Genomic DNA, 56,230 nt, shown 5'->3' with positions numbered 1-56,230 from the left:
GCCATGGTGCGCGACCTGTCCGAGCGGCGCTACGACCGCGACGGGATGGACATGGGCCTCCCCGCCGATCCGGGTGGCTACTCCGCCTGGCTGGAAGAGGGGGCGAAGGTGCTGTCCGAGGCGCTGCTGTCGCAGGATCCGCAGGCGCCGATGTGGTCGTGGGGCGCGGACAAGCAGGTGCGGTTCTGGTCGCGGCGCCAGCTTCACGAGACCGTGGTGCACCGGGTCGACGCCGAGCTCGCGCTGGGCGTTCCGGTCCTGATCGACGAGGACGTGGCGGCCGACGGGGTCGAGGAGTTTCTCGACGTCCTGCCGTACGTACGGTGGAATCCCGGGGTGGCCGAGCTCAGGGGGGCGGGCGAGACGATCTCCCTGCAGGCCGACACCGGCGCCGGCTGGGTGATCACCGTCGATCCCGATCGTTTTCACTACCGGAGATCCCTCCAGCCGGGAACGGTGACCGTCCGCACCGCCACCTCGGCCGACCTGATGCAGGTGGTGTGGGGGCGGCGCAGCGCCGACGACTACGCCGTCGAGGGGGACACCGGGCTGTTCGGCTGGTGGAGGGAACACAGCGGGATCTGACACTCCGGCCAGGGCCCGGATCGGACACCCGAGCAGGGCCCCGATGTCCAGCCGGGGCCCGGGCCGGATGTTCAGGTCGGGGCCCCGGCTCGGTACCCGGGGCGGGGCCCCGGTCCGGTGTTCGAGGGGCCCGGGGGATATTTCACGGCAGGTCCCGGCCCGATGTTCAAAACATGACAGGGCACGTCGGCGACTCCCCGACACGGCCGCCGCTCCGTGATGCGATGAACTCATGATCAAGATATCTCACGCGGTGGCCGTGACCTTGCTCGCCTCCATGGGGTCCCTGGGACTGTTCGGCGGGACCGCGTTCGCCGATCCCGAGACGACGAGGGCGGTCCCCGAAGAGCCGGCGTCCTGTTGTGCGAAGCCGCAGATCACGATCCGGGGAGAGGGAATTTTTGCCGCCACTCCCGATGTCATGCGGCTGAACGCCGGGGTTGAGGTTCGTCGTCCCACGGCGGGGGCGGCCTTCACCGAGGCCCGCAAGGTGGCCGCCACGCTGACCCAGGTGCTGATCGCGGCCGGGATCGCGGCCAAGGACCTGCGGACCAACCAGCTGTCCCTCGGCCCCGAGTACGAGACCTATCCCAAGGTCTCCGGTTACCGCGCGGCGCAGGGCGTCGAGGCCGTGGTGCGTGACATCGAGTCCGCGGACCGGGTGGTCGACGCGGTGGCCGCGGTGGGCGAGGACGTCCGGCTGAACGGCCTCTCCTTCGAGGTGTCCGACACCCGGGCGGCGCTCGAGGCGGCGCGCGACGCCGCCTTCAAGGACGCCAGGGCCCGAGCCAGGCAGTACGCCAAGCTGGCCGGCCGCGCGCTGGGCCGCGCCTTGACGATCAATGAGGAGAATGTCGTCCGGAACCCGCCGGCCATGGCCGGCGCCATGTTCGCGGAGAAGAGCTCGATCAGTCCCGGCCAGCAGAACATCTCGGTCGACGTGCTGGTGAGCTACGAGCTCAAGTAATCCTTGGCAGGGCCCGCCCCGCGTGCCTGCCGGTTCCGGGTATGTGGCCGGTCCCGCGACATGCGGCCCCGCACAGGTGACGGGCCTCCGCGTACGAGGTTCCGTGTACGTGACGGGCCCCGTGTACGAGGTTCCGTGTACGTGACGGGCCCCGTGTACGAGGTCCTGTGCATGTGACGGGCCCCGGCGGGGCACGGCCCGCCGGGGCCCGTCACGCGGTGCCGGAAACACCTGATATCCCGGTTGTCCCGGGTATCAGGGAAGGGCGAGCATCCGGTCCAGGGCGACCTTGGCCCAGTGGGTGGTGTCCTCGTCCACGGTGATCTGGTTGACGACCTGGCCGGCCGCGAGGGACTCCAGCGCCCACACCAGGTGCGGCAGGTCGATCCGGTTCATCGTCGAGCAGTAGCAGACGGTCCGGTCGAGGAACGTCACGTTCTTGTCGGGGAACATCGTTCCCAGCCGCTTGACCAGGTTCAGCTCGGTGCCCACCGCCCAGGAGGACCCGGCCGGAGCCTCTTCGAGCTTCTTGATGATGTATTCGGTCGAGCCGACGTAGTCGGCCTTGGTGACGACCTCGTGCGTGCACTCGGGGTGGACCAGCACGTTGACGCCGGGAATGCGCTCGCGGACGCCGTCCACGCACTCGGCGGTGAAGCGGCCGTGCACCGAGCAGTGCCCCTTCCAGAGGATCATCTTGGCGTTCTCGAGCTGCTCGGCGGTCAGCCCGCCGTTCGGCCGGTGCGGGTTGTAGACGACGCAGTCGTCCAGCGAGAGGCCCATCTCCAGCACCGCGGTGTTCCGGCCCAGGTGCTGGTCGGGCAGGAACAGCACCTTCTCCCCTCGGGAGAAGGCCCACTCCAGGGCGCGCCTGGCGTTGGAGGAGGTGCACACGGCGCCGCCGTTGCGCCCGCAGAACGCCTTGATGTCGGCGCTGGAGTTCATGTAGGTGACCGGAACCGTGATCTCGGCGATCCCCGCGTCCTCCAGCGCCTCCCAGCACTCCTCGACCTGGTTGAACGTGGCCATGTCGGCCATCGAACACCCGGCTGCGAGGTCGGGCAGGACGACCTTCTGGGAGTCGCCCGTGAGGATGTCGGCCGACTCGGCCATGAAGTGCACGCCGCAGAAGACGATGTACTCGGCGTCCGGCCGGGCCGCGGCCTCCCTGGCGAGTTTGAAGGAGTCGCCGGTCACGTCGGCGAACTGGATGACCTCGTCGCGCTGGTAGTGGTGCCCCAGCACGAAGACCCGCTCGCCCAGTGCTGCCTTGGCCCGCCGCGCGCGCTCCACGAGCGCCGGGTCGGAGGCGGACGGCAACTCGCCCGGGCAGTCGACACCGCGTTCGCTGTGCGGGTCGATCTCCCTGCCGAGGACGAAGAGCGGAAGTCCGGTATCGGTGGTCGTCACGACCACACCCCCTTATCGTCGAACTGACGACTAATGATGACACACGCCCCCGGGCGCTTTATTCCCGGGGGGAGCCTGGGGGGAAGGGTGTGAGAGAGGTCTCTGGAATGTGTAGCAGGCAGCCGGTGTTGGTAGCTTCTAAGTAGGACGTCATTAACAGACAACCGCTCCAGCCGGGCGGTTGACGCAGACGCGGGAGTCAACACATGTCGGTTGAGAGCAGCGAGACCAGCACCGAGACCGGCGCGGCGCAGGGTCTGATCCTTAGTTCCGCAGCCGCAGCCAAGGTCAAGAGCCTGCTGGAGCAGCAGGGCGAGGAAGGCCTTCAGCTGCGCGTGGCCGTGCAGCCCGGTGGCTGTTCCGGCCTGCGTTACCAGCTCTTCTTTGACGACCGTTCGATGGACGGCGACGTCGTCTCGGACTTCGGCGGCGTGAGCGTCGTCACCGACCGGATGAGCGCCCCGTACCTCGCGGGCGCCACGGTCGACTTCGTCGACACGATCGAGAAGCAGGGCTTCACCATTGACAACCCGAACGCCGGTGGTTCTTGCGCCTGCGGCGACTCGTTCAACTAGGCGACAACACGAAGGCCCCGCGGGGTGACATCAGTCACCTCGCGGGGCCTTCGTGTGCCTGTCCGGTCCCGTATTCTTGCGTGGTTTCACACCTACCGTTCCCTGAGATGCAGACAACGAGGAGAAGAACCCCGTGCGCATCGCCGTCACCGGCTCCATCGCGACCGATCATCTGATGACTTTTCCCGGGCGCTTCGGCGACCAGCTCATCGCCGAGCAGCTCGACCGGATATCCCTTTCTTTCCTTGTGGACGAACTGCAGATCCGCCGTGGCGGCTGCGCGGCCAACATCGCCTTCGGCATGGGCTGCCTGGGACTCACGCCCATCCTGATCGGAGCGGTCGGCACGGACTTCGCCGACTACCGGTCCTGGCTCGAACGACACGGTGTCGACTGCGACTCGGTATACGTCTCCGAGCTCCATCACACCGCTCGGTTCCTGTGCACCACCGACGAGGATCACAACCAGATCGCGTCGTTCTACACCGGTGCGATGGCCGAGGCCCGGCAGATCGAGCTCGGCCCGATCGCCCAGCGGCTCGGCGGTCTCGACCTGGTGCTCATCAGCCCCAACGACCCCGACGCGATGCTCCGGCACACCGAAGAGGCCCGCCAGCGCGGCATCCCCTTCGCCGCCGACCCCTCGCAGCAGCTCGCGCGGATGCCCGGAGAGCACATCCGCCTGCTGGTCGACGGTGCCGCCTACCTCTTCAGCAACGACTACGAAAAGGGTCTGATCGAGCAGAAGACCGGCTGGTCCGACGAGGAGATCCTCGACAGGGTCGGCGTCCGCGTCACCACGCTCGGTCCCAAGGGCGTCGTGATCGACCGCAAGGGCGAGCCGTCCCTGCACGTCCCCCCGGCCCCCGAGCTCGGCAAGGCCGACCCCACGGGCGTGGGCGACGCCTTCCGCGCCGGCTTCCTGGCGGCCCTGGGCTGGGGCCTGCCCCTGGAGCGCTGCGGCCAGGCCGGCAACCTCACGGCCACCCACGTGCTGGAGTGCGTCGGCGGCCAGGAGTACGAGCTCGGCCAGAAGGTCTTCCTGGACCGCTTCGCCGACGCCTACGGCGCCGCCGCCGCCGACGAGGTGGCCCAGTTCGTGAAGTGCCACCACGCCTGAGCCTTCTTCTCGGCACGTACGGCCAAGCCGGGTGGAGGCCCACCGCCGCCACCCGGCTCGCCGTACGACACGCTCCTCGCCCGGACCCGGCCGCTCGCCGCGACGCCGTACGCCGGAAGGATCAGTAGTTACGCCGCACGTGGATCGCCCAGCCGCGCTGGGGGAGCTCGTAGCTGCCCACGTGGTGGTGCGACTTCAACCGGCACCAGGCCGGGATGTCGCTGAAGGCGGCGGGGTCGTCGGCGAGGACCGCGACGATCCCGTTGCGCGGGACGTCGTTGATCTGCGCGGCGAGCATGATGATGGGGATCGGGCACTTCTTGCCCAGCGCGTCGATGGTCAGCGCCGGGGGCTGTGCGGATCCCTCCGGGGTGGCCTGGCCGGACGTCATGAAGTCTTCACTCCCCGAATATTGATCATTGTTTTACTCCCGCGTCCTCGCGAATCCTTCTCACCATCTCAGGCAGGACGGAGAGGAAGCGGTCGACATCCGTCGCGGAGGTGCCCCGGGGCAGCGACACCCGCACGTTCCCGTGCGTGAGCACGCCCATGGCCTCCAAAACATGTGACGGACGAAGCGTACTCGCCGTGCACGAACTGCCGGACGATACGGCGAATCCAGCTTTGTCGAGCTCGGTCAGCAACGCCTCGCCCTCTACGTAAAGACACGAAAAGGTGACGATATGTGGCGCGCGCGCGACGGGATCGCCGATGACCTCGACATCGGGGACCAGCCGGGGCACCTCGGTTCTGATCCGGTTCACGAGCGCCGAGAGCCTGGCCGACTCCGTGCCCGACTCGGCCACCGTGGCACGGAGCGCGGCGGCCGCCGCGACGATCGCCGGCACGTTCTCGAAACCGGGTACGCGGCGGTGTTCGCGGTCGTCCTCGGGGAGCGGGGTGCGCCACCGGGTGCCCTTGCGGATCACCAGCACGCCGACCCCGGCCGGGCCGCCCCACTTGTGCGCGCTCGCGGTCAGCACCGACCAGCCGCCCGGCGACGGCATCCGGCCCGCGGTCTGCGCGGCGTCCACCAGCAGGGGCACCCCCGCCTCGGCGCACACCGCCGCGGCCTCGGCGATCGGCTGAACCGTCCCGACCTCGTGGTTGGCGCTCTGGAGGCAGGCCAGGGCCGTACCCTCCGCGAGGACCGCCTTCCGGAAGGCGGTCAGGTCCACCGCGCCGGTGAGGCCGACGCCGACCGTCTCGACCGAGCCGCCGTCGCGTTCGTGGATCCCGGCGGCGTGCAGCACGCTGGAGTGCTCCACCGCCGAGGTCACCAGGCGGCGGCCGGCCCTGCGCCGCCCGTGCAGGGTGCCGAGCACGCCGAGATGGATCGCCTGCGTGCCGGACGAGGTGAACGCGACCTCGTCGGGGCGGGCTCCGAGCGCTTCCGCGACCTCTGTCCTGGCCTGTTCGAGTAACATTCTTGCCCGGCGGGCGGGGCCGTACAGCCTTGCGGGGTCGGCCCAGCCGACGTCGAGCGCCGCGATCAGAGCCTCGCGCGCCTGAGGGTGCAGCGGCTCCGTGGAGGCCGCGTCGAAGTACGCCACCTCCCAATCGTCGCACCACGCGTGGTGCAAGCGGGGGCTGCGCGGGGGGGCGGGCCCAGTCCGCGCTAATGTGTCCCCCAGCGTAAAGCTGTGAACTACAAGCCGTGAATACGAATAAACGACCGCCCAGGAGTGACTCCTGGGCTTCCTCTGTGGGGTAGGCGATCCGTGAGTCCGACCCGCCGTTCTGCACGGCGTCCGTTGGCCCGCCGCCGGGTGCCACGCGCTGCCGCTCTGGCGCTGCTGATGGTGTCCGCGACGGCGTGCAGTGCCGATGAGTGGTCCCGTGGCGGTATGCCCGTCGGTATCACCAAGCAGGCTGAGACCGTCCAGAGTTTGTGGAACGGATCCTGGATCGCCGCTCTCGCCACCGGTGTGGTCGTGTGGGGCCTGATCCTCTGGTCCGTTGCCTTCCACCGCAAGAAGAAGCACTCGAAGGAGGAGTTGCCGCCTCAGGTGCGGTACAACCTGCCGATCGAGATTCTCTATACGGTGGTGCCGATCATCATGGTCGGTGTTTTCTTCTTCTTCACCGCGCGAGACCAGGACTACGTCAACGTGGTGTCCGGCACTCCCGACGTGAAGGTCAAGGTTGAGGGCTTCCAGTGGAGCTGGCGCTTCACGAGCGAGTACGCCGGTAAGACGGCCCAGGTCGTCGGCACGCCCGTCGCCGACTATCTCCAGGGGCCGCAGCTGGTGCTCCCGATGGGCAAGAAGGTCGAGTTCGACCTCAACTCGCCCGACGTCATCCACTCCTTCTGGGTGCCGGCCTTCCTCTTCAAGCGTGACGTGATCCCGGGCGTGACCAACAAGTTCGAGATCGAGACGCTGAACAAGCCCGGAGTCTTCGCCGGCCGCTGCGCCGAGCTCTGCGGTGTGGACCACAGCCGGATGCTCTTCTCGGTGAAGCTTGTCTCACCGGCCGAGTACGACCAGTACATCGCTAGCCAGGCGGGTGCCCAATGACCGCACTTAACGAACCTGTCGCCCTCGCGCCGGTGACGACCCGCAAGGGCTCCGTCATCGCGAAGTGGGCGTCGTCCACCGATCACAAGATCATCGGACATCTCTACCTGATCACCTCGTTCATCTTCTTCCTGATCGGCGGCGTCATGGCGCTGATCATGCGAGCGGAGCTGGCGCAGCCGGGCCTGCAGATCACGAGCAACGAGCAGTTCAACCAGCTGTTCACCATGCACGGCACGATCATGCTGCTCATGTTCGCGACGCCGCTGTTCGCGGGTTTCGCCAACGAGCTCATGCCGCTGCAGATCGGCGCGCCGGACGTGGCCTTCCCGCGTCTGAACATGGTCAGCTACTGGCTCTTCACCTTCGGCAGCCTCATCGCCCTGTCGGGTTTCCTTACCCCGGGCGGCGCGGCCAGCTTCGGCTGGACGGCGTACACCCCGCTGTCGAACGCGATCACCTCGCCCGGTATCGGCGGTGACCTGTGGTTCGTCGGCCTGACCATCAGCGGTCTGGGCACGATCCTCGGCGCGGTCAACTTCATCACCACGATCATCTGCATGCGCGCCCCCGGCATGACCATGTTCCGGCTGCCGCTCTTCACCTGGAACGTCCTGCTCACCGCGATCCTGGTGCTGATGGCCTTCCCGGTGCTGGCCGCCGCGCTGCTCGCGCTGGAGGCCGACCGCAAGCTCGGCACACACATATTCGACTCGAACACCGGCGGTGCGCTGCTCTGGCAGCACCTGTTCTGGTTCTTCGGTCATCCCGAGGTCTACATCATCGCGCTGCCGTTCTTCGGGATCATCACCGAGGTGCTGCCGGTCTTCAGCCGCAAGCCGCTGTTCGGTTACATCGGCCTGGTCGGCGCGACCATCACGATCGCGGGTCTGTCGATCACGGTGTGGGCGCACCACATGTTCGCCACCGGTCAGGTGCTGCTGCCGTTCTTCTCCTTCATGACGTTCCTGATCGCGGTTCCGACCGGCGTGAAGTTCTTCAACTGGGTCGGAACCATGTGGCGGGGACACCTGTCCTTCGAGACGCCGATGCTGTTCGCCATCGGATTCCTGATCACCTTCCTGTTCGGTGGTCTGACCGGCGTCATCCTGGCCTCGCCGCCGCTGGACTTCCAGGTGTCCGACTCCTACTTCGTGGTGGCGCACTTCCACTACGTGGTCTTCGGCACCGTGGTGTTCGCGATGTTCTCCGGCTTCTACTTCTGGTGGCCCAAGTTCACCGGCAAGATGCTGAACGACCGCCTGGGCAAGGTGCACTTCTGGACGCTGTTCGTCGGTTTCCACACCACCTTCCTGGTCCAGCACTGGCTGGGTGCGGAGGGCTTCCCGCGGCGGTACGCGAACTACAGCCCGCTCGACGGCTTCACCAACCTCAACATGATCTCCTCGGTCGGTGCGTTCCTGCTGGGCGCCTCCACGTTGCCGTTCCTGTACAACGTCTGGCACACCTACAAGAACGCTCCGAAGGTCACCGTGGACGACCCGTGGGGCTTCGGCAACTCGCTGGAGTGGGCGACCTCCTGCCCGCCGCCGAGGCACAACTTCACCTCGCTTCCGCAGATCCGGTCCGAGCGCCCGGCGTTCGACCTCAAGTACCCCCACGTTTCGGCCAAACGTGAGCTGGAGGAGACCCGATGAAGGTCCAGGGCTGGTTGTTCATCCTCTGCGGGGTCTTCTTCGCCGCCGTGGACGTCGTCTACTGGTACTGGTCCAAGGAGCCGGTCGGCACGACGGCGATGGCCATCTCGGTGGGCTTCGCGTTCATGATCGGTTACTACCTGATGTACACCGCTCGCCGCATCGGCGAGCAGCCGGAGGACAACAAGCAGGGCGAGATCAGCGACGGCGCGGGGGAGCTCGGCTTCTTCAGCCCGCACAGCTGGTGGCCGCTCTTCGTCTGCCTGGCTGTCGCGCTCAGCGCGGTCGGCATCGTCATCGGCTGGTGGATGTTCCTGATCGGCGTTTTCGCGATCATCATGAGCATGATCGGATTCGTCTTCGAGTACTACAGGGGTCACTTCTCGCACTGATCCCCACGAGCTTCACCGAAGAGCGGACCATGGAAAACTTCCATGGTCCGTTTTTTGGCGTTTATTAGCACCTCTGGTCGGATGTCTTATGTGGTCAATCGCTTACTCCGGGTAATAACAGGATGAGCAGATCAGTCCTGGACAGGGGAGTTCAAGTGGGGCACGCGATCCGTGGTTCGATCCAGGGGGCGGGATTGCTGGTCCTGGTGCTGGCGACCTCATGTTCGTCGACCACCGCCGTCAAGAACGACGACGCCGGGGGCGTTCCGCAACATGCCAACGCCGCCGTGGCCGTGACCCCCCTCGACAGGACGCGCGACGTGCCGACGGACACGACCATCATGGTCGCCGCGGACGGCGGGACCCTGAAAGAGGTCACCGTGAAGGCCGTCAAGGGCGCACAGGGCTCTCTGCAGGGCGTTCTGAGCGCTGACCACACCCAGTGGCGCAGCCGCGGCACAGCGGCACCAGGAGCCTCCTACGAGGTCACCGTGACGGCGTTGAACGCGGCGGGCGCGGTCACCCGGAAGACCAGCTCCTTCTCCACCGTGAAGGAAAAGGGGACCTTCGCCATCGAGAGCCTCATGCCGAGCAAGGACACGACCGGCCTGACCGTCGGTGTCGGCATGCCGGTGATGATCACCTTCGACAAGGACATCACCGATCGCGTCTCCGTCGAGCGGAATCTGTTCATCCACACGTCCAAGCCGGTCCTCGGGGCGTGGCACTGGTTCGACAACAAGACCGTGCACTTCCGCCCGAAGCACTTCTGGCCGGCCCGCACCAAGGTCCGGGTCGAGGCCCGTCTCGCGGGAGTGCGCGGCGGCGCGGGCCTGTACGGCAAGCGGAACCAGGAGATCGACTTCAAGGTCGGCCGCTCCCAGATCACCCGGGGCAGCACCAACTCCCACCAGCTCACCGTGAAGCGCGACGGCAAGACGGTCCGCCGGATGCCCATGAGCGCGGGCCAGGGCGGCGTCTGGAAGTACCACACGACCAGCGGCATACACCTGGCCATGTCCCGCGAGCCGGTCACCGTCATGACCTCCCCCGGCATCGGGCCCGGCTCGGCCGGCTACTACCAGATGACCGTCTACAACACCGTCCGCATCTCCAACAGCGGTGAGTACATCCACAGCGCCCCGTGGTCGGTCGGTTCCCAGGGCTACTCCAACGTGAGCCACGGCTGCGTCAACGTCAGCCCCGACAACGCCAAGTGGTTCATCGACAACACCCTGATCGGGGACCCGATCATCATCACCGGCTCGCCCCGCCCGCTGGAGCCCACGAACGGCTGGGGCCACTGGCAGGAGAACTGGAAAGAGTGGCTCAAGTGGAGCAGCGTCAAGCACTTCACCACCGAGGACGTCTGAGCGTCCAGGCGTGACCGTGGCGTTCCCCGAGCGGCCTGCCTGATCCGTGGCGCCCTGAGCGGCCTTCTGACCCCTGGCGTTCCTTGAGTGGTCTTTGCCCTGACCCCGTGAGCGCCCTGAGCGGCCCGGTCACGACCGTGGCCGCTCTCCGAGGCGTACAGACGTAACCGTGACCTCCCTGAGCGGGTCCGCCTGACCCGCGGTGCCCTGAGCGGCCCGGTTGCGTCCGTGGCGGCTCCCTGAAGCACGCTGACGTGACCACTGACGTCTGTTGAGGAAAGAAGCCCAGCCGCGGCCGTGGCGGCTCCCTGAAGCCCCCTGAAGCGCACAGAGATGACCGTGACGTCCTCGGGCGGCCGTGCAGCCGGACCCGTGCCGTCGGCCGATGGCCCGGCTGTGGGGCCGGTGATGATCGGTCAGCGGGCCGGAGAGGACGTGTCGTCCTCGCCCGGGCCGACGGCCGCGTGCTTCTCCTGGTCCTCGCCGTGGCCGTCGGTGAGGGCGATCTTCTCGCCGCCGTAGGCCCTGCTCATCTTGGCGCGGAGCCTGCCGAGCGGATGGCGCATCTTCTCGGAAGGGATGCCGTCACCGTCGGGGGTGTCGCCGTCGGCCCCGGCGATGATCGGGACCGGCTTCTTGTCCCGGACGCGGGCCTCGATGCCCGGATCCGGCGGGGCGTGCACCTCGATGTACTCGCCGTCGGGCAGGCGCTTGATCACGCCTGTCTCCACGCCGTGGTCGATGGTGGCCGCGTCGATGCGCTGCAGGCCCAGGCAGATCCGGTAGGTGATGACGTACGCCAGAATCGGGCCCACGATGATCAGGACGCGACCGACGTAGGTCGTCACGTTCAGCGAGACCTGGAAGAACGCGGCGATCTCGTCGTTGGCGCCCATCAGCCAGAGCAGGCCGTAGAAGGTGATCGCCGTCATGCCGATCGAGGTGCGGTGCGGGTTGTTGCGGGGACGGTCCACGACGTGGTGCTCGCGGTTGTCCCCGGTGACCCACCGCTCCACGAAGGGATACAGGGCCATGCCCGTCAGGATGATGCCCAGCGGGACCAGCGCCGGGATCAGCACGTTCAGCGGTAACGTGCCGCCCGCCGTCCCGAAGAGGTTGATCTCCCAGGCGGGCATCAGGCGGAGTGAGCCCTCAAGGAAGCCCATGTAGAAGTCGGGCTGGGAGCCCGCCGAGATGTCCGACGGCGTGTAGGGGCCGAACAGCCAGATCGGGTTGATCTGGGCGGCGGTGCCCAGCAGCGCGATCACGCCGAAGGTGAACATGAAGTAGGCGCCCGACTTGGCCATGAAGGACGGGTAGAACGGGCCTCCCACCACGTTCTCGTTCGTGCGGCCCTTGCCCGGCATCTGGGTGTGCTTCTGCACCCACATCAGGATCAGGTGAGCGGTGATGAGCGCCAGCAGGAGGCCGGGGATGAGCAGGATGTGGATCGAGTAGAACCGCGAGATCACGTCCGCACCGGGATACTCGCCGCCGAAGAGGAAGAAGGAGAGCCACGTGCCGACCACGGGCAGCGAGAGAATCACGCCCTGGGTGATCCGCAGGCCGGCGCCGGAGAGCAGGTCGTCGGGCAGGGAGTAGCCGGTCAACCCCTCGAACAGGGCCAGCGTGAACAGGACGACGCCGATCAGCCAGTTGAGCTCGCGCGGCTTGCGGTAGGCGCCGGTGAAGAACACCCGCAGGGCGTGCACCATCAGGCCGGCGATGAAGAGCAGGGCGGCCCAGTGGTGCATCTGCCGCATCAGCAGGCCGCCGCGGACGTCGAAGCTGATGTGCAGCGACGAGGCGTACGCCTCGGACATCGTGATGCCCTGTAGCGGCTGGTAGGAGCCGTTGTAGACGACGTCGCCCATGCTGGGCCTGAAGAAGAACGTCAGGAACGTGCCGGTCAGCAGCAGGATGACGAACGAGTAGAGCGCGACCTCCCCGAGCAGGAACGACCAGTGGTCGGGGAAGATCTTCCGCAGGTTGCGTTTGAGGAAGTTTCCCGCGCCGATGCGTTCGTCGATGAAATTGCTCACGCCCGCGATGGGCTTCGGGACAGGTCCGACGCTCATGCGTGGCCTCCGTTCTCACGGACCTCGGCCTCGGTGTCGCCACGATCCCAGCGGCTGGGACCAACTACGGCGGAGCCTGTCGCGGCGACGGGATATGTCTGTCGTGGCTACGCGGTATATCTCAATTATCCACAACGGTCTCTGACCTGGGTAAATGGGGTCCACCGGACGGGAGACGATCTCGGCGGCGCCGCGGTTCCGGAAAACGTCGAGGCCCGGACACCGTGTGGTGTCCGGGCCTCGGCTGTGGCGTCAGCGGTGATCGGTCAGTGGGTCAGGGAAGGCTTGTCGTCTTCGCCCGAGCCCACGGCCGCGTGCTCCTCGTGGCCGTGAGCGTGGCCGTCGGTGAGGGCGATCTTCTCGCCGCCGTAGGCCTTGCTCATCTTGGCGCGGAGCTTGCCGAGCGGGCTGCGCATCCCCTTCGAGGGGATGCCGTCGCCGTCGGGGTCGTCGCTGTCGGCCCCGGCGATGATCGGGACCGGCTTCTTGTCCCGCATGAGGGCCTCGATGGCCGGGTGCGGTGGGACGTGCACCTCGATGTACTCGCCACTGGGCAGGCGCTTGATCACGCCGGATTCCACGCCGTGGCCGATGATGTCCGCGTCCTTGCGCTGCAGGCCCAGGCAGGTCCGGTAGGTGATGACGTACGCCAGGAACGGGCCCACGAAGATCAGGACCCGGCCGACGTAGGTCGTCCAGTTCAGCGAGACCGAGAAGAACGCGGCGATCTCGTCGTTGGCACCCAGCAGCCAGAGCAGGCCGTAGAAGGTGATCGCGGACATGCCGATCGAGGTGCGGTGCGGGTTGTTGCGGGGACGGTCCACGACGTGGTGCTCGCGGCGGTCCCCGGTGACCCACTGTTCGAGGAACGGATACAGGGCCAGGCCCGTCATGATGATGCCCATCGGGACCAGCGCCGGTATCAGCACGTTCATCGGTAACGTGCCGCCCGACCCCCCGAAGAGGTTGATCTCCCAGGCGGGCATCAGGCGGAGCGCGCCCTCAAGGAAGCCCATGTAGAAGTCGGGCTGCGACCCGGCGGAGATGTTCGCCGGGTTGTAGGGGCCGAAGAGCCAGATCGGGTTGATCTGGGCGAAGGTGCCCAGCAGCGCGATCACGCCGAAGGTGAACATGAAGTAGGCGCCGGCCTTGGCCATGAAGGCCGGGTAGAACGGCGCGCCGACCACGTTCTCGTTCGTGCGGCCCTTGCCCGGCATCTGCGTGTGCTTCTGCACCCACATCAGGATCATGTGAGCGGTGATGAGCGCCAGCAGGATGCCCGGGATGAGCAGGATGTGCAGCGAGTAGAACCGCGAGATCACATCTTCGCCGGGATACTCCCCGCCGAAGAGGAAGAACGTGATCCACGTGCCGACCAGCGGCAAGGAGATCGCCACGCCCTCGGTGATCCTCAGACCGGCGCCGGAGAGCAGGTCGTCGGGCAGGGAGTAGCCGGTCAGACCTTCGAGCAGGGCCAGCGTGAGCAGCAGGACGCCGATCAGCCAGTTGAGCTCGCGCGGCTTGCGGTACGCACCGGTGAAGAACACTCGGAGCGCGTGCACCATCATGCCGGCGGTGAACAGCAGGGCCGCCCAGTGGTGCATCTGCCGCATCAGCAGGCCGCCACGGATGTCGAAGCTGATGTGCAGCGACGAGGCGTACGCCTCGGACATCGTGACGCCCTTGAGGGCGTCGTAGGAGCCCTCGTAGACGGTGTGACCCATGCTGGGCTTGAAGAAGAACGTCAGGAACGTACCGGTCAGCAGCAGGATGATGAACGAGTAGAGAGCGATCTCACCCAGCAGGAACGACCAGTGGTCGGGGAAGACCTTCCGCAGGTTGCGCTTGAGGAAGGTTCCCGCGCCGATGCGTTCGTCGATGAAGTTGCTCGGGCCCGCGATGGGCTTCGGGACGGGTCCGGTGCTCACGCGTGGCCTCCCTTTTCACGGACCTCGGCCTCGGCGTCGCCGCGCTCCCAGAAGCTGGGACCGACGGGGACGGCGAAGTCTGCCGTGGCGACGAGGTATCCCTCGCTGTCGACGGCGATGGGTAGCTGGGGCAGGGGCCGGGCCGCGGGTCCGAAGATGACCTTGGCGCCGTCGGCGGCGTCGAAGGTCGACTGGTGGCACGGGCACAGGATGTGGTGCGTGGTCTGCTCGTAGAGGGCCGCGGGGCAGCCGACGTGCGTGCAGATCTTCGAGTACGCGACGATCGAGTTGGGCGCCCAGTTCTTGTTCGTCCCCGACTTGATCTCTTCCGGACGGAACTTGATCAGGATCAGGGTGGCCTTGGCCAGGGCGTTCAGGTCGTGCTCGAAGCCCTCGGGCACCACCGACAGGATGCCGCCGGGGGAGTTGAAGTCCGCCGCGCGGATGGGCGCGCCGGTTCCCTCGACGACGAGCTTGCGGGGCTTGCCGTCCTTGGTCTTCTCTCCCCAGACGGTGTGCCGGAGCTTGCTGGGGAAGTTGGTGTGGGGCGGGCCGAGGTCCCGGAGAAGGACCAGCGGTGCCACGCCCAGCGGGGCGGCGGCGATCAGCAGCGTACGGCGGAGCAGCGGCCGCTTGGTGATGCCGCTCTCCTTGGCGCCCTGCAGGAAGGTCTCGCCGACGTACTCGCGGGCCTCGGGGTCGGAGACCATCGGGTGGCGCTCCTGGACCAGGCTGTACTTCGGCATGATCAGGCGCACCCAGACCACGATGCCCGCGGCCAGCGCCAGCAGCGTCAGGGTGAGCGTGCCGCCCAGGGCCAGGTTGGAGACCTGCGTCTTCTCGACGTCACCGACCTGGAACACCACGTAGGAGACGATGAAGCCGAGGCCCGACAGGAAGGCGATGACAAAGAGGAGGGCGGCGAACTTCTCGCCCTTCTTCGCCGTCCTCTCGTCCTGGAGGACCACGCCGGGAACGTCGACCTCCTCGGTCGCCGGCTCCTCGGCTCCGAGCAGGGAGTTGCCTGCGGCGGGGGAGGGGGTGCCGATCACGCGCCTTGGCACGCGCTCTTCGGGCTGCTCGATGTCGTGATTGTTGTCAGTCATTGGGCCTGTCGCTTCTTCGCGGTGATCCAGATGGCGGCCAGAATGAGCAGGCTGATGCCCACGATCCAGGCCACCAGACCCTCGGTGACCGGGCCGACGCGGCCGAGACCCGCACCGCCCGGATTGGGCTCGTCACGCACGCCCACGATGTAGGCGATCATGTCCCGCTTCTGCTGGGGGGTGATGATGCTGTCGTTGAACACCGGCATCGCCTGCGGGCCGGTGATCATGGCCTCGTAGATCTGCCTCTCGGTGGCCTCGTGCAGCGGCGGAGCGTGCTTGCCCTGAGTCAGGGCGCCGCCCGCGCCGACGAAGTTGTGGCACTGGATGCAGTTCGCACGGAACAGCTCCCCGCCCTTCGCCTTGTCGCCCAGGGCGGCGTCGACCTGCTCGTTCCCGGGGACGGCGGGGCCGCCGCCGAGGGACTGCACGTAGGCCGCGAGCTGCCTGATGGTCGTCTCGTTGACCCAGGGCGCCGGCTGCTTGCGAGGTGCCTGGGGGCCGGGGTTGGCCATGGGCATGCGGCCGCTGCTGACCTGGAAGTCCACGGCGGCCGCGCCGACGCCGACGAGGGTCGGGCCCTGCTTGGTGCCCTCGGCGTTGAGTCCGTGGCAGCTGGAGCAGCTCAGCTCGAAGAGCTTCTTTCCCTCGGCGACGTCGTCGGCCTTGCCGGAGGCGATGGCCGCATCGGCCCGCTCGTTCGATTTGGCGGTCACCAGGGTGTAGAACCCCCCGATCAGCACCAGGGCCAAGAGCAGGACGGCGTATCTCGCGAGGGGATGCCGCCGCCTAGCGGTGATCCTATTCACAGAGATCCCCGATTCCTTATTGAATGCCGTAGATGGTCACGAAAAGGCCGATCCAGACCACGTCGACGAAGTGCCAGTAGTAGGACACGACGATGGCGCTGGTCGCCTGCTCACGGGTAAAGCGCTTCGCGGCGTACGTGCGTCCCAGCATGAAGAGGAACGCGATCAGTCCACCGGTCACGTGGAGGCCGTGGAAGCCCGTGGCCAGATAGAACACCGAGTCGTACGCGGAGTGCGACAGGGTGTGCCCTTCATGGACCAGCTGGCTGTACTCGTACAGCTGGCCGCCGACGAACGTGGCCCCCATCAGGAAGCTGAGGATGTACCAGAAGCGCAGCTTGGCGACCTGGCCCTTCTCAGCCGCCCACACGCCCATCTGGCAGGTCACACTCGACAGGACCAGGATGATCGTGTTGACCAATGAGAACGGGACGTTCAGCTCGGCCTCCGGCCAGGGCAGACCCTGGCCGAGGCTCACTGACCGGATGGTGAAGTACATCGCGAACAGCGCCGCGAAGAACATGAGCTCGGAGGACAGCCAGACGATCGTCCCCACGCTGACCAGATCGGGTCTGCGGGACGAATGTGCTGCCGTCGTCGTTGAAATTGCGGATGCTGTCGCCACGGGCAGCATTATTGCGGTTCCCCTGCTCGGGTCGCCGCACGACCCCCCGATAGGGGGGGCAAACGTAACCCCAATGCGGACGTATGGGGCAATTCGCTCACCGATGACTCCGGCCTGGGTCTCCAGGCGAGCTGACCGGTAGCATCCCAGGTGACCATACATCGACGAGGGATATCGACGAGGGATAGTGAGTGCGACCGTGAGCACCGACGACAAGATGAGGGTCCTCGTCTACAGCGACGACGCGAGCACCCGCGAGAAGGTGCGGCAGGCGATCGGCCGTCGCCCCGCCGCAGACGTGCCTCTTGTGGAGATCGTGGAGTGCGCCACCCATGCCAAGGTCATCCAGCACTTCGACTCGGGTGAGATCGACGTCGCCGTGCTCGACGCCGAGGCCCAGCCGGCCGGTGGCATGGGCGTGGCCCGTCAGGCCAAGGACGAGGTTCACGACTGCCCGCCGATCTGCCTGCTGATCGCCCGCCGTGACGACCGATGGCTGGCCGAGTGGTCGCGCGCCGAGGCCGTCGTGCCGCAGCCGATCGACCCCGTGGCCCTTGCCGAAGCCGTCGCCGACCTGATGCGCCACCGCCTCTCCACTCATCTGACCGCCCGGTAGAACCCCCTGGAGACACCCCATGGACGCGCGCACCACCTGGCCCGCGCTGTTGTCGGCCCTGCTCGCCGGTGAGAACCTGACGGCCGACGAAGCCGCCTGGGCGATGAACGAGATCATGTCCGGCTCCGCCACGTCCGCGCAGATCGCGGGCTTCGCGGTGGCGCTGCGCGCGAAGGGGGAGACGGTCGCGGAGGTGACGGGTCTGGCGCGCACGATGCTGGAGCGGGCCACCCCGCTGACGGTGGAGGGACCCATCGTCGACGTCGTCGGCACCGGCGGCGACCGGGCCCACACCGTCAACGTCTCGACCATGGCGGCGATCGTGGCCGCCGCCGCGGGCGCCCGGGTGGTCAAGCACGGCAACCGCGCCGCGTCGTCCTCCTGCGGCGCGGCCGACGTGCTGGAGCACCTGGGGATCATGCTCGACCTGTCCCCGGCCGACACCGCGAAGGTCGCCGTCGAGGTGGGGATCGCCTTCTGCTTCGCGCCGGTCTACCACCCGGCGCTGCGCTTCGCGGGGCCGCCGCGCAAGGAGCTCGGCATCCCGACGGTCTTCAACTTCCTGGGCCCGCTGACCAACCCGGCCAGGCCCACCGCCCAGGCGATCGGCATCTTCGACCCGGGCATGCTTCCCGTGGTCGCGGGCGTCTTCGCCGAGCGGGGGGTGTCCGCCCTGGTGTTCCGGGGCGACGACGGGCTGGACGAGCTCACCACCGCGACGACCTCCACGGTCTGGGTGGTGCGCGAGGGGACCGCCACGCGGACGGTCTTCGACCCGGCCGCGCTGGACATTCCCCGGTCGGCGGCGGACGCGTTGCGAGGCGGGGACGTGGTGTTCAACGCGCGGGCCGTGCACGACCTGCTCGACGGCAAGACCGGCGCGGTCCGTGACGCGGTGCTGCTCAACGCGGCGGCCGCGCTGGTCGCCCTGGACGGCGCGGGCGACGACCTCGACGCCGCGATGGCCGCCGGATACGCACGCGCCGCGCAGGCCGTCGACTCCGGCGCCGCCGCGGCCATCCTCGAACGCTGGATCTCGTTCAGCCGGTCGCTGAAGCCGTCCTGATCCACTGTCCCGCTCGCGCGAAAAGCCGTCCCGGCCCGGGATTCCGGGTCCGGGACGGTCGCCTGCGAACGTCAGTCGGACTCGCCGAGACCGATCGAGAAGGCGGCGTCCAGGTCGTGCCTGGAGTAGGTGCGGAAGGCGATGTGGGTCTCGGTGTGCAGCACCCCGGCGACCTTGTTCAGGCGCCCGGGGATGACCTCGGCGATCTCCTCGTAGGCGGAGACGCGGACCATGGCCATCAGGTCGTACTCCCCGGTGATGGAGTAGACCTCGCTCACCCCGTCGATCTCGGCGATCGTCTGGGCGACCTCGGGGATCCGGTCCACCTCGGCGTTGATGTGAACGATCGCGGTGACCACGAGTTTCCTCCTCGTTGAGTGCGGGGGCTTGCCACCTTCGAAGTTATCAGCGCAGCGGACGGCCCTCGCGCGGCCGCCGGGGCTCGACGGCCTGGTAGGCGCGGTCGATGCGGGCCTGGAGCCGGCCCGCGCCGAGGGTGGGCAGGCTCCAGGTGCCCTCGACCTGCACCAATCGCACACCCGGGGTCTCCAGCCAGCGCAGGACGCACTCGGTCTCCTCCATGCTGGCCGCGGGGACGGGCCCCGGCCCCGGCACGACGGTCTCGGCGGTGGCCACCAGGGCGTCCACGAACAGGGTGGGATGGGCGCCCTTCGGCATCACCCCGGCCGAGGCCAGCCGGCCGTACCGGATGACGTGGATGTCCCAGCCGCCGCCCCCCGCCGGGCTGGCCGCGACCATCTGGGGGATCACGGTCAGCGCCCGCAGTCTCTGCATGCGCGCCGAGGCGCGGATGTAGGAGGCGAGCCGGTCGCGGTCGGCGGCGGCCTCCTCGTAGCGCTGGTCGAGGGCGAGACGGTCCATCCGGGCCTCGATCGCGGAGAAGACCGCGGAGGCGTCCAGCTCCATCGCCTGGCGGGCGCTCGCGACGTGCAGGCCGTACTCCTCGGGGCTCTGGCGGCCCTCGCACGGCGCCCCGCACCTGCCGAGCTCGGCGAGGGCGCAGGCGGAGTGCCTGGTCCGCAGGGTCATCTTCTCGGTGCACTGCCGCAGGGGAACCGTCTCGTACAGCGCGGTGCGGGCGTCCTCGGCGGCACGGGTGCTGGTGAACGGGCCCAGATAGCCGGCCTTGTCGTCTTTGATCTCGCGGACGATCGACAGGCGGGGAAACGGCTCGTCGGTGAGTTTGAGCCAGAACATCTTCTCCGGAAAGCGCGACCTGCGGTTGTATCGCGGCTTGGCCGAGCCGATCAGCCTGAGCTCCCTGACCTCGGCCTCCAGCGGGGTCGCGCAGACGATGGTCCGGATCCGCTCGGCGATGCCGATCATCTCCCGGACGCGGGGCCGCGTCTCGCCGGCGGTGAAATAGCTGCGGACCCGGTTGCGGAGGTTCGTGCTCTTGCCGACGTAGAGGAGGTCGCCGCCGGAGTCCTCGAACATGTAGACGCCGGGGCTGCTGGGCACGGCGTCGGCCAGGTGCCGCTTGCGGCGCTGCTCCGTGGTGGGCGCGCGGACGAAACCCTTCAGCTCCTCCAGGGTGTGCACCCCGAACGAGCCCGCCCGCTCCAGCAGGGCGTGGAGCACGTCCATGGTGGCGCGGGCGTCGGCGAGCGCGCGGTGGCAGGGCTCCGTCCTGCTGAAGATCTTGGCCAGCGTGGACAGCTTGCAGTTGGGAGCCTCGTCGCGGGTCAGCAGCCTGCGGGCCAGGAGGACGGTGTCGACCACCGGGTGGCGGGGCGGAGGGTAGCCGTGAGCGGCGCAGGCCGCCTTGACGAAGCCCAGATCGAATCCGGCGTTGTGCGCCACGAGGGTGGCGCCGCGGGCGAACTCCAGGAACGAGGGCAGCACCGACTCGATCCTCGGCGCCGCCACGACCATGCTGTCGGTGATGCCGGTCAGCACCGAGATGAACGGCGGGATCGGCGAGCCGGGGTCGACCAGGGTCGCGAACTCGCCGAGCACCTCACCGCCCCGGACCTTGACCGCCCCGATCTCCGTGATCGCGTGCTCGCCCGCCGAGACGCCGGTCGTCTCCAGGTCGAACACGACGAACGTGATCTGGCTGAGCGGCATGCCCAGCTCGTCCAGCGTTCCCTGTACGGAGTTCTTCACAGTTCATGACCTCCACGGTTCACGACCATAGAAGCCCCGACCGACATTTGCCGCTCCGGGGTCCCCATCGGGGTGCACCGGTTACGGCCGCCAGTAGCTCCCGTCCAGCATCCGCTCGAGGGCGGCCCGGTGCAGGACCAGGTCGTCGGGGTCCTCGGGCATGGGCTGCTCGCCGAAGTGGACCCGGCGCTGCCAGACGCGGGCCATGATGACGCCGTGCCTGAGCGCGGCGTACATCTCGTAGAACTCCATGTCGCGCGGCTCGTAGCCGGTGATCTCCCGGTACGTCCGGCAGACGTCCTCGCGCCGCATGAAGTCCGGCAGGCCGGGCAGCTCGAAGACCTCGGCGACCTCCTGGAAGAACTGGTGCAGGAAGATCATCCAGGCGAGGTCCAGCTCGCGGGGGGCGACGGTGGCCATCTCCCAGTCCAGCACCCCCACCGGCGTGAAGTCCCTGTAGATCACGTTTCCGATGCGCGCGTCCCCCCAGCTCAGCACGTCGGGCCCCAAGGCGGCCGGCCAGTGGTCCTCCAGCCAGTCGAACGCCCGTTCCAGCAGTGGGATCCGCATCGAGCCGTGCGCCCAGTCGTAGTAGGTCCGCTGGTTGTCGACGTGCCTGCGCAACGCGGATCCGCCGGGCCCGGCGATCTCCAGCGGCCTCAGTTCCTCGGCGGTGAAGACGGTGTCGTGCAGCCTGGCCAGGATCTCGACGCTTCGACGCTGCAGCCGTCCCCGGTTGGCGGGGGAGGCGTCCAGCAGCCAGCCCTGGAAGGTGTAGGGCGTCACGTCCGGCGGCACGTCGCCGAAGAGCCGCTCCATCACGAAGAACGGGGCGCCCATCGGCTCCGGGTCCGGTTCGAACCACAGGGGCCGCGGCGCGAGCACCCCCGCGCGCTCCCTGACCATCCGCATGACGTCGAACTGCCTGCCGAGGTCGTAGTCCGGGAAGACCGGCATCGCCTCGCTCGCCGGAGCCATCCGGGCGACGTACCGGAGCTCCTGCGCGTCCTCGGCGGTGCCCCGGAGGGCGTCGAAGATCAGCGTCTCGCTGGACAGGCCGTTGCCGTCGGGGTGGGAGAGCCGTGACACCGTGACGGGACAGCCCAGGCGGCCGGTCAGCCAGGACTCCAGCCGCTCGCGCAGCTCATCGAGGTCACGGGTGGAGGTGCGCATCTGTTCGGCCTGCGGGCGCTCTTCGGTCGCGTCTTCCATCGCGCTCTCCCCGGGTGGCGTGCGTCACAAGTCAGTGATCACAGTCGTATACCTGGTAGCAAGCGCTTGTCCATAAAGAATTCACCATCAAGACGGATCTTTCCGGACTTCCGGTCAGGTCGGGGTCAGGGTGCGGTAGCCGTACCCTTGACGAGAAGACCAATCCGAGTAGGGGCCGTGATGAGTTCAGCCGGAGAGGGCCTGTCTCGTCCGCTACCTGAGCAGGTTCGCTTACACGTCGTGGAGCTGGCATCCCAGATCCTCGGGTCGATGCCCGCTGCCACGATTCCCCTTCCTCTCAGGGGAATCGCCAAGTTCGACCCCAGAAAGCGGGCCAAGCTGGGCAGCGCGCCGATCGCCGCCCAGCTGGAGACAGACAAGAAGTTCCGCGAGCTGGTCGCCGAGACGCTGAGCGCGGGCTGGCCCGAGCTGATCACGAGCCTCGCCGAGGGCGTCGTACCCCCGGCGGCCGAGCCCGTCCTGGTCGCCGCCGCCGCGTATCTGACCCGGCCACCGGGCTGGGCGGAGATGGTGGAGGCCGCTCGCGCGGATCTGGAGCAGTCGGCGGCCGCGGCCGAGGGGTCGGCGCAGGAGCAGACGCTCCAGCGGCTGCGCGAGCAGCTCGCCGCTCAGAAGACCGCGACCAAGGAGGAGGCCGACCGGCTGCGCGAGCAGCTCAAGGTCGCCCGGTCGGAGATCTCCGACCTGCGCCGCAAGCTGCACGACGCCCGCGAGCGGGCGAAGACGGCCGAGAAGCGGGCCGCCGAGGTGCAGGAGACCGCCCAGGAGGCCATGGCCCTCGCGGTCTCGGCGGGAAGCGCGGGGGAGAGCGAGCTGCGACGCCTCCGCGAGCGCCTGGCCGATGCCGAGCGGCAGCTGGAGTCCACCCGCCGGGCGGCCCGCGAGGGCCGCAGCGTGGAGGACACCAAGGTCCGCATGCTGCTCGACGCGCTCCAGGACGCCGCGGCCGGGCTGCGCAGGGAGCTGGCCCTGCCCTCCAGCATCCACAGGCCCGCCGACTCGGTGGCCTCGGTCGCGCCCGGCAGGCAGGGGGTCCAGGGGGTGCCCGCGCGGGCGCTCGCCGACGACGACCCCGCCCTGCTCGACCAGCTGCTCGCGCTGCCGCAGATCCACCTGATCGTGGACGGCTACAACGTGACCAAGACCGGCTACGGCACGTTCACCCTCGCCGACCAGCGCAACCGCCTGCTCACCGGCCTCGGCGCGCTGTACGCGCAGACCCGCACCGAGCTGACCTGCGTCTTCGACGGCGCGGAGTTGAACGGCCCGGTTCCGATGTCGGCTCCCCGGGGCGTCCGGGTGCTGTTCAGCGCCCCCGGTCAGATCGCCGACGACCTGATCCGCCAGCTGGTCCGCGCCGAGCCCGCGGGACGCGCGGTCGCCGTCGTCTCCTCCGACCGTGAGGTGGCCGATTCGGTCCGCCGTATGGGGGCCCGGCCGGTGCCTTCCGTATTACTTTTACGTCGTCTCGGGCGGGCCTGAACTTTTTGACCTTATGGTGCATCGGATCACACCTGGAGGTTGATTCGATGAAGAAGATCATAGCGCTGGTCTGCGTCGCGCTCGTTGCCGGTACGGCCGCCGCCACGGCGCCCGCCATCCCCAAGGGCTTCCTGCTCTACGAGAAGGCCGCGGCCAAGAAGGACAACGACCCCGAGACCAACTGGAAGGTCGGCAACTCACCAAAAACCCGGCTGGCGATGAACCCGTGCGACAAGGCCGCCCTCGGCGGGACCGGCCGTGCGGCCGCGCGGACGGTGACGTTCACCGGCGTGCCGGACTTCATGAAGGTCGAGCAGGTGATCCTGTACGGCTCGCAGGCGGCAGCCAGGAAGGCCGTCACCCAGGTCCGCGCGGCCCTGGCGGCGTGCAGGTCCAGGACGGACTCGGGCGCCGGCTACCGCTACGCCTCCACGCCCGTGACCGGTCTCGGGGACGAGGCGCTGAAGGTCTCAGGGCAGGTCTACTACGGCGGGAAGGCCGGCGTCGGCGGTGACCGGAGCGTGTTGGTGAGGAAGGCCAACGCCGTGTTCGTCTACCTCTGGGCCGGGGAGTACTCCGCGCCGGCCAGGCGAGACTGGGCCGGCCAGCTGCGCGACGCCAGGACGATGACCGCGAAGATCTGTGGTGTCGCTACCTGTGAGTAGTGAACAAAACGGCTGAAAAGGTGAGTTGTACCTTACTTACTCTGTACTATTCCGACGCAGGGCTTTGCAGTCGGGAGGCGTCGTCGTGGCCGTGGCGGGTATGCCGGTTAGATTGATTCGGATGCCGTTGGCCGCGGGGCTTGCCCTCGCGCTGCTGACGTTGCCCATGGGCGGTGCGTCCGCCGAGCCAAAGCCGACGGTCGCCCAGGCCAAGGCGAAGCTGGAGAAACTCAACGACCAGGCTGACGCGGTCGTCGAGAAGTACAACCAGGCCGCTGAGAAGTGGAAGAAGGCCAAGAAGAAGTACGAGACGCTGAACGGCGAGCTCACCCGACAGGGTGAGAAGGTCGCCGGACTGCGCAAGGAGCTCGTCACGATGGCCGTCAGCACCTATCAGGTCGGCATGGTGAGCGGCTGGGAAGGCCTGGTCAACCAGGCCGACCCGGATGACCTGCTGAACGGCATGGCCGCCGTCGACCAGCTCTCGGCCTCTCGCGCCGAGTCCCTGAACGCCTTCGACGAGGCGACCAAGTCGCTGCGGGACAGTCGTGACGGCGCCAAGAAGGCATTGGCGGAGGCCGACGAGACGCGTGACGAGCTGTCGGGCGAGAAGGCCAAGGCCGACAAGATGGTCAAGGCCCAGACGAAGATCCTGCGTGAGCTCAACGCCTTCCAGGTGGGCAACCCCAACGGCTCCGGAGTCCAGTACACCGGCTCGGCCTCCGGCAACGCGCGAGCCGCCCTGGCCTTCGCCTTCGCCCAGATCGGCAAGCCGTACCGGTACGGAGGCACCGGCCCGAGCGGCTGGGACTGCTCCGGTCTCATCCAGGCCTCCTGGAACAGCGGCGGGGTCAACCTTCCCCGTACGACCTGGGAGCAGTGGAGCTGGGGCGCGAGCCGCAAGGTCTCCCTGAACGACCTCCAGCCCGGTGACCTCCTCTTCAGCGAGGGCCTCGGTCACGTCGGCATGTACGCGGGCAACGGCCAGATGGTCCACGCTCCCCAGACCGGAGACGTCGTCAAGGTCGTCCCCCTGTCCTCCTACGGCCGCAACTTCGTCGGAGCCGTCCGCCCCTGATACGTGCCCTTGCGGGTTCTCGATGAAATGTCCCCCTGGGCCTGCCCCGGGGGACATTTCTGTGAGAGCCGGACGTGGTGGCCTGCTCGCCTCTTAACGATTTTGAAGGCCGCGGTCGTCGGAGGAACCACGGCGATCGTGGCCGAAAGCCGAAGCCGGCCGGCGTGTGGGTCGTGCTCAGCGCAGGGTTCGGCCGAGGAAGCCGCGGATGTAGCCGGCGATGGTGTCCAGGTGGCTCTCCAGGGCGAAGTGGCCGGTGTCGAGGAGGTGGATCTCGGCGCGCGGCAGATCGCGCCGGAAGGCGCGGGCGCCGTCGGGTCCGAAGATCGCGTCGCCTGCTCCCCAGACGGCGAGCAGAGGGACCTGCCTGGTGCGGAAGTACTCCTGAAGGGCGGGGTAGAGGTCGACGTTGGTCGGATAGTCCCGGAAGAGCCGCAGTTGGATCTCGTCGTTGCCGGGCCGGTCCAGCAGCGACTGGTCGTGGGTCCAGGTGTCCGGGCTGACAAGGCCGGGATCGGGGACCCCGTTGAGGTACTGCCAGCGGGTGCTGTCCAGAGACAGCGCGCCGCGCACGGGGGGCTCGGTGTCCGGCCCCGGGGCGGCGGCATAGGCGAAGAGTCCCCTCCAGAAGGAGTCGACGAACCCGTCGGTGTAGGCGTTGCCGTTCTGGGTGATGATCGCGGTGATCTGCTCGGGATCGCGGGTCGCCAGGCGCCAGCCGATGGGCGCCCCGTAGTCCTGTACGTAGATCGCGAACTTCTCGACGCCCAGCTGCCCGAGGAGCCCGGCGGTGATGTCGGTGAGGGCGTCGAAGGTGTAGGGGAATTCCTCGACGGAGGGCATGGAGGACTGGCCGAAGCCGATGTGGTCGGGCGCGATCACGTGGTAGCGGTCCGCCAGGAGCGGGATCAGGTGACGGAACATGTGCGAGCTGGTCGGGAAGCCGTGCAGCAGCACGACAGTGGGGGCCTCGGCCGGGCCGGCCTCGCGGTAGAAGACCTGCCGGCCCGCGACGGTGGCGGTGAGGTGCCTGATCTCAACCATTTCTAACCTCTTTAGTCGTCTTGTGTGGTTAGGAAAAGTGAAGCATCCACCGATGTAACCTGTCAAACAGATCTATGTGGTTAGTCGAGCCCGGGCATCCGATGGGCCACGCACGGAGGCGATCGGCGTGGGCGTCGCACCGGCCCGTCGCCTGCGGACTCCGCGCAGAGTGATCGGGGGCCACGACGATGCACTAACCTGTCAGGGAGAGATTTCAGGTTAGATAGGAGGGGGTGCCGATGACCCCGGACGGCATCGTTCTCGCCCTGTTGAACAGCCGGCCCGTGATCGATGGGACCCCTCAGGACGCGCTCGCCGATGACGCCGAGGGACGGCGATGGCTGCGCACGCACGGCGGACGCGGATCGGAAGGCGAGCTGCGCTTCACGCGACGCGCCCGGGATCTCCTGGACCGCGTCGTGCGTGGCACCGCGCCGGCGCCCACCCTCGCCGAGGTGGTCGCCCGCGCGCACCAGGTGCCGCATCTCGACGTCGACGGGCTCCGATGGGAACTCGTCGTGGACGAGGACGAGCGCTTCGCGGTGGAGGTGATCCTCGCCTGGGACGAGTTGCGCCGCAGCGCCCCCGGACGCCTTCGTGCCTGCGCCAACCCCGAATGCGCGCTGTTCCTGCTGGACCGCAGCCACGCCAACCGGGCCAGATGGTGCTCGATGGCGATCTGCGGTAACCGTATGAAGGCGCGCCGCCATCACGAGCGGACGCGCACCGCGGGCGGGTAGACGGCGCTGGCCCGCTGGCCAGCTGGCCCGCTTCACCGCCAGACGAGGGCGAAGGGCCCGGATCGGCCGGGCACCGGATGGACCAGTGGGAAACGAAGGTGATCCGGCTACGTGGACCTGTCGTTCGCTGCCTGGCCGTTGTCGGAGGGTCCGGCCAAGGGCAGGCGGAGGATGAAGCGTCCGCCTCCGGAGGGGGAGGCTCCGGCCTCGACCGTCCCGTCGTGGGCCTGGGCGATGCCGCGGGCGATGGCCAGGCCGAGGCCCGTCCCTCCCTGGTCGCGGCTACGAGCCGCGTCCAGCCGGGTGAACCGCTCGAAGATCCGTTGCCGGTCGGCTTCGGCGACGCCCTCCCCGTCGTCGTCGACGATGAGTTCGGCGCTGTCGCCGTTCTGCCGCACCTCGATGACCACCGTGCGCCTGGCGTGCCGCTCGGCGTTGTCCAGCAGGTTGGTGATGGCGCGGCCGATCTGGCTGCGGATGGCGTGGACGGGCACGTCCGGAGTGAGCCTGAGCCGTACCCTGTCAGGATCGGCTCGCTGCGAGACCTCCGTCCCCACAATGGTCGCCAGATCGATCCTCTCCCGCAGCTCGGGTGCGCTGGACTCGAGCCGGGTCAGCAGAAGCAGGTCGGCGATGATCGTCTGCAGCCGATCGACGTCGTACAGCGAGTGCGCGAGCAGGTCGTTCAGGTCGGTCTCCTCGGGATGCAGCTGAGCCTCCTCCAACTGTGCGCGAAGGCCGGCGACGGGGGTGCGCAGCTCGTGGGAGGCGTCGGCGGCGAACTGCCGCTGCTGGATCAGCGCCCGATTCATCCGGTCCCTGGCGTTCTCCAGCCGTTCCAGAGTGCCGTTGACGGTCCGGGCCAGCCTGGCGATCTCGTCGTCACCCATCGGTTGCGGGACGCGGCTGCCCAGGTCGTCGCCGTTGATCGCGGCCAGTTCGGCGCGGATCGCCTCGACGGGCCGTAGCGTCCGGCCGGTGACCTTCCAGGTTGTCGAGGCGGCCAGGAGGACCAATATGGTGCCCTGGGCGGCGAAGAGGGAATCGATGACTCTCGTGGAGCTGTCCGCGGGAGCGGGCCGACCGGCGTAGACGACGGGCGAGTCCGGCGCCGAGGTGACCCGGAGCGCGGAGAGGTGGACGCACCCCAGTTGCCGTTGCGCGCAGGTCCCCACATCCTGCTCCGGGTCCTGCGGCGTCGGCCACGCCGTACTCAGGGGCGGCAGGCCCTGGGCGTCGGCCGAGGAGGCGACCACGCGGTGGTTGCTCGCCACGACCTGCACCAGGTCGATTCCCGGGACGCCGGACTTGATGGGATCGGTCAACCGCCCGAGATGGTCGGCGGCGGCGGCGGAGGTGGCCTCCTGCCGTGCTTGCAGCCACACGCTGTCATTGATCGCCCGATGTGCGACCAGGCCGGCCACCAACCCCGAAGGAACGAGGAGAAGCACCGCCAGGAGGCTGACGAGGACGGTGACCCGTCCGCGAATCGATCGCGGACGGAACAGGACACCCCGTGAAAGCGGAGGCGTGGTAGGCATAGGTTTCCCCCTCATGCCCGTCGACTACTCAATCGGTCGTCAACAAGGCGATCACGGCGGCCACACCTGGTGTTTTGATGTCGCTCATCCGATTAGGCCGAGATATCGCCTGCAACCGCGACGGCCGGACCGTGTTTCCGTGTTGCTGTGTTGCTGCGGTTCGTTGCTGTGGTGCTGTGATTTCCGCGGTCCCTCGCGTTCGCAAGGCCGCTGGACGCCGTACTACTCGCCTGGCCGTCCTCGCGTTGACACCCGGAGCCGCTCCGCGCTCCGTGGCGGATCTTCGACGCCGTGGGCGTGGATCGGCGCGGGGGATGATGTGCGCGGTGCGTTTCCTGACGCGCCCCAACCCTTTAGGTGTATCACCTGATCTGCGGTTTTATAGATCATCGCCGATGTCTTGAATGACTTTCACCCCTTTCGTATAACTGTATTGTACATACCGTATACAGTATTGCCCTTCCAGGGGGTCGCGAAGTCCTGGCTGTACGCGTGGGTCGCCGGCGGTGGCGGCGCGCCGGAGTGCCGACCTTGAACCGGAGAGGGCCGGAGAGAGAGCGACGGCCCGTGTAGGCGGAATGCAAGGGGTTCGGGGTCAGATGTCCATGGTGCGGCGGGCGATGTCTGCCGGGCGCACGGCTGCCACTCGACCGGGAGGCCTCCCTTGATTACCACTGCCGTTCTCGTTTTTCTCGCCCTGTTCCTCTTCCTGCTTCTTGTCCTGCTCGTCGTCTCGACATACAACGGCCTGGTCAGCAGGTGTGGCGCGGTGGACAGCGCCTGGGCGCAGGCGGACGCGCAGCTCAGGCGCCGTCACGACCTCGCCTCCATCCTGGTGGAGACCATGGAGGGCCACGCCGTCCACGAGCGGCAGGCTCTGGAGGCGGTGGCCGCCGCGCGTTCCCGGGCCGTCGGCGCGCGGACTCCCGCCGATCAGGTGACCGCCGAGAACCTGCTGTCCGGGGCGCTGCGGAGCCTGCTCGCGGTGGCCGAGGCCTATCCGGACCTGAAGGCCGGCCGGAACTTCGCCAAGCTGCGGGAGGAGCTGGCCGCCACCGAGAGCCGGATCGCCCACTTCCGGCAGTGCTACAACGACGCCGCTCTCATCTACAACAACGCGATCCAGATGGCCCCGGCCAACATTGTGGCGAGTGTGAACGGCTTCTCGCAGCGCGAATACTTCCGCGCGCCGGATGAGGAGCGCAGCCCGGTGAGGGCGCGATTCTAGAGCGGTTTCTCCTGTCGTGAAAGGGATGGGCGCCCAGGTGAACGCGCTGCGGCCAAGGACATCGGCTTGCCTATGCGTGTCAACCTGGCATAACGCTCTCACCTGGGGGAATGAGCTGCGAATGTCGTCCGAAACTCGTCCAGCCAACGGGGACACCCGCACCTTCCTTGGCGCGATCATTCGTAATCCCTTTGAGCTGGGCGCGATCGCGCCCAGCTCAAAGGCCGTGGCCCGCCTGGCCGCGTCGGTCGTCCCGGTCACTCATGGAGCCGTGGTCGTCGAGCTCGGCGCGGGCGGTGGTGTGATCAGTGACGCGATTCGCGAGCGCCTTCCACCGGGCGGGCGGCAGCTCGCCGTCGAACTCAACGACGACATGGTCCGCCATCTGCGGCGCAGCCGCCCCTGGTTGGAAGTGATCGCCGATGACGCGGGTGACCTGGAGAAGTTGCTGGGACGGGCCGGGGTGACCCGGGTCGACGCGGTCATCTCCTCGCTCCCCTGGACCCTGTTCGACGAGCAGCGACAGAAACATATTCTGGACGGGGTGTCGGCCGCCCTCGCTCTGGGCGGGAGGTTCAGCACCGTCATCACCCTCTCCGCGATGCCCTCCCGGCGGTTCAGGCGGTTCCGCGGGCTCCTGAACCACACCTTCGCCACCGTCGGCACCATGGGCCCTGTCTGGCTCAACGTCCCGCCCGCGCTGGTCTTCACGGCCTCGAGGTCCCATTCCGACCCCGGGGAGTGAGGGCCTAAAGGTGAGGGCCGCGACATCCTCGGCTCAGGCCGGGCACGTCTGTCATCGCTGCTGGGCCAGCACGTCCCGGAGGACGTCGGCGACCGAGGTCTGGGCGAGCTGTTGCCGCACGGCTTCTTCGAGTCCGCCGTACACGCGCCGCAGCGCGGGCTGGATTCCGTAGCCCACCGGGCAGCCCTCGTTCGGCGGAGTGTGGTGCATGCCGAACAGGGGGCCCTGTTCGACGGCCTGGTGAACGTCGAACAGGCTGATCGACTCGGGATCGCGAACCAGGCTCCATCCGGCTCCCGCGCCGCGCCGCGCCTCCACGAAGCCGGCTTTGCGGAGGTCTCCGAGGCAGCGCCTGATGACCACCGGATTGGTGTTCACGCTGCCGGCGATCTGCTCCGAGGTCACGACCTCGCGGCCGCCACGCCGGTCGAGCTCCATCCACGCCAGTATGTGCGCGGCGATCGTCAACCTGCTGTTCGCGCTCATCATCGCCTCATCTCCGCCGGATGTAACAGTACATGTTATAACGATCGCTGCCAAGCGCCCGCTTGGCCTTGTGCGCGGGGCCGGCGGCCAGAAACGCACCGAGTAGAGGAGTCGTTTCCGCCTGCCGTTATCGGCCGGTTTCCGCATGTTCGTCCCGAATCTGGGCCATCGCTTGCGGGGCTCTCCGGTGATCCGCCGTCCACGGTCGGAGCGGTGAGGATCGCGGCGAGAACGACGGTGAATGGTCCTGCACGGAAGTGAATGACCATGGGCGGCAATAAAGATCACACGCGGTGACGGAGATCATATTGAAGATCAAGTCGGATGTGATGTATCTGACAGAAATGGAGCATTTGCCATGGTGATTCATGGAATGTGACCAGAGTCATATCTCATTAGCATAAATAGCCCTTATGCAGGGAGTCTGGAAGGGCGAAGAGCTCTCTTCGATCTTCGAACATGACGATTGCTTTGCCGAACGTTGAAGACCGGGGTAGTTTCTGGCGTCGCGACGTTCAAGCCATGCCGTCGCGGTGAATGTCGGCCCCAGGGCCGGTGTTCCTCATAGAAATCCAACCGGCCACCGCTTCTCCCCATCGGGGTTCGACCCCACTGCGGTGGCCTGCCGAATTCATGCAGCCAGGAGGCATGGAACCGGGGACCCAAAGGGCCCTTAAAAGCGTGGCCAGGGGTGAATCGGCGCATTTCGCCGTAGGGCATCTTCCCAGCCCGAATCCGTCAGCTAACCCGGTAGGCATCAGTGGAAGTCCCAAGGAGAAATCCTGTCTACCACCCTGCATAACCCCCGTTTGTCGCGCCTTTTCCGCCTTTCCATCGGCGGATTCGCCCTCACGATGACCGCCTCAACCGGAGCGGTCGCGTTGGGGCCCACGGCGGCACAGGCGACGGCGAACAGCGCGACCGCCCTTCAGGTCAGGAGCACGGCTCAGACCAAGAGCACGGCGAAGACCTCGACCCAGGTCAGAAGCACGGCGAAGGCCAGGTTGAGCAAGGTCGCACAGCAGAAGGTGAAGGCCAAGAAGGCCGTCTCCACGGCCAGGAGGCAGATCGGCGCTCCGTACCGGTGGGGTGCCACCGGCCCAGGCGCGTTCGACTGCTCAGGGCTCGTCCAGTACTCATGGCGGAAAGCAGGCGTCAAGCTCCCCCGCATCACGTACAGCCAGTACAGGGCTGTCAGGAAGAAGGTCTCGTGGCGCAACCTGCACCCCGGTGACCTGATGTTCTTCAGCGGGAAGGGCCACGTCGGCATGTACGTCGGCAAGGGCAGGATGGTCCACTCGCCGAGCAGCGGCAAGACGGTCCGGATCGTGAAGCTGGAGGGGTACTACAAGTCCTCCTTCACCGGAGCGGTCCGTCCCGGCGGCTGACCCAAGGGAGACGGCCCCGTCCATCCGCGCGGATGGACGGGGCCGCTCCATGTCCGTCGAGTAGCATCAATCGATATGTCCGTCCCGAAGGGGCGCCGCGCCGTGCTCACCGGGATGTTGGCGCTGATCAGTGCCGCTCCGCTCGCCGGAGGCGGGCCGTTTCCGCAGGACACGCGCGGCCTCTGGCCCGGCGCGGCGACCGTCGTGCGAGGTGAGCGTTCCCTCGTGATCGGCCACGGCGTCCCGTACGGAAGTCTCCGTGATCTGGCCTCCAGGGCCGACCGCGCCCGCCGCAGCGTCGAGGAGATCTGGGGTCCGGTCCGGGCGGTGATCCTGTTCCCCGCCACGGACGCCGAGGCCGCGGCGCTCGCCGGAGCCGGCGGCACCGGCGGCCTGGCCGCGCTGGCGACCTCGGATCGAGTGATCGTCCTGCCGTCGGGCTACGCGAGGCTCAGCGAGGTCGGCCGTGACGTGGTGATCACGCACGAGCTCACCCACGTGGCCACCGGCGCGACCCGGGGCGGCCGGGTGCCGATGTGGATGTCGGAGGGCTTCGCCGACTACGTGGGTTACCGCGACGCGGGGATCGCGGTCCGCACGGTCGCCGCCGAGCTGGCGCCGGAGGTGCGCGACGGCATCCTGCCCTCCCGTCTCCCCGGGCCCGGTGACTTCGCCCCCGGAGCGCCGCGGCTGGCGCAGGCCTACGAGGAGGCGTGGCTCGCCTGCCGTCTCATCGCCGAGCGCTATGGCGAGAAGGCGCTGGTGAGGCTCTACGGTAGCGATGTCGGGAGCACCCTGGGCCTGTCCGAGACGTCGCTCGTCGGGGCCTGGCGCGACTATCTCCGGAGGGAACTCGGATGACGCTGAGTAAGACGGACACGCCCGCGGGACTCCGGACGGCGGGGTGGGCGCTGGCCGCCCTCGGGGCGGTCACGCTGGCGATCGTGGCGTTCACCACGCCCTGGCGAGAGCTGGCCGCGGGGGCGCCGGACGTCGTCCCCGACCCGGCCCGCGACTTCCTCCCGGAGCAGATCGCCCGCGCGAAGACCTTCGACGCGCTGGTCAGCGTGCCCTCCTACCTGTCGCTCGGCCTGACACTGGTCGTCGCGGGAGTGCTGGTGAGCACCCCGCTGGGCGCACGGCTGCTCGGACGCCTGAGAGGACCGTGGTGGCTGCGGGTGCTGCTCGGCGTCCTGGGGCTGTCGGTGGCGGTGGCGATCCTGCGCTGGCCGCTGGGGATGTGGTCGGAGACCCACCTGCGCGCCTTCGGGCTGTCCACCCAGACCTGGGCGACCTGGACGGCCGACCGGATCAAGAACCTCGGAGTCAGCACCGGGCTGACCGCGATCATGGTGCTCGCGGTGGTCACGCTGGCACGGCGCTTCCGGCGCTGGTGGATCCCCGCGGCGATCGGCGCGTTCGTGCTGACCCTGCTCGCCTCGTTCGCCTACCCGGTGGTGATCGAGCCGATCTTCAACGACTTCCGGCCGATGGCCGCCGGGCAGCTCCGCGACGACCTGCTCGCCATGGCCTCCAGGGACGGCGTGCCGGTCGAGGACGTGCTCGTCGCCGACGCCTCCCGGCGGACCACGGCGCTCAACGCCTACGTCTCCGGATTCGGCGCGACGCGCAGGATCGTGGTCTACGACACGCTGCTCCGGGCGCCCGCCGACCAGGTCGAGCTGGTGGTCGCGCACGAGCTGGGCCACGCCAAGGCGGGCGACGTGCTGTCCGGCACGCTCATCGGCGGCCTGGCCGCCGCGTGCGGGGCGTGCCTGCTCTACCTGGTGACCTCGGCGGGAGCCGTACGGCGGCGCACCGGGATCACCTCGCTCGCCGACCCGAGGGCGGTGGGACTGATCATGGGGCTGCTGAGCCTGGCCACGGTCCTGTCCGGCCCCGCCCAGAACCTGATCAGCAGGCACATCGAGGCCCGCGCCGACCTCCACGCGCTGAACCTGACCAAGGATCCGGCGACGTTCGTGTCCATGCAGAAACGGCTGGCCGTCGCCAACATCTCGGATCTGTCGCCCGACGCCTTCGAATACCTCCTCTACGCCTCCCACCCCACGACCCCGCAGCGCATCGCCATGGCGCGCTCCTGGGCCCTGCTGCACGGCCTCCCCGCGCCGTGAGCCGCACCCTCATCGTCACCAACGACTTCCCGCCCCGGGCAGGCGGGATCCAGTCGTTCGTGTACGGCCTCGCCGCCTGCCGCCCGCCGGACTCGGTGGTCGTCTACGCCCCCGAATGGCCCGGCTGCGAGAGCTTCGACGGCCGGCAGCCCTACCCGGTCGTACGTCACCCCACCTCGCTGATGCTGCCCACGTCCGCGGTCGCCCGCCGGGCCGCCGCCCTGATCGCCGAGTTCAAGTGCGACACGGTGGTGTTCGGGGCGGCGGCGCCACTCGGCCTGCTCGCGCCCAGGATGCGCGCGGCCGGGGCCCGCCGCGTCGTCATGGTCACCCACGGCCACGAGGCGGCCTGGGCGGGGGTCCCGATCGCCCGCCCGCTGCTCGCGAGGATCGGCGGCCACGCCGACGTGGTGACCTACCTGGGGGAGTACACCCGGCGAAGGCTGGCGAAGGTGATCCCGCCCCACAAGCTGGTACGGCTCGCGCCCGGCGTCGACACCGCCGTGTTCCGGCCGGACGCCGGCGGCGAGGGGGTGCGCGCGGCGCTCGGCCTGGGGGACCGGCCGGTCGTGGTCTGCCTGTCCCGGCTGGTGCCGCGCAAGGGCCAGGACACCCTCCTGCGCGCCTGGCCCCACGTGCTGCGCGCCGTGCCCGACGGGGTGCTGCTCCTCGTCGGCGGCGGGCCGTACAGGAAGACCCTGGAACGGTTGGCCCGGACGCTGGGCGACTCGGTCAGGTTCACCGGACCGGTGCCGGGGGCGTCGCTGTCCGGCCACCTCGCCGCGGCCGACGTGTTCGCCATGCCGTGCCGTACCCGCCTGGGCGGCATCGACGTGGAGGGGCTCGGCATCGTCTACCTGGAGGCCTCCGCCAGCGGGCTGCCCGTGGTGGCGGGCTCGTCGGGCGGAGCCCCGGACGCGGTGCTGCACGGGGAGACGGGGCTGGTGGTCGACGGCACCTCCGCGCGCGAGGTCGCGGCGGCGCTGGTCGGCCTGCTGAAGGACCCCGCAGGGGCGCGCGCGATGGGGGAGCGCGGACGGGAGTGGGTCACGCGCGAGTGGGGCTGGGACCTCGTCGCCTCCCGGTTCGCCCAGTTGCTCGAAGGTGCGCCGACCTTCTAGGCCATGCCCCGCGCCGTGTTCTAAGGTGATCCGGGCTGCAAACGGGAGGTCTTATGTACTTCGGCGGTGACTACAACCCCGAGCAGTGGCCGGAGCAGGTGTGGCACGACGACGTGGTGCGCATGCGTGAGGCCGGAGTCAACCTGGTGACAGTCGGCGTCTTCTCCTGGGCGCTGCTGGAGCCGCGGGAGGGTTCCCACGAGTTCGGGTGGCTGGACCGGGTGCTCGACCTGCTGGACGCGAACGGGATCGGCGTCGACCTGGCGACGGCCACCGCGAGCCCCCCGCCGTGGTTCTCCGCCGCCCACCCCGACTCGCTCCCGGTGGACGCGGGCGGGCACGTCCTGTGGCCGGGAAGCCGCCAGGCCTACTGCCCCTCCTCGCCGAGCTACCGGGCCGCCGCCGTACGGCTGGCACGGGCCCTGGCCGAGCGGTACCGCGACCACCCCGCGCTGCGCATGTGGCACGTCGGCAACGAGTACGGCTGCCACGTGGCGCGCTGCTACTGCGACGTCTCCGCCGCGGCGTTCCGCGACTGGCTCCGCGACCGCTACGACCTGCCCCGGCTGAACGAGGCCTGGGGCACGCGGTTCTGGTCGCAGGAGTACACCTCGTTCGAGGAGGTCCTGCCGCCGCGCAGGACCCCGGCCGTCCCCAACCCCGCCCAGGCACTGGACTTCTTCCGGTTCAGCTCCGCCGAGCTGCTCGCCTGCTACCTGGCCGAGCTGGAGGTTCTGCGGGAGGTGAGCCCCGGCGTCCCGGTGACCACCAACTTCATGGCCGGGCTGCACTGGGACATCGACTACTGGGAGTGGGCGCCGCACGTGGACGTGGTCTCCACCGACCACTACCTCCGCGCCCACGACCCCGAGGCCCACATCGACCTGGCCTTCGCCGCCGACATCACCCGGGGTCTCGCGGGCGGAGCGCCGTGGCTGCTGATGGAGCACTCCACCAGCGCGGTCAACTGGCAGCCGCGCAACATTCCCAAGACCCCCGGCCAGATGCGCCGCAACTCCCTGGCCCACGTGGCCAGGGGATCCGACGGCGCGCTGTTCTTCCAGTGGCGGGCCTCCCGCGCCGGAGCGGAGAAGTATCACTCCGCGCTGCTCCCGCACGCGGGCGTGGACTCGCGCGTCTGGAGGGAGGTCTGCGAGCTCGGCGCCGACCTGCGCAGGCTGGAGGAGGTCGAGGGCTCCAGGGTCAGCGCCGACGTGGCGATCGTGTTCGACTGGCAGAGCGTCTGGGCGCAGGAACAGCCCAGCCACCCGAGCGTCGACATGACCGTGCGCGATGAGCTCGCCACCTGGCACCGGGCCCTGTGGAAGCTCGGCGTCACCGTGGACTTCCTCCCGGCCCACGGCGACTTCAGCTCCTACCCGCTGCTCCTGCTGCCCTCCCTGTACGTGCTCGGCGAGACCGACCGGGCGGCCCTGGACTTCTACGTCGAAGGCGGCGGCACGCTGGTCGTCGGCGCCTACTCCGGCGTCGTCGACGAGAACGACGCCGTCTGGACCGGCGGCTACCCCGGCGCCCTGCGCGACCTTCTCGGCGTGCGCATGGAGGAGTTCGTGCCCCTGGGCGAGGGCCGTACGGTGACGCTGTCCGACGGCTCCACCGGCGGGGTCTGGCGTGAGCTCGGCCGGACCACCACCGCCGAGGTGATCGCCTCATACACCGATGACGGATTCCGCCTCGGCGGTTCCGGGACCGGGAGTTTCTCCGTCGGCGGCTCCGGGGGTGGCTTCCCCAACGGCGACGCCTCCTCGGGCGGCGGGTACGACCCCTGGGCCCGCCACCTGGCGGGGGCGCCCGCCATCACCCGCAACGAGCACGGTTCCGGCGCGGCCTGGTACGTCTCCACCCGGCTGGACGAGGTCTCCCTGCGGCGCCTGCTCGCCCGGATCGCCGCCGAGACGGGCATCGCCGCCCCGGCTCCCGGCCTGGAGCTCGTACGGCGGAGCCACCCCGACGGCTCCACCTACCTGTTCGCGATCAATCACGACGACGAGAAGGACGTCGAGCTGGCCGAGTCCGGCACCGACCTGCTCACCACGAAGGACTTCCCCGGTACGGTGCCGGCGGGCGGCGTCGCCGTGATCAGGCAACGCCCGGAGGCCGGGTAGGGGCCGGGCGTGTCCTCCCCGGCGGGCAGCCGGTCACCGGTGGAGCCGGCGACCGGAGGCCGGGTGGGATCGGGCGTTTTTCCGGGCGGGCAGCCGGCGACCGGAGGCCGGGTGGGGATCGTGTGTTTTTCCGGGCGGGCAGCCAGTCATCTGGCGGCGCCCCCCGCCGAGGTTGCCACCTCACCCGGTGGCGTCCCGGGCGAGGCCGGCGGTTATTTCGTGGAGCCCAGGGTGAGACCCGCGATGAAGTGTTTGTGAAGAAGCTGGAAGACGATGAGCGTGGGGAGCGCGACGAGCACCGATCCGGCGGCGAGCAGGTTGTAGTCGGTGAAGAACTGGCCGCGGAGGTTGTTCAGCGCGCTGGTCACGGGAAGTTTGTCGCCGGAGGACATCAGCACCAGCGCCCAGAGGAAGTCGTTGTACATCCAGGTGAACTGGAGCGTGCCCAGCGCGGCCAGGGCCGGACGGCACAGGGGCAGGGTGAGCTGCCAGTAGCGCCGCCACACGCCGGCCCCGTCCACCAGGGCGGCCTCGGTGATCGACTCGGGGATCGTGCGCATGAAGTTGGTGAGCACGAACACGCAGAAGCCGAACTGGAACGCCACGTGGACGAGGGTCAGCCCGAGGTAGGAGTCGTAGAGGGACAGGGAGTCCGACAGCCACCAGGGCAGCGGGATCATCGTGTAGACCGTGTAGAGCGGAGTGATCAGCACCTGGGGCGGGAGCAGGTTGCCCGCGGTGAAGACGATCAGCAGGGTGCGGCGGCCGGGGATGCGCGTCCGGGCGATGGCGAACGCGGTGAACGAGGCGAGCAGCAGGGTGAGAAGCACGCCCGGGACCACGATGATGAGCGTGTTGAGGTAGTACTTGGGCAGTTCGGCCTGGGTCCAGGCCTCGCCGTAGTAGTCGAGCGTGAGCGTCTCCGGCAGGGAGAAGTAGCCGAGCCTGGCCGTCTCCTGGTACGGCCGGAGCGAGGCGTAGAGGGCGAGCGCCAGCGGAACGAACCAGCCCAGCGCCACCAGTCCCAGGAAGGCGTGGAGCAGGATCCGCAACGGCCTGACCCGGCGGGGCGGGGCGGGAGCGTCTATGGCCGGTGTCACCGCTCCTCCCTGAAGAGCTGCGTCAGATAGACGATGATGAATCCCATCGAGATCACCAGCAGGACGACCGCGATCGCCGAGCCGAAGCCGATCCGGCTGGCCTCGCCGACGATGTTCTCGGTGACGAGCACCGACAGCAGCTCCAGGCCGTTCCTGCCCTTGTTGATGGCGTAGACGATGTCGAACGCGCGCAACGCCTCGATGACCGTGATGACGAGGACGATGACGTTGATCGGGCGGAGCGTGGGGAAGACCACCCGGAAGAACGCCTGCGTCTCGCTGGCGCCGTCGATCGCGGCGGCCTCCTTCAGGGCGGGGTCCACCGCCTTGAGGCCCGCGAGATAGATGATCATCACGTAACCGACGTGCCGCCAGGCCGCCGCGACCATGACGACCCAGATGTTGACCGAGGGATCGCCCAGCCAGTCGGTCTCCCTCCCGGTCACCGCGTTGAGCACGCCGTAGTCCTGGGAGTAGACGAGCTGTGCGATGAAGCCGACCACCGCCAGGGAGAGCACCACCGGCAGGTAGAGCGCGCCCTGGTAGAGGCGGGAGAACCGGATGCGCCGGTCGAGCAGCACCGCGCAGAACAGTCCGAACGGGGTCGCGACCAGGCCGAGGAAGGCCAGCCAGAGCACGTTGTTGCGGACCGCGGTCCAGAACGGCGGATAGGAGGTGGCGAGGTCGTGGTAGTTCTCGACGCCGACCCAGCGGATCTCGGAGATGCCGTTCCAGTCGGTGCCGGACAGCACGATCGAGGCCAGCGTGGGCCCCCAGATGAAGGCCACGTTGACGCCGATCGCGACGCCCAGCCCGATGCTCAGGACGACCACGTCGCGCGAGGAGTGACGACGGGCTCGCAGGCGCGTCACCGGAAGATGTTGGTTTTCTGTGCCTCGATGTCCTTCAGCAGGGCGTCGATGTCGTCGGGCTTGCCGATGAACCGCTGGAGGGCGGGGATCATGACGGTCGAGGCGAAGTCGGGGCGGGTGTCGCGGTCGAGGAACTGGGAGATGTGCGCGGCCTGGGAGACGAGCTCGGCGCCGCGTTTCTGCAGCGCGCTGTAGCCGCTCGTGTCGGCCTTGGAACTGGCGGCGAGCGTGCCGGGGTCGAGCTTGGTCGCCACGTTCTGCGACGCGGCGGAGGCGAGGTGCTTGAGCAGCTGTTTGGCACCCTCCACGTTCCTGGCCTTCGCTGAGATCATGTAGCCGTCGATCGGCGCCTCCACCGAGTCCTGACCGAACTGCGGGTTGATCTCGGGGAAGGCGAAGAAGTCGAGGTCGTCGAGGTCGCTCTCGGGGAACTGCTGGGCGACGAACATGCCCAGGAGATACATGCCCGTCTTCTTCTGCTGGAGCGACTGGGCGGCCTCCTGCCAGGTGCGCCCGTTGGCGCCCGGCTGGTGGTGCTCCAGGAGCCCGCGCCAGGTGTCGAAGACCTGCTTGACCCTGGGGTCGGTCCACGACTCCTTGCCCGCCATGAGCGAGATGTGGAAGTCGTAGCCGTTGACCCGCATGTTGACGATGTCGAAGGTGCCCATCGCCGGCCAGCCGTCCTTGTCGGCGAAGGCGATCGGGACCAGCCCGTCGGACTTCATCTTCGTGGCCAGCGCGGTGAACTCGTCGAGGGTCTTGGGAACCGCGTAGCCCTTCTCCTCCCACACGCTCTTGCGGTAGAAGACGGCCCAGGGGTAGTAGGTGAACGGCACGAAGTACTGCTTGCCGTCCGAGCCCGTGGCCGCCTGCTTGAAGGCGGGGGTGTAGTCGGCGCCGATCCCCTGCCAGACGTCGGAGATGTCCGTCGCGAGCCCCTGCTCCGCGAAGAACCGCATCCGGTAACCGGCGAACCAGGTGAACACGTCGTCCGGCCTGCCCTGGAGATAGCGGTTGATGTTCTCCTGGAACGTGTTGTGGTCAACCGTGTTGATCTTCACGTCCGCCTGGGTGAACGCCTGCACGACCGTCTGCAGCGCCTTCTTGGGAACCTCGTCGGAGGCGTTCGAGCCCACGGAGACCGTGCCCCGCGCCGCGGCTCCGCCGGTGCCGGGAGTGCCCTGGTCAGCGGGGTTGGAGCAGCCGGCCAGGATGGCCGGGACGCCGAACGCGGCGGCTCCGAGCAGCGAGTTCTGAAGCATGGTCCGGCGGGACATCGGCAGTGGGTGGGTCATGGCTTCTCCTGACCGAAGTGCTCATGTTCCCCCGAAATCCCTCACGTTTCATCACATAGAAGATCGAACGCCAGGACTTGTCAATGAACTTTTCGCATCATTGTTGATTTATGGTGCTTTGGCTCACGGCGGCTCACGGCGGCCCAAGGCGCCTCGGGCGGCCCGGGGAAAACGGCTCGTACGGCGTCGTCCGGGGCGGCCCGGGTGGGAACGCAGAAAGGCCGCGGCGACCCGTCCGGGTCCCCGCGGCCGATCGGAGCGGCGTCAGCCGTACAGGGCGTCGATGTCCTTGGCGAAGTCGCGCATCACGATGTTGCGCTTGACCTTGAGGGTCGGGGTCACGTGCCCGCTCTCCTCGGTGATGTCGACGTCGAGCACCGTGAACTTCTTGATCTGCTCGGCCTTGGAGACGAACTTGTTGGCGGTGTCCACCGCCTTCTGCACCTCGGCGAGGACGGCCGGGTCGGTGCTGAGCTCGGCGAGGGTGGCCCCCGCCTTGCCGTTGGCCGCCTTCCACTGCTCCAGTGCCTCGGGGTCCAGCGTGACGAGCGCCGCGACGAACGGTCTGTCGTCGCCGACCACCAGCGCCTGGCTGACCAGCGGGTGAGCGCGGATGTGGTCCTCCATCGGGGCCGGGGCGACGTTCTTGCCCGCGGCGGTGACGATGATCTCCTTCTTGCGGCCGGTGATGCGCAGGTAGCCGTCTTTGTCGAGCTCGCCGACGTCGCCGGTGTGGAACCAGCCGTCCGTGTCGATCGCCTCGGCGGTGGCCTCGGCGTTGTTCCAGTAGCCGTCGAAGAGGTGACGGCCCTTGACCAGCACCTCGCCGTCCTCGCCGATGCCGATCGTGACACCGGGGAACGGCTTGCCGACGGTGCCGATTTTGTTGGCCCCCGGCAGGTTGACCGTGGACGGCGCGGAGGTCTCGGTCAGGCCCCAGCCCTCGAAGACCTCGATGCCGACGCCGCGGAAGAAGTGGCCGAGCCGCTCGCCCAGGGCGGAGCCGCCGGACACCGCGACCGACAGTCGGCCGCCGGTGGCGGCGCGGAGCTTGCCGTACACCAGCTTGTCGAACGCGGCGTGCTTGAGCTTGAGGCCGAGCCCGGGGCCGCCCGCCGACCGCGCCCGGCTCCAGGCGACGGCGGTGTCGGCGGCGGCGTGGAAGATCTTGCCCTTGCCGTCGGCGGTGGCCTTCTGCTCGGCGCCGTTGTAGACCTTCTCGAACACCCGGGGCACGCCCAGCAGGAACGTGGGCCTGAAGCCCTGCAGGTCGGGGCCGACGTTCTTCATGTTCGGCGTGTGCGCGAGGATCGTGCCGGTCTCGACCAGCACGACCTCGATGATGCGGGCGAAGGAGTGCGCGAGCGGCAGGAACAGCAGCGCGGCCCGGCCCTCCTCGGTGAAGAGCGACTCCAGGGGACCCTGCGCCACGTTTCTGGCGGTGAACAGCAGGTTGTCGTGGGTCAGGCGGCAGCCCTTGGGCCTGCCGGTGGTGCCCGAGGTGTAGACGATGGTCGCCAGGTCCGTGCCGCCGCGAGCGGTCCTGCGCTCGGCCAGCGTCTCGTCGGACACTCCGGAACCGCTCGCGGTCAGCTCGTCCAGGGCGCCGCCCTCGATGCGCCAGACGTTCTTGAGCTCCGGCAGTTCGGACACGCTCTCGCGCACGGTCTCCTCGTGCGACTCCAGCTCCACGAACACGGCCTTCGCGCCGCTGTCGGAGATGATCCACTTGACCTGGTCCGCGGAGGAGGTCTCGTAGATCGGCACGCCGACGGCGCCGGCGGACCAGATCGCATAGTCGATCACGGTCCACTCGTAGCGGGTGCGCGACATCAGGGCCACCCGGTCGCCCGGTTCGAGACCGGCCGCGATCAGCCCCTTGGCCACCCCGGCGACCTGGTCGCGGAACTCCTTCGCGGTGACGGCGGTCCAGTCGTCGCCGGTCTTGCGACGCAGGGCGACGACGCCCGGCTCCTCGTCGGCGCGTTGGAACACCGTGTCGGTCATGGTGGCGGAGAGAGGGACATCCACCAGCACGGGGACGCTGTACTCGCGCACGGATCACTCCTGAAGACGCACGGATCGATGGGCTGCCTGGAAGCTATCGCGATAAGTTACGTGCAGGTAGATCCGTCACCCAGGTGTTACGAGGACAATTCCACCGTACCAAGCCGCCAGGTGAGGCCGCAGGACGACGCACTCACCGCTCCCGTCGCATTTGGGCTGCCTGCTCGTGCCCCGACCGGTAGATAGTTAGGATATCCGGCATGCGGGTTCATGTCGTCAGTGATGTGCACGGAAGGGCCGACGCTCTGGCTCGTGCGGGCGACGGTGCCGACGCACTCGTCTGCCTGGGCGACCTGATCCTGTTCGTCGACTACGACGACTACTCCCAGGGCATCTTTCCCGAGCTGTTCGGGGTGGAGAGGACGGCGGAGTTCATCGCGCTGCGCACGGCCAAGCGGTTCGACGAGGCGCGGACGATGTCCGCCGCCCTCTGGGCGTCGCTGGACGGCGATCCGCGCGAGCACATCGAACGCTCCGTCCGGCGGCAGTACGGCGAGATCTTCGCCGCGATGCCCACCCCCGCCTACATCACCCACGGCAACGTGGACCTTCCCCGCTACTGGCCCGAGTACGTCAGGCAGGGTCACCACGTGCTCGACGGGGAGACGGTGGAGATCGGCGGGCTCCGGTTCGGCTTCGTCGGGGGCGGTCTGCGCACGCAGTACCGGACGCCGAACGAGATCGACGACGAGGAGTTCGCCCGCAAGGTCGAGGCCGTGGGCAAGGTGGACGTGCTCTGCTGCCACATCCCGCCGGCCGTCCCCGAGCTGCTCTACGACGTGGTCGCCCGGCGTTTCGAGCGGGGGAGCGAGGCCACGCTGGAGGCGATCAGGCGGACTCAGCCGCGCTACGCCCTGTTCGGGCACGTGCACCAGCCGCTCGCCAGCCGTACCCGCATCGGCAAGACCGAATGTCTCAACGTGGGGCATTTCCGCAACAGGGGAGTCCCCTTCGTGCTCGAGTGGTGAGCCGGAGACGAGACCGGTGCGTCAGAGGTTCGCGAGGAAACGACGAACCAGTACGGTAAGCCCATGGCTGATCGCACCACCTCAAGCATCACGATCGGCGCGGGCCGATCGACCATCATGACGGTGATCGCCGACTTCGGCTCCTACCCGGAGTGGGCGGGTCAGGTGAAGTCCGCGCGACTCCTCTCCACGGGGGAGGACGGCCGCCCCGAGACGGTCAGGTTCGTCCTGGACGCGGGCGTGATCAGCGACGAATACACCCTCGGCTACACCTGGCACGACGAGGACTCCGTCGACTGGAGCATCGTCGAGGCGGGAAAGATGGTTTCGAAGCTCACCGGAAGTTATCGCCTGGCCGACGTGGGCAGCGGTACCGAGGTGACGTACGAGCTCGCCGTCGATCTCAAGGTCCCGATGATCGGCATGATCAAGCGGAAGGCGGAGAAGGTCATCGTCGACACCGCCCTGAAGGGACTGAAGAAGCGCGTCGAAACCTCATGAGAGAGCAGGGCGGGCGAGCCCGAACCCTCACAGCCTCCCCGGCACACGGTCCGGCGGCGAGGGCGTGCCCCCAGCCGCCTCCCCGGGGGGTCGCGTGAGCAGGGTTCTGCTGTTCACGGGCAAGGGCGGCGTGGGCAAGACGACCGCCGCGGCGGCCACGGCCACCCTCGCGGCCAGGTCAGGGTTCAAGACGCTGGTGGTCTCCACCGACACCGCGCACTCACTGGCCGACGCGCTCGGCGTGAGCGTCGCCGACGAGCCCACCGAGGTCGCGCCCGGTCTCTACCTCTACCAGGTGGACACTCAGAAGGCGCTGGAGCGCCAGTGGGGCGAGCTGCGCGACTACGCCAGGGACGTCTTCGCGGAGCTGGGCCTGGACGAGATCACGGCCGAGGAGATCACGGTGCTGCCCGGCGCCGAGGAGATCATCGCCCTGCTGGAGCTCCGGGAGCAGGCCCTCACCGGGCGCTGGGAAGTGATCGTCATCGACTGCGCTCCCACGGCTGAGACGCTCCGCCTCCTCGCGCTGCCCGAGGCCCTCGACTGGCACATGAACCGGCTGCTGCCGGTCGGCAGGCGGCTCCTCCGTGCCCTCTCGCCGCTGGTCCGCCGGTTGGCGCAGGTCAGCATGCCGGGAGATCACGTGGTCGGCGCGGGGGAGCGGCTCCATCGGAGCCTGCTGGAGGTGCGCGAGCTTCTCACCGGGCCCGGCACGAGCGTCCGGCTGGTGCTCACCCCCGAGGCCGTCGTGCTGGCCGAGGCCCGCCGTACGCTCACCTCTCTCAGCCTGTACGGCTACCGCGTCGACGCGGTGATCGCCAACCGGGTCTTCCCCGCCGAGGGCGCCGACCCGTGGCGGCAGAGATGGGTGGAGGCCCAGTCCAGGCACCTGGCCGAGGTGGAGCAGTCCTTCGCCCCGCTGCCCATCCACATCGTGCCCTACCTGGACGCCGAGCCCGTCGGTCCCGACGCCCTCGCCCGGGTCGCCGAGGTCATGTACGGAGACGCCGACCCCTTCGCCCCGCCCACCGTGGACCCGCCGCTGCGGATCACCGCCGAGGGCGAGCTGATCCTGTCCCTGCCGCTCGCGGGGAAGGGAGAGGTGGATCTTTCACGCAAGGGCGACGAGCTGATCATCAACGTGGGCTCCTACCGCCGGGTCCTCGCCCTGCCGGCCGCCCTGGCCCGCAGGTCCGTAAGGGAAGCCGCGCTCCGAGACGGGTTTCTCCGGGTACGGTTCGAGTCGGGAGGGCCTGATGACAGAGAACACGAATGACGCCCAGAAGGACCAGAAAGCCACGCACGCCGAGCCGGCGCAGAAGGCGGAGAGCACCGAGACCGCGGGCGGGACCCAGCGGTCCGAGCCGGCTGAGCGGGCGGAATCGACCGACCGCGCCGAGCGCGCCGAGCCGACCGAACGCGCCGAGCGCGCTGAGCCGACCGAGCGGCCGGGGCGAGACGAGCGGACTGAGCGGGCCGAGCGGTCCGGACGAGACGAACGCGCCGAGCGGTCCGAGCGGACAGAGCGGCCCGGACGCGATGAGCGGTCCGAGTGGGCCGGGCGTGACGAGCGGGCCGGACGGACCCGGAGTGAGCGGACCGGCAGCGACCGGGATCCGCTGAGCGCCGCGACCGAAGAGGCGTTCAAGCTTTTCGAGACGCTCCAGCAGAAAGCCGCCAGGGAACTGCGCAAGAATCTGATCAAGGGCACCATGAGCGGATTCGGCAGCGCGTTCTCCGGCGGTGGACGGGGCAAAAGCCAGGACGTGTGGGAGGAAGCGATCTCCGAACACGACGAATACATCTGCCGGGCCTGTCCTGTCTGCCGCGCGATGGCCGCGCAGCGCGAGTCGGGCGGCGCGGTCACCGATCACCTCATGCAGGCCGGTACCGAGCTGTTCGCCGCGTTCAAGTCGGCCGTCGACGGGCTGAACAAGCCCTCGTCCGCACAGCGGGCGCGGGAGCGCGGACAGGAAGAAACTCCCGTGGAGCACATCGACCTGGGGTGAGCCCAGGGGGAGAGGGTGGATGCACAATGGCGCTGACCATCGGCGTTGACATCGGCGGTACCAAGGTCGCGGCGGGAGTTGTGGACGAGGACGGCAACATCGTCGAGCATCTTCTGCGGCCCACTCCGGCGGAGAACCCGGAGCAGGTCGCCCACACGATCGGCGACGTGGTCCTGGAGCTCGGGAAGGGCAGGGAGATCGAGGCCGTGGGCCTCGGCGCCGCCGGGTTCGTCGACGAGACCCGCGCCATCGTGCGCTTCGCCCCCAACCTCGCCTGGCGCGAGGAACCGCTGCAGAAGAAGGTGTCCGACCTCGTCGGCCTGCCCGTCGTGGTGGAGAACGACGCCAACGCGATGGCGTGGGGCGAGGCCAGGTTCGGCGCGGGGCGGGGCGAGACCCACGTGGTGTGCGTGACCGTCGGCACGGGCATCGGCGGCGGCATCGTGCTCGACGGCTCCCTCTACCGAGGGCGCTGGGGCATGGGCGCCGAGCTCGGCCACATGCAGGTGGTCCCCGAGGGGCGTCTGTGCGGGTGCGGCAACCTGGGCTGCTGGGAGCAGTACGCCAGCGGCAGCGCCCTGGTGATCGACGCCAGGGAGAGCGCGGAAGCCAACCCCGAACAGGCCGCCCAGCTGCTGAAGATCGCCGGTGGTACGCCCGACCTCATCGAGGGTCCCGAGGTCACGGAAGCCGCCAGGCAGGGAGACCCGGCGGCACTGGCCGCGTTCGCCTCCATCGCCCAGTGGCTCGGCCGGGGCCTGGCAGACCTCGCCGCGATCCTCGATCCGGGCTGCTTCATCCTCGGCGGCGGCGTCTCCCGTGCCGCGGACCTCTGGCTCGATCAGACCCGTGAGTCCTTCGCCGCTCATCTGACCGGCCGGGGGCATCGTCCCCTGGCCGAGATCCGCCTCGCCGAGCTTGGCGCGTCGGCGGGTCTGGTCGGTGCCGCGGACCTCGCCCGGAGACGCTGATCCCGGATCTCACCCCGAAGGCGCTGATCAAAGACTTTTTTGCTCCCGGCACCCCGAAGTTTGCCGCGTCCGACCTGCTCATATGCGATTTATGCGTAGATGGTGGCATGTCGCACACTGTGCGGTTACGATCGCGCCACGCTTCGTCAAATGAGGTGTCCATGGTGCTCAGAGTCGCCAGTTACAACGTGCGTTCGATGCGAGACGACGTCGCCGCGCTGGGGCGGGTGATCACCGGGCTCCGTGCCGACGTGCTCTGCGTGCAGGAGGCGCCCCGGTTCCTGTGCTGGCGCCGTAAGCGCGGGCGGCTGGCGGCGTCCGGAGGGCTGACCGTCGCGGCGGGCCGTCGCGCCGGCGGGGTCGCCGTGCTGGTCGGCCCGGGGGTGAGGCTCCTGAGCGGTGAGGGCCACCTGCTGAAGTGCTTCTTCGGCCTGGAGCGGCGCGCGATCGCGATCGCCGTGGTGGAGACGGACGGGCAGCGGGTGGCCGTCGGCTCCATCCACCTGGATCTTGACGAGACCGCCCGGCTGCACCACGCGCGCGAGGCGGTGGCGCTGCTGCAGGCCGCCGCCGATCGGTTCGACGCGCTGCCCGTGCTCGCCGGGGACATCAACGAGCAGTCCGACCAGCCGACCTGGCAGCACCTCGCCGAGCGGTTGACCGACTGCTACCCGGTCTCGCCGCGGGGCGACGGCTTCACCTTCCCGGCCAGGGGCCCGCACAAGCGCATCGATGCGATCTTCGCGGTGGCGGGCTTCTCGGTGGTCTCCTGCGGCGGGATCGACGCCGACCCCGCCGACCTGGTGGCGGCCACCGATCACCTGCCGGTGGTCGCCGAGCTGAGTCACCCGCATCCCGGGATCGGCGACCGCCTGGAACAGGTCCACCAGGAGACCGTCGAGCGAGCCGCCAGGACCGGCCGGCTCGGTCGGGCCGGCCGGTCCTGGAGGCCCGGGAAGATCGTGGATTTTACGGCAGTCGGCAGGTCACCGCGTCGGATCACCCCGGCCGGTTGAGGTCAACCGAGGGGAGCGGTACATGGGGGCGAGAGCGCCCCGTACCATTTGTGGCATGACCCGTCGCCTTCCGCGGCGTGCGCTGGCGCTCTGCGCGGGAGGCCTGCTCCTGTTGTCCTCGCACACGGCCACCGCTCACGCCGATCCTGTCAGTCCGTCCACGCTGGAAGCATGGCAGGCTCCGGTCAGCGCGGGGCTGAGCAGGGACGGATCGCTGTCCGACGTGGCGGGGATCTCGGCCGGCAGCGTCTGGGCGGTGGGCCAGCAGAGCGTCTGGGACATCTGGCAGAGCCGTGGCGCGATCACCCACTGGGACGGCACGAGCTGGACCGAGGTCGGCATCCGCAACGATCCCACCGGTGCGGGGCTCCTGCGTTCGATCGCGGCGGCCTCGCCGACCGAGCTGTGGGCCGTCGGCGAAGGTCATGACGGTCTGCCGTACCTCGCGAGAGGGGACGGCACGTCCTTCGACAGGATCACCATCGACAGGCTGCACGTGGGCGACTGGCTGGGCGGGGTGGCGGCCACCACGGGCCGGATGGCCGCCGTCGGCAGTCGCGACAAGCAACCACTGATCATGACCGGGACCGGCGGGAAGTGGAAGTTCACCCAGCTTCCTGAGCGGGGCACGCTGTACGGCGTGGCACTGTCGGGCAAGAGCGACGGATGGGCGGTGGGTGACTCCGCCGGTAAACCGTTGATCATGAGGCAGTCCGGTTCGCGCTGGAAGACCTTCCATATCCCGGACATCCCCGGCGGCTACCTGCGTGACGTCTACTTCGACAGCCCGAAGCGGGCGCTGGCGGTCGGCGGCGTCTCGCAGGGAGCAGACAGGATCATCCCGCTGATCCTGTCCTGGAACGGCAAGAAATGGTCCCGGGTGGCTCCCGGTGGCGGGGACGTGCGCCTGTACGGCGTGACCGGCGACCGTAAGGGCCACTTCTGGATCTCGGGAGTGGACCTGGAGCAGCCGGAGGAGGCGTTTGTGCTCAGCTACGACGGCCACAGGGTCGAGACGTTGCGCGGTCCCGAAGCGCCCGCCTCCCGCACCATCAGGCTCCAGTCCCTGGCCTACCTGCCCGGCACCGGCACCGTGTGGACCGTGGGCCACGTGGTGGACGCGGCCGGCCGATACACCGACGTGATCGAGCGGTTCGGCACGCCGGAGCGGGCCAAGCCCTAGCCGCGCCTCGGTCGCGGGAGGCCCGCGACCGTCGGACGCCCGCCGGGCGTGGCCGTCAGGCGGCCACGCCCGTCAGATGACCGCGCCGTCGTCCCAGCCGGAGTCACTGGGCGGACCGTCGCCCATCCTCACCACCAGCGCCACAAAACCGCCGATGAACGCGGCGACGGCGGTGAACAGCATCCAGCCCTGCAGGTGCCAGTTCAACGCGGCGCTGAGCAACAGGTAGGCGGGACCACCGAACAGGGCCAGCCACGCGATTTTGGTGGTGGCGTCCGTTTTGGGCAGCGGGGGTGGCTGCGGGGGGACGTAGTGGCCCTCGTCGTCGGCCTGTTCCGAATCCGGGTCCAGGTCGGTTTTGGGGTCGGCGAGGTCGTCCTCCATCAGGAGGTGCTCTTCATCGTCCGGCTGTTTGATCACTCGTCGTGGAGGTTCGGAGGGCAGGTTCTCGCTGTCCGGCCACGGCTGATCAGCCGAGTCGCGCTCGGCCGTGTCGTTGAAGGACGCGACGATCTGACGCCAGACCTCGTCCTCATCGCTTTGAGGTGTCACTTAGCTGGGCTCGTTATCCATCGGCCGGTCACTTTCTCCCGGAGACCGCGCTTCCCCCGCTCGCGCTCAGTCTCTCTGCAAGGGTACCGAGGCGTTCGTCCGGATGAACTCCAGGCTCCCCGCGAAGATCCACTCCGCGTCGTTGTCAAGCGTCGCGACGTGGTAGCTGTCGGTGAGCTCCACCACATTCAGATTCCCCCCGGTCAGCTTCTCACGCAGAATACGCAAACTGGTCGATTTCACCACATGATCCTGTGGACTATGGAAAACCAAAACGGGTTGGGTTATCTTCCCGAGTTCCGACTGGGTCAGCGACCAGAGTCGCGGGAGGGAGGCCGCGGCCTTGAGCGGGGTGCGCGTGTAGGCGAGTTCGGTCACCCCCTCCTTCTTGACGTCCCCGCCGACGCCCGGCACCGACGGGACCACCAGCCCGAGCAGCGGCGCCAGCCTGAGCAGCGGCACGTCGTTGACCACGGACGGGTTGACGAGCACCAGCCCCTTGATCCCGTCGCCGTTGACCTCGGTCAGCCGCAGGGCCATGCAGCCCCCCAGCGACAGCCCCATGATGAAGACCTCGGAACAGCGGCCGCGCAGATCCGCCAGGGTCTTGTCCAGCTCGGCGTACCAGTCTTCCCAGCGGGTGCGATTCATCTCCTGCCAGGTGGTTCCATGGCCGGGCAGCCGGGGTAGTGCCACCGTCATGCCCGCCTCCGCCAGGTATTCACCCCAGGGACGCAGCGACTGCGGAGACCCGGTGAACCCATGACAGAGCAGAACGCCGATTTGGCCTCCCGCATGGTGGTACGGCTCCGCACCGGGCATGACTGGCATCGCGGCTCCTTTGGTTCGCCCGATCGTCGCACGAGTGGGCGGTATTTTGCGAGAGGTGTATTTGAGTGGTTTGAGGGTGTAGGTGGTCGGGGTCCGAAGTGGGAGGATAATTCCAGGTCCTCGCCTGTCAATCGAAGGAGCATCGAGTGTTCTACTGGGTGGTGAAGGCCATCCTCGGGCCCTTCCTCCATCTCATTTTCCGCCCGTGGGCGGAGGGGGTGGAGAACGTCCCGAAGGACGGGCCGGTAATCCTGGCCGGTAACCACCTGTCGTTCGCCGACCATTTCTTCGGAGCGCTCTTCCTGCGGCGCAAGGTGATCTCCCTCGGCAAGTCCGACTATTTCACGGGCCGGGGCATCAAGGGCCTGCTCAGCAAGGCGTTCTTCAGCGGAGTCGGCACCGTTCCCATCGACCGGTCCGGAGGGAAGGCCAGCGAGGCGGCACTCCGTACGGGCAAGCGCATCCTGAACGAGAACCAGGTGCTCGCCATCTATCCCGAGGGCACCCGCTCTCCCGACGGCCGCCTCTACAAGGGCAAGACCGGCGTGGCCCGGCTGGCGCTGGAGTCCCGCGTGCGGGTGATTCCGTGGGCGATGGTCAACACCTTCGAGATGATGCCCCCCGGCCACGCCCTCCCCAAGCTGGGCATCCGTCCCGGGGTGAAGTTCGGCAAGCCGCTGGACTTCTCCCGCTACTACGGGATGGAGGAGGACCGGCTCGTCCTGCGCGCCGTCACCGACGAGATCATGTATGCGCTGATGGAGCTCTCCGGCCAGGAGTACGTCGACAAATACGCCGCGAGCGCCAAGGTCGAGGCGGCCCGCGCCGCCAAGGAAGCCGTCAAGCGCCCTCTCCCCTAGCGCCTTCGATCTCCCGTGGTCGTCTGAGGGTTTCCGGCATTTCGGGCCGGTGCGTCCGTGCCTGTACGGAGTACATGCTGTCGCACCGGCCTGCGGAGACGCGGCAGGCCGGTGGCGGAGACGCCCGCCGGATGGCCCCCGTGGGGCGCCGTTTCCTGACGGATGTATCCGGCACCGAGGGGCTCATCTGTCAGGAGCCGGCGCCGGGGGGCTTCTGCCGGGAACCGGCGCCGAAGGGCTCATCCGAAGAGCGCCTGGGCGAGCGCGAGGCCGACGAACACCGCCCCCAGACCGGCGACGATCGAGGCGATGACGTTGGCGGCGGCGAAGAACCTCGCGCCGGTCTCGGCCAGCCGCAGCGTCTCGTACGAGAACGTCGAGTAGGTGGTCAGCGCCCCGCAGAAGCCGGTGCCCAGGAGTAGCTGCACGCCGCTGCCCGCCGCCCCGGACAGCGCCGCCCCGGTCAGGACGCCCAGGATCAGCGAGCCCACCACGTTGACGGCGAAGGTGCCCCAGGGGAAGACCGTGTCGTGACGGGCCTGCACGGCCCGGTCGGTCAGATAGCGCAACGGCGCGCCGACGGCGCCGCCGATCAGCACCAGCAGCCAGTTCACCGGGCCTGCCCGCCGCGGTGGTGAACGACCTCGACCTCGTCCAGGATGGCCAGACCTTCGATGAGGAGGTCGTCCAGCCGGGGCAGGAAGGCGCGGATCTTCTCCTCGGTATCGATGATCATGATGGCTACCGGCAGGTCGTCGGTCATCGACAGCAGCCGGGTGGTGTGCACGACCTGGGTGGCGCCGAAGCCCTCCATGCCGCGGAAGACCGACGCCCCGGCCAGCCCGGCGGCGTGGGCGCGGTGCACGATCTCGGTGTACATGGGGCGGTGATGCCAGGTGTCGGTGTCGTCGACGAAGACTGTCAGCCGCAGGGCCCGTCCGGACAGGATCATCGTGTTCTCCTTGCCGTCTTCCGTGCCAGGAGCCGGCGGGTGATCCACGCGCCGGCCGTCACCGCGGCCAGGGCAGCCAGGACCGTTGCCGCCAGATAGCCGAGCGCCGTGCCGGCCCGGCCACCGGAGACCAGGCGCTCGATGTCCACGCAGTAGGTGGAGAAGGTGGTGTACCCGCCCAGCACCCCGGTGGCGAAGAACGGCCGGACCCAGGCCGGCGCCGTCCACGCCTCGGTCAGAGCCACCAGGAGGATCCCGATCAGCAGGCACCCGGAGACGTTGATGCCCAGCGTGGCCCACGGGAAGGCGACGGGAGCGGTCGGCCACAGCAGGCCGGCGCCGTAGCGGGCACCTGTGCCGATCATGCCGCCGGCGGCGACCACCGCCAGCACGCCGTAGTGCGAGCGGCGCAACTCGTGGCGCCGGCGCGCATCGGTGAGATCGACGTCGGGGTCGATGGGTTCGTCGGCCACTGTCTTGAGTCAAGCTCCTGTCCCGCCCGCTGGGACGCCTGCTCGCGGTCCTCACGGTCGATGGGGTTCGTCAGCCGCTGTCTCGAGCCTAGTGCGATCCGAACACGTGCCTCCTGGCCGCCCCCGCGTGTGTTGTTCGCCGGATTCGCCGGAGCGGACCCCGGCCGGGCCCGCTGGACTCGGGCCCGGAGGAGGTCAGCGGGTCGACTCGCGGACGATCAGCTCGGGCTGGAACATGATCTGCTGGTGGGCGTGGGAGTCCGGGTTGTCGCACTCGTCGAGCAGCAACTCGGTGGCGACCCGGCCGAGCCGGTGGGTCGGCTGCCGGATCGAGCTGAGCGAGACCGCCGAGGCGGAGGCGAAGTCGATGTCGTCGTAGCCGATGAGGGAGAGGTCCTGGGGGACCCGGACGCCCGCCTGGAGCAGCCCGCGCAGCATGCCGAGGGCCAGGAGGTCGTTGGCGCAGAACACGGCGTCCGGCAGCCGCCCCTCGGCGATCAGCTTCTCGGCCGCCTGCTGCCCGGACCGGGCGTTCATCGCGCTCATCGGGAGCTCCTCCAGCGCCTCCCGGGGGTCGTGGCCCGCCGCGGTCAGCGCCCGTTCGGCGCCGATCAGGCGGTCGGCGCACTGGCGGATCGTGAGGGGGCCGGTGACGTAGGTGATCCGGTCGGCTCCGGCGGCCAGCAGATGGGAGACCGCCAGGGAACCGCCGGTGACGTCGTTGACCGCCACCGAGCACTGGTCGGCCCGCGTCGCCGGATGGTCCACCAGGACCACGTTGATGCCGCGGTCCTTGAGCTGGTCGACCTTGGCGAGGTCCGCCCCCGCCGGGGTGATGAGCACCCCGCGGACCCGCTGTTCGGCGAAGACCAGGAGGTTGCGCTCCTCCTTGAGCCGGTCGCCCGAGGAGTTGCCCAGGATCACCGCGTATCCGCGCTCGCTGGCCGCCTCCTCTACACCCGCCGCCACGTCGGTGAAGAACGGGTTGCCGATGTCGATGACCGACAGGCCGACCGTGCGGCTGTGCCCGGCCCGCAGGCTGGAGGCCGAGCCGTGCCGGACGAACCCCAGGTCGCGGACGGCCTCCTCGACGCGGATGCGGGTTGATTCGGCGACCTTCTCCGGGCGGTTGAGCACGTTGGACACCGTGCCGGGGGAGACTCCGGCCCGCGCCGCTACTTCCTTGATGCTCACCGAACTCATGAGCACAGATTAAAACGTAACAACCGCTTGGACGCCAGTAAGGTGCCGAAACTTCCGGCTCGCCGGGTCCAGCCTCCGCATTCAGGCCTAAAACGTTTTGATCACGGAGGCATTCGAGGGCGTGCGACGATCACGGTCACCGGTGGTCATTCGGCGAGCGGCCTCCTGATGGGCGAAGGCGCCCGGCCGTGATCCGTGGACCATCGGGTAACCCGTGTCGCCGTCGCGGCGGGCCTGCCAGCGTCATTCGCGTCAATGGGAGGGTTTCCGGCGGTCTCCGGCGGAACCGTTCGGCGAATGAGGCCTTGGACGGCCGGTGGAGGAACGTTTTAATCCCCGGTAAAGCCGATATGGCGGGCGGGCCGCTCACCCTTCATTCGAAGCGCTTCGACGCGGAAAGAAGAAATGTCGCCGCGGCCGGCCGGCGTCCCGGCACGGGAGGGCTCTCCACGTTCCGTACGGTGGGCGCCGCGGCCTCCGCCGACCGGTACGGCACCGCGCTGCCGGCCGGGGCGACGGCGGTCGCGGTGATCGTCTCTCAGACGTTCCCCATCGTCGCCCCGTCGGCGCTCGGGCAGCTGGTTCTCGCCGCCGTCGCCGTCGCCGCCCGGGTCGTTACGGGTAAAAACGTATCAATCTCGTAACCCCGTTCGGAGGCGTTGACAGTGCCATGCCTCCCGCGTAGCTTCATAATCGGCTCTTAAAACGTTTTATATGTAGTTCGTGTGCGGCCTGGATTAGGGATTTTTATGATCAAGGACTTGCTGCGGCGGCAGCACATCGAGACCCCGTCATGGGCGTTCGGCAACTCCGGCACCCGATTCAAGGTCTTCACCCAGCCCGGAGTGCCCCGCGACCCCTTTGAGAAGCTGGCCGACGCCGCGCAGGTACACCGCTTCACCGGGGTGGCCCCCACCGTGGCGCTGCACATCCCGTGGGATCGGGTGGCCGACTACCCCGCGCTGGCGGCGCGGGCGGCGGAGCTGGGGGTGGGAATCGGGGCGATCAACTCCAACGTGTTCCAAGACGACGCCTACATGCTGGGCAGCGTGACCAACCCGGATCCGCGGGTGCGGGCCCGGGCGATCGATCATCTGCTGGAGTGCGTGGACATCATGGACGCCACCGGCTCATCAACGTTGAAGCTGTGGTTTTCCGATGGCACCAACTATCCGGGGCAAGACGACATCCGCTCCCGGCAGGATCGGCTGGCGACGGCGCTGGAGCGGGTGTATGCCCGGCTGGGGGAGCATCAGCGGTTTTTGCTGGAGTACAAGTTGTTTGAGCCGGCGTTTTATGTCAGTGATGTGCCGGACTGGGGGACGGCGTATGCGCATTGCCTGCGGTTGGGGGAGCGGGCGCAGGTGGTGGTGGATACCGGGCATCATGCGCCGGGGGTGAATATCGA

At 68.6% G+C, this 56,230-nt stretch carries 54 protein-coding genes, 1 pseudogene and 1 riboswitch (1 of these 56 cut by a window edge); of the genes and pseudogenes, 31 read left to right on the top strand and 24 right to left on the bottom strand.

Annotated elements, in window-relative coordinates; genetic code table 11:
* Nucleotides 1-585: the 3' portion of a maleylpyruvate isomerase family mycothiol-dependent enzyme gene (locus CHC08_RS00275; RefSeq protein ID WP_089205079.1), read on the top strand. Its footprint begins 168 nt before the window's first position; 585 of the gene's 753 nt are visible here — the last part of the coding sequence; its start codon lies off the left edge, out of view; the stop codon is at nt 583-585.
* A gap of 232 nt (nt 586-817) precedes the next feature.
* Entirely contained in the window at nt 818-1,552 is a 735-nt protein-coding gene (locus tag CHC08_RS00270; RefSeq protein ID WP_089205078.1) for an SIMPL domain-containing protein, read from the top strand.
* A gap of 255 nt (nt 1,553-1,807) precedes the next feature.
* On the opposite strand, the gene nadA is transcribed toward CHC08_RS00270, so the two are convergent.
* Nucleotides 1,808-2,962: a quinolinate synthase NadA gene (gene nadA, locus CHC08_RS00265; RefSeq protein ID WP_218825047.1), complete on the bottom strand. Its 1,155-nt coding sequence runs from the start codon at nt 2,960-2,962 to the stop codon at nt 1,808-1,810.
* Between the two features lie 206 nt (nt 2,963-3,168).
* Between nadA and CHC08_RS00260 the strand changes: the two genes are divergently transcribed.
* Together CHC08_RS00260 and CHC08_RS00255 are read left to right on the top strand one after the other, a co-directional pair.
* Nucleotides 3,169-3,537, top strand: a complete 369-nt coding sequence (locus CHC08_RS00260; RefSeq protein WP_089205076.1) for a HesB/IscA family protein — start codon at nt 3,169-3,171, stop codon at nt 3,535-3,537.
* Between the two features lie 133 nt (nt 3,538-3,670).
* Nucleotides 3,671-4,657, top strand: a complete 987-nt coding sequence (locus CHC08_RS00255) for a carbohydrate kinase family protein (RefSeq protein WP_089205075.1) — start codon at nt 3,671-3,673, stop codon at nt 4,655-4,657.
* A gap of 121 nt (nt 4,658-4,778) precedes the next feature.
* On the opposite strand, the gene CHC08_RS00250 is transcribed toward CHC08_RS00255, so the two are convergent.
* On the bottom strand, nt 4,779-5,048 hold the full coding sequence (locus CHC08_RS00250; RefSeq protein ID WP_089205074.1) for a sulfurtransferase TusA family protein: 270 nt from the start codon (nt 5,046-5,048) through the stop codon (nt 4,779-4,781).
* Between the two features lie 25 nt (nt 5,049-5,073).
* Nucleotides 5,074-6,210, bottom strand: coding sequence for a cysteine desulfurase family protein (locus CHC08_RS00245; protein ID WP_089205073.1), 1,137 nt, complete (start codon nt 6,208-6,210; stop codon nt 5,074-5,076).
* A 132-nt stretch (nt 6,211-6,342) separates the two neighbouring features.
* Between CHC08_RS00245 and ctaC the strand changes: the two genes are divergently transcribed.
* From ctaC to CHC08_RS00225, 4 genes are all read left to right on the top strand, one after another.
* Nucleotides 6,343-7,176 (top strand): aa3-type cytochrome oxidase subunit II, encoded by an 834-nt coding sequence (gene ctaC, locus CHC08_RS00240; RefSeq protein ID WP_476718272.1) that lies wholly within the window; start codon nt 6,343-6,345, stop codon nt 7,174-7,176.
* The gene (gene ctaD / locus CHC08_RS00235) at nt 7,173-8,834 is read left to right on the top strand and encodes an aa3-type cytochrome oxidase subunit I (protein WP_089205071.1); all 1,662 of its coding nucleotides are present in this window, start codon (nt 7,173-7,175) and stop codon (nt 8,832-8,834) included. The genes ctaC and ctaD overlap by 4 nt, the downstream gene beginning before the upstream one ends.
* Entirely contained in the window at nt 8,831-9,226 is a 396-nt protein-coding gene (locus tag CHC08_RS00230) for a cytochrome c oxidase subunit 4 (RefSeq protein ID WP_089205070.1), read from the top strand. Before ctaD ends, CHC08_RS00230 begins: the two co-directional genes overlap by 4 nt.
* Nucleotides 9,227-9,348: 122 nt before the next feature.
* On the top strand, nt 9,349-10,599 hold the full coding sequence (locus tag CHC08_RS00225) for a L,D-transpeptidase (RefSeq protein WP_245878044.1): 1,251 nt from the start codon (nt 9,349-9,351) through the stop codon (nt 10,597-10,599).
* Nucleotides 10,600-11,015: 416 nt separating this feature from the next.
* Here the strand turns inward: CHC08_RS00225 and qcrB (CHC08_RS00220) are convergent, their stop codons facing one another.
* From qcrB (CHC08_RS00220) to ctaE, 5 genes are all read right to left on the bottom strand, one after another.
* Entirely contained in the window at nt 11,016-12,677 is a 1,662-nt protein-coding gene (gene qcrB / locus CHC08_RS00220; RefSeq protein ID WP_089205068.1) for a cytochrome bc1 complex cytochrome b subunit, read from the bottom strand.
* 266 nt (nt 12,678-12,943) lie between these two features.
* Nucleotides 12,944-14,605, bottom strand: coding sequence for a cytochrome bc1 complex cytochrome b subunit (gene qcrB / locus CHC08_RS00215; protein WP_089205067.1), 1,662 nt, complete (start codon nt 14,603-14,605; stop codon nt 12,944-12,946).
* Nucleotides 14,602-15,711, bottom strand: coding sequence for a cytochrome bc1 complex Rieske iron-sulfur subunit (gene qcrA / locus CHC08_RS00210; protein WP_089205066.1), 1,110 nt, complete (start codon nt 15,709-15,711; stop codon nt 14,602-14,604). The genes qcrB (CHC08_RS00215) and qcrA overlap by 4 nt, the downstream gene beginning before the upstream one ends.
* Nucleotides 15,708-16,520: a cytochrome bc1 complex diheme cytochrome c subunit gene (gene qcrC, locus CHC08_RS00205; protein WP_089205065.1), complete on the bottom strand. Its 813-nt coding sequence runs from the start codon at nt 16,518-16,520 to the stop codon at nt 15,708-15,710. Before qcrC ends, qcrA begins: the two co-directional genes overlap by 4 nt.
* Before the next feature lie 16 nt (nt 16,521-16,536).
* Nucleotides 16,537-17,154 carry an aa3-type cytochrome oxidase subunit III gene (ctaE, locus tag CHC08_RS00200; RefSeq protein ID WP_089205064.1) on the bottom strand — a complete coding sequence of 206 codons (618 nt, stop codon included), beginning with the start codon at nt 17,152-17,154 and terminating at the stop codon, nt 16,537-16,539.
* Nucleotides 17,155-17,362: 208 nt separating this feature from the next.
* Here ctaE and CHC08_RS00195 point away from each other — a divergent pair, with 208 nt between their 5' ends.
* Nucleotides 17,363-17,761 (top strand): DNA-binding transcriptional response regulator, encoded by a 399-nt coding sequence (locus CHC08_RS00195; protein ID WP_089205367.1) that lies wholly within the window; start codon nt 17,363-17,365, stop codon nt 17,759-17,761.
* A gap of 19 nt (nt 17,762-17,780) precedes the next feature.
* Nucleotides 17,781-18,827: an anthranilate phosphoribosyltransferase gene (gene trpD, locus CHC08_RS00190; RefSeq protein WP_089205063.1), complete on the top strand. Its 1,047-nt coding sequence runs from the start codon at nt 17,781-17,783 to the stop codon at nt 18,825-18,827.
* A 71-nt stretch (nt 18,828-18,898) separates the two neighbouring features.
* Here trpD and CHC08_RS00185 read toward each other — a convergent pair whose 3' ends face one another.
* The 3 genes from CHC08_RS00185 to CHC08_RS00175 all read right to left on the bottom strand — a co-directional run bounded on the left by CHC08_RS00185 (nt 18,899) and on the right by CHC08_RS00175 (nt 22,169).
* Nucleotides 18,899-19,186 (bottom strand): Lrp/AsnC family transcriptional regulator, encoded by a 288-nt coding sequence (locus CHC08_RS00185; RefSeq protein WP_089205062.1) that lies wholly within the window; start codon nt 19,184-19,186, stop codon nt 18,899-18,901.
* 46 nt (nt 19,187-19,232) lie between these two features.
* Nucleotides 19,233-20,957 carry a DEDD exonuclease domain-containing protein gene (locus CHC08_RS00180; protein ID WP_089205061.1) on the bottom strand — a complete coding sequence of 575 codons (1,725 nt, stop codon included), beginning with the start codon at nt 20,955-20,957 and terminating at the stop codon, nt 19,233-19,235.
* 81 nt (nt 20,958-21,038) lie between these two features.
* Nucleotides 21,039-22,169 (bottom strand): phosphotransferase family protein, encoded by a 1,131-nt coding sequence (locus CHC08_RS00175; RefSeq protein WP_089205060.1) that lies wholly within the window; start codon nt 22,167-22,169, stop codon nt 21,039-21,041.
* Between the two features lie 270 nt (nt 22,170-22,439).
* Here CHC08_RS00175 and CHC08_RS00170 point away from each other — a divergent pair, with 270 nt between their 5' ends.
* The 3 genes from CHC08_RS00170 (at nt 22,440) to CHC08_RS00160 (ending at nt 25,415) form a co-directional block, all read left to right on the top strand.
* The gene (locus tag CHC08_RS00170; RefSeq protein WP_245878042.1) at nt 22,440-23,672 is read left to right on the top strand and encodes an NYN domain-containing protein; all 1,233 of its coding nucleotides are present in this window, start codon (nt 22,440-22,442) and stop codon (nt 23,670-23,672) included.
* 47 nt (nt 23,673-23,719) lie between these two features.
* On the top strand, nt 23,720-24,337 hold the full coding sequence (locus tag CHC08_RS00165) for a sensor domain-containing protein (protein WP_089205058.1): 618 nt from the start codon (nt 23,720-23,722) through the stop codon (nt 24,335-24,337).
* Between the two features lie 121 nt (nt 24,338-24,458).
* Nucleotides 24,459-25,415: a C40 family peptidase gene (locus CHC08_RS00160; protein WP_179281811.1), complete on the top strand. Its 957-nt coding sequence runs from the start codon at nt 24,459-24,461 to the stop codon at nt 25,413-25,415.
* Between the two features lie 177 nt (nt 25,416-25,592).
* On the opposite strand, the gene CHC08_RS00155 is transcribed toward CHC08_RS00160, so the two are convergent.
* A complete protein-coding gene (locus tag CHC08_RS00155) occupies nt 25,593-26,459 on the bottom strand; it encodes an alpha/beta fold hydrolase (RefSeq protein WP_089205056.1) in 867 nt (288 codons plus the stop codon).
* A 239-nt stretch (nt 26,460-26,698) separates the two neighbouring features.
* Here CHC08_RS00155 and CHC08_RS00150 point away from each other — a divergent pair, with 239 nt between their 5' ends.
* Nucleotides 26,699-27,199, top strand: coding sequence for a CGNR zinc finger domain-containing protein (locus CHC08_RS00150; RefSeq protein ID WP_089205055.1), 501 nt, complete (start codon nt 26,699-26,701; stop codon nt 27,197-27,199).
* Nucleotides 27,200-27,306: 107 nt separating this feature from the next.
* On the opposite strand, the gene CHC08_RS00145 is transcribed toward CHC08_RS00150, so the two are convergent.
* On the bottom strand, nt 27,307-28,650 hold the full coding sequence (locus CHC08_RS00145) for a sensor histidine kinase (protein ID WP_179281810.1): 1,344 nt from the start codon (nt 28,648-28,650) through the stop codon (nt 27,307-27,309).
* A gap of 754 nt (nt 28,651-29,404) precedes the next feature.
* Here CHC08_RS00145 and CHC08_RS00140 point away from each other — a divergent pair.
* Both CHC08_RS00140 and CHC08_RS00135 read left to right on the top strand, forming a co-directional pair.
* The gene (locus CHC08_RS00140) at nt 29,405-29,968 is read left to right on the top strand and encodes a LemA family protein (RefSeq protein ID WP_089205053.1); all 564 of its coding nucleotides are present in this window, start codon (nt 29,405-29,407) and stop codon (nt 29,966-29,968) included.
* Between the two features lie 121 nt (nt 29,969-30,089).
* Entirely contained in the window at nt 30,090-30,713 is a 624-nt protein-coding gene (locus tag CHC08_RS00135; RefSeq protein ID WP_089205052.1) for a class I SAM-dependent methyltransferase, read from the top strand.
* A 51-nt stretch (nt 30,714-30,764) separates the two neighbouring features.
* Here CHC08_RS00135 and CHC08_RS00130 read toward each other — a convergent pair whose 3' ends face one another.
* Nucleotides 30,765-31,202 carry an Rrf2 family transcriptional regulator gene (locus CHC08_RS00130; protein ID WP_245878041.1) on the bottom strand — a complete coding sequence of 146 codons (438 nt, stop codon included), beginning with the start codon at nt 31,200-31,202 and terminating at the stop codon, nt 30,765-30,767.
* A gap of 610 nt (nt 31,203-31,812) precedes the next feature.
* Nucleotides 31,813-31,971: riboswitch (cyclic di-AMP (ydaO/yuaA leader) on the top strand.
* Between the two features lie 82 nt (nt 31,972-32,053).
* Between CHC08_RS00130 and CHC08_RS00125 the strand changes: the two genes are divergently transcribed.
* The 5 genes from CHC08_RS00125 (at nt 32,054) to CHC08_RS00105 (ending at nt 37,969) form a co-directional block, all read left to right on the top strand.
* Nucleotides 32,054-32,587, top strand: coding sequence for a C40 family peptidase (locus CHC08_RS00125; RefSeq protein WP_089205365.1), 534 nt, complete (start codon nt 32,054-32,056; stop codon nt 32,585-32,587).
* Between the two features lie 75 nt (nt 32,588-32,662).
* Nucleotides 32,663-33,448 carry a hypothetical protein gene (locus CHC08_RS00120; protein WP_089205051.1) on the top strand — a complete coding sequence of 262 codons (786 nt, stop codon included), beginning with the start codon at nt 32,663-32,665 and terminating at the stop codon, nt 33,446-33,448.
* The gene (locus tag CHC08_RS00115; protein WP_089205050.1) at nt 33,445-34,722 is read left to right on the top strand and encodes a M48 family metallopeptidase; all 1,278 of its coding nucleotides are present in this window, start codon (nt 33,445-33,447) and stop codon (nt 34,720-34,722) included. Before CHC08_RS00120 ends, CHC08_RS00115 begins: the two co-directional genes overlap by 4 nt.
* A complete protein-coding gene (locus CHC08_RS00110; RefSeq protein ID WP_089205049.1) occupies nt 34,719-35,843 on the top strand; it encodes a glycosyltransferase family 4 protein in 1,125 nt (374 codons plus the stop codon). Before CHC08_RS00115 ends, CHC08_RS00110 begins: the two co-directional genes overlap by 4 nt.
* Before the next feature lie 53 nt (nt 35,844-35,896).
* Entirely contained in the window at nt 35,897-37,969 is a 2,073-nt protein-coding gene (locus tag CHC08_RS00105; protein ID WP_089205048.1) for a beta-galactosidase, read from the top strand.
* A gap of 212 nt (nt 37,970-38,181) precedes the next feature.
* Here CHC08_RS00105 and CHC08_RS00100 read toward each other — a convergent pair whose 3' ends face one another.
* The 4 genes from CHC08_RS00100 to CHC08_RS00085 form a co-directional block, all read right to left on the bottom strand.
* On the bottom strand, nt 38,182-39,069 hold the full coding sequence (locus CHC08_RS00100) for a carbohydrate ABC transporter permease (RefSeq protein WP_089205047.1): 888 nt from the start codon (nt 39,067-39,069) through the stop codon (nt 38,182-38,184).
* On the bottom strand, nt 39,066-39,941 hold the full coding sequence (locus tag CHC08_RS00095; protein WP_089205046.1) for a carbohydrate ABC transporter permease: 876 nt from the start codon (nt 39,939-39,941) through the stop codon (nt 39,066-39,068). Before CHC08_RS00095 ends, CHC08_RS00100 begins: the two co-directional genes overlap by 4 nt.
* Nucleotides 39,938-41,236 (bottom strand): ABC transporter substrate-binding protein, encoded by a 1,299-nt coding sequence (locus CHC08_RS00090; protein ID WP_245878040.1) that lies wholly within the window; start codon nt 41,234-41,236, stop codon nt 39,938-39,940. Before CHC08_RS00090 ends, CHC08_RS00095 begins: the two co-directional genes overlap by 4 nt.
* A gap of 264 nt (nt 41,237-41,500) precedes the next feature.
* Complete coding sequence (locus CHC08_RS00085) at nt 41,501-43,294, bottom strand: AMP-dependent synthetase/ligase (RefSeq protein WP_089205045.1); 1,794 nt, start codon at nt 43,292-43,294, stop codon at nt 41,501-41,503.
* Between the two features lie 209 nt (nt 43,295-43,503).
* Between CHC08_RS00085 and CHC08_RS00080 the strand changes: the two genes are divergently transcribed.
* The 7 genes from CHC08_RS00080 to CHC08_RS00050 all read left to right on the top strand — a co-directional run bounded on the left by CHC08_RS00080 (nt 43,504) and on the right by CHC08_RS00050 (nt 49,951).
* Nucleotides 43,504-44,271, top strand: a complete 768-nt coding sequence (locus CHC08_RS00080) for a metallophosphoesterase family protein (RefSeq protein WP_089205044.1) — start codon at nt 43,504-43,506, stop codon at nt 44,269-44,271.
* Nucleotides 44,272-44,334: 63 nt separating this feature from the next.
* Complete coding sequence (locus tag CHC08_RS00075) at nt 44,335-44,772, top strand: SRPBCC family protein (protein WP_089205043.1); 438 nt, start codon at nt 44,335-44,337, stop codon at nt 44,770-44,772.
* Between the two features lie 94 nt (nt 44,773-44,866).
* The gene (locus CHC08_RS00070) at nt 44,867-46,048 is read left to right on the top strand and encodes an ArsA family ATPase (protein WP_089205042.1); all 1,182 of its coding nucleotides are present in this window, start codon (nt 44,867-44,869) and stop codon (nt 46,046-46,048) included.
* Nucleotides 46,029-46,781 carry a hypothetical protein gene (locus tag CHC08_RS00065; protein ID WP_089205041.1) on the top strand — a complete coding sequence of 251 codons (753 nt, stop codon included), beginning with the start codon at nt 46,029-46,031 and terminating at the stop codon, nt 46,779-46,781. The genes CHC08_RS00070 and CHC08_RS00065 overlap by 20 nt, the downstream gene beginning before the upstream one ends.
* Before the next feature lie 26 nt (nt 46,782-46,807).
* Nucleotides 46,808-47,752 carry an ROK family glucokinase gene (locus CHC08_RS00060; protein WP_089205040.1) on the top strand — a complete coding sequence of 315 codons (945 nt, stop codon included), beginning with the start codon at nt 46,808-46,810 and terminating at the stop codon, nt 47,750-47,752.
* Nucleotides 47,753-47,913: 161 nt separating this feature from the next.
* Complete coding sequence (locus tag CHC08_RS00055) at nt 47,914-48,768, top strand: endonuclease/exonuclease/phosphatase family protein (protein ID WP_179281809.1); 855 nt, start codon at nt 47,914-47,916, stop codon at nt 48,766-48,768.
* Between the two features lie 55 nt (nt 48,769-48,823).
* Nucleotides 48,824-49,951, top strand: a complete 1,128-nt coding sequence (locus CHC08_RS00050) for a hypothetical protein (RefSeq protein ID WP_089205039.1) — start codon at nt 48,824-48,826, stop codon at nt 49,949-49,951.
* A 72-nt stretch (nt 49,952-50,023) separates the two neighbouring features.
* On the opposite strand, the gene CHC08_RS00045 is transcribed toward CHC08_RS00050, so the two are convergent.
* The gene (locus tag CHC08_RS00045) at nt 50,024-50,503 is read right to left on the bottom strand and encodes a hypothetical protein (protein ID WP_089205038.1); all 480 of its coding nucleotides are present in this window, start codon (nt 50,501-50,503) and stop codon (nt 50,024-50,026) included.
* Between the two features lie 66 nt (nt 50,504-50,569).
* On the bottom strand, nt 50,570-51,334 hold the full coding sequence (locus tag CHC08_RS00040) for an alpha/beta hydrolase (RefSeq protein WP_089205037.1): 765 nt from the start codon (nt 51,332-51,334) through the stop codon (nt 50,570-50,572).
* A 146-nt stretch (nt 51,335-51,480) separates the two neighbouring features.
* On the opposite strand from CHC08_RS00040, the gene CHC08_RS00035 reads away from it, so the two are divergent.
* On the top strand, nt 51,481-52,194 hold the full coding sequence (locus tag CHC08_RS00035; protein ID WP_089205036.1) for a lysophospholipid acyltransferase family protein: 714 nt from the start codon (nt 51,481-51,483) through the stop codon (nt 52,192-52,194).
* Nucleotides 52,195-52,433: 239 nt separating this feature from the next.
* Here the strand turns inward: CHC08_RS00035 and crcB are convergent, their stop codons facing one another.
* From crcB to CHC08_RS00015, 4 genes are all read right to left on the bottom strand, one after another.
* Entirely contained in the window at nt 52,434-52,808 is a 375-nt protein-coding gene (gene crcB, locus CHC08_RS00030) for a fluoride efflux transporter CrcB (protein WP_089205035.1), read from the bottom strand.
* Nucleotides 52,805-53,146 carry a DUF190 domain-containing protein gene (locus CHC08_RS00025; RefSeq protein WP_089205034.1) on the bottom strand — a complete coding sequence of 114 codons (342 nt, stop codon included), beginning with the start codon at nt 53,144-53,146 and terminating at the stop codon, nt 52,805-52,807. Before CHC08_RS00025 ends, crcB begins: the two co-directional genes overlap by 4 nt.
* Nucleotides 53,143-53,619, bottom strand: a complete 477-nt coding sequence (locus CHC08_RS00020) for a fluoride efflux transporter FluC (RefSeq protein WP_089205033.1) — start codon at nt 53,617-53,619, stop codon at nt 53,143-53,145. The genes CHC08_RS00025 and CHC08_RS00020 overlap by 4 nt, the downstream gene beginning before the upstream one ends.
* Before the next feature lie 195 nt (nt 53,620-53,814).
* Nucleotides 53,815-54,822: a LacI family DNA-binding transcriptional regulator gene (locus CHC08_RS00015; RefSeq protein WP_089205032.1), complete on the bottom strand. Its 1,008-nt coding sequence runs from the start codon at nt 54,820-54,822 to the stop codon at nt 53,815-53,817.
* A 350-nt stretch (nt 54,823-55,172) separates the two neighbouring features.
* On the opposite strand from CHC08_RS00015, the gene CHC08_RS50490 reads away from it, so the two are divergent.
* Together CHC08_RS50490 and CHC08_RS00005 are read left to right on the top strand one after the other, a co-directional pair.
* The gene (locus CHC08_RS50490; protein ID WP_089205031.1) at nt 55,173-55,466 is read left to right on the top strand and encodes a hypothetical protein; all 294 of its coding nucleotides are present in this window, start codon (nt 55,173-55,175) and stop codon (nt 55,464-55,466) included.
* 105 nt (nt 55,467-55,571) lie between these two features.
* Nucleotides 55,572-56,230: pseudogene (locus CHC08_RS00005) on the top strand (L-rhamnose isomerase); the annotation flags it as partial.

This window comes from Streptosporangium subroseum (assembly GCF_900188345.1).
Lineage (GTDB): Bacteria > Actinomycetota > Actinomycetes > Streptosporangiales > Streptosporangiaceae > Streptosporangium > Streptosporangium subroseum.
The sequence above is the reverse complement of the archived record's forward strand: the minus strand, read 5'-3'. Positions and strand labels throughout refer to the sequence as shown.

Bases quoted from the DNA above. Each gene is read 5' to 3' on its own strand.
- CHC08_RS00270 (WP_089205078.1), top strand. From the start codon at position 818: ATGATCAAGATATCTCACGCGGTGGCCGTGACCTTGCTCGCCTCCATG.
- CHC08_RS00260 (WP_089205076.1), top strand. From the start codon at position 3,169: ATGTCGGTTGAGAGCAGCGAGACCAGCACCGAGACCGGCGCGGCGCAG.
- CHC08_RS00250 (WP_089205074.1), bottom strand. From the start codon at position 5,048: ATGACGTCCGGCCAGGCCACCCCGGAGGGATCCGCACAGCCCCCGGCG.
- ctaD (WP_089205071.1), top strand. From the start codon at position 7,173: ATGACCGCACTTAACGAACCTGTCGCCCTCGCGCCGGTGACGACCCGC.
- CHC08_RS00230 (WP_089205070.1), top strand. From the start codon at position 8,831: ATGAAGGTCCAGGGCTGGTTGTTCATCCTCTGCGGGGTCTTCTTCGCC.
- CHC08_RS00225 (WP_245878044.1), top strand. From the start codon at position 9,349: ATGAGCAGATCAGTCCTGGACAGGGGAGTTCAAGTGGGGCACGCGATC.
- qcrB (WP_089205068.1), bottom strand. From the start codon at position 12,677: ATGAGCGTCGGACCTGTCCCGAAGCCCATCGCGGGCGTGAGCAATTTC.
- qcrA (WP_089205066.1), bottom strand. From the start codon at position 15,711: ATGACTGACAACAATCACGACATCGAGCAGCCCGAAGAGCGCGTGCCA.
- ctaE (WP_089205064.1), bottom strand. From the start codon at position 17,154: ATGCTGCCCGTGGCGACAGCATCCGCAATTTCAACGACGACGGCAGCA.
- CHC08_RS00195 (WP_089205367.1), top strand. From the start codon at position 17,363: ATGAGGGTCCTCGTCTACAGCGACGACGCGAGCACCCGCGAGAAGGTG.
- trpD (WP_089205063.1), top strand. From the start codon at position 17,781: ATGGACGCGCGCACCACCTGGCCCGCGCTGTTGTCGGCCCTGCTCGCC.
- CHC08_RS00175 (WP_089205060.1), bottom strand. From the start codon at position 22,169: ATGGAAGACGCGACCGAAGAGCGCCCGCAGGCCGAACAGATGCGCACC.
- CHC08_RS00170 (WP_245878042.1), top strand. From the start codon at position 22,440: ATGCCCGCTGCCACGATTCCCCTTCCTCTCAGGGGAATCGCCAAGTTC.
- CHC08_RS00165 (WP_089205058.1), top strand. From the start codon at position 23,720: ATGAAGAAGATCATAGCGCTGGTCTGCGTCGCGCTCGTTGCCGGTACG.
- CHC08_RS00160 (WP_179281811.1), top strand. From the start codon at position 24,459: ATGCCGTTGGCCGCGGGGCTTGCCCTCGCGCTGCTGACGTTGCCCATG.
- CHC08_RS00155 (WP_089205056.1), bottom strand. From the start codon at position 26,459: ATGGTTGAGATCAGGCACCTCACCGCCACCGTCGCGGGCCGGCAGGTC.
- CHC08_RS00150 (WP_089205055.1), top strand. From the start codon at position 26,699: ATGACCCCGGACGGCATCGTTCTCGCCCTGTTGAACAGCCGGCCCGTG.
- CHC08_RS00135 (WP_089205052.1), top strand. From the start codon at position 30,090: ATGTCGTCCGAAACTCGTCCAGCCAACGGGGACACCCGCACCTTCCTT.
- CHC08_RS00130 (WP_245878041.1), bottom strand. From the start codon at position 31,202: ATGATGAGCGCGAACAGCAGGTTGACGATCGCCGCGCACATACTGGCG.
- CHC08_RS00125 (WP_089205365.1), top strand. From the start codon at position 32,054: ATGACCGCCTCAACCGGAGCGGTCGCGTTGGGGCCCACGGCGGCACAG.
- CHC08_RS00120 (WP_089205051.1), top strand. From the start codon at position 32,663: ATGTCCGTCCCGAAGGGGCGCCGCGCCGTGCTCACCGGGATGTTGGCG.
- CHC08_RS00115 (WP_089205050.1), top strand. From the start codon at position 33,445: ATGACGCTGAGTAAGACGGACACGCCCGCGGGACTCCGGACGGCGGGG.
- CHC08_RS00105 (WP_089205048.1), top strand. From the start codon at position 35,897: ATGTACTTCGGCGGTGACTACAACCCCGAGCAGTGGCCGGAGCAGGTG.
- CHC08_RS00090 (WP_245878040.1), bottom strand. From the start codon at position 41,236: ATGACCCACCCACTGCCGATGTCCCGCCGGACCATGCTTCAGAACTCG.
- CHC08_RS00080 (WP_089205044.1), top strand. From the start codon at position 43,504: ATGCGGGTTCATGTCGTCAGTGATGTGCACGGAAGGGCCGACGCTCTG.
- CHC08_RS00075 (WP_089205043.1), top strand. From the start codon at position 44,335: ATGGCTGATCGCACCACCTCAAGCATCACGATCGGCGCGGGCCGATCG.
- CHC08_RS00065 (WP_089205041.1), top strand. From the start codon at position 46,029: ATGACAGAGAACACGAATGACGCCCAGAAGGACCAGAAAGCCACGCAC.
- CHC08_RS00060 (WP_089205040.1), top strand. From the start codon at position 46,808: ATGGCGCTGACCATCGGCGTTGACATCGGCGGTACCAAGGTCGCGGCG.
- CHC08_RS00055 (WP_179281809.1), top strand. From the start codon at position 47,914: ATGGTGCTCAGAGTCGCCAGTTACAACGTGCGTTCGATGCGAGACGAC.
- CHC08_RS00050 (WP_089205039.1), top strand. From the start codon at position 48,824: ATGACCCGTCGCCTTCCGCGGCGTGCGCTGGCGCTCTGCGCGGGAGGC.
- CHC08_RS00040 (WP_089205037.1), bottom strand. From the start codon at position 51,334: ATGCCAGTCATGCCCGGTGCGGAGCCGTACCACCATGCGGGAGGCCAA.
- CHC08_RS00025 (WP_089205034.1), bottom strand. From the start codon at position 53,146: ATGATCCTGTCCGGACGGGCCCTGCGGCTGACAGTCTTCGTCGACGAC.
- CHC08_RS00015 (WP_089205032.1), bottom strand. From the start codon at position 54,822: ATGAGTTCGGTGAGCATCAAGGAAGTAGCGGCGCGGGCCGGAGTCTCC.
- CHC08_RS50490 (WP_089205031.1), top strand. From the start codon at position 55,173: ATGGCGGGCGGGCCGCTCACCCTTCATTCGAAGCGCTTCGACGCGGAA.